At 35.0% G+C, this 57671-nt stretch carries 49 protein-coding genes, 10 pseudogenes and 3 other annotated features (1 of these 62 running past the window's edge); of the genes and pseudogenes, 43 read left to right on the forward strand and 16 right to left on the reverse strand.

What is annotated here, in order from left to right; genetic code table 11:
• A pseudogene (locus BLV40_RS06740) lies at positions 1–232 on the forward strand (WYL domain-containing protein); the annotation flags it as partial.
• 399 nt (positions 233–631) lie between these two features.
• On the opposite strand, the gene BLV40_RS29075 reads toward BLV40_RS06740, so the two are convergent.
• Positions 632–964, reverse strand: a complete 333-nt coding sequence (locus BLV40_RS29075; RefSeq protein ID WP_244525341.1) for a hypothetical protein — start codon at positions 962–964, stop codon at positions 632–634.
• Positions 965–997: 33 nt separating this feature from the next.
• Positions 998–1123 (reverse strand): hypothetical protein, encoded by a 126-nt coding sequence (locus BLV40_RS29595; protein ID WP_280138892.1) that lies wholly within the window; start codon positions 1121–1123, stop codon positions 998–1000.
• Between the two features lie 618 nt (positions 1124–1741).
• Between BLV40_RS29595 and BLV40_RS06750 the strand changes: the two genes are divergently transcribed.
• Positions 1742–2197: a GNAT family N-acetyltransferase gene (locus BLV40_RS06750; RefSeq protein WP_000597922.1), complete on the forward strand. Its 456-nt coding sequence runs from the start codon at positions 1742–1744 to the stop codon at positions 2195–2197.
• 448 nt (positions 2198–2645) lie between these two features.
• On the opposite strand, the gene BLV40_RS06755 is transcribed toward BLV40_RS06750, so the two are convergent.
• Entirely contained in the window at positions 2646–3467 is an 822-nt protein-coding gene (locus BLV40_RS06755; protein ID WP_090688343.1) for a YwqG family protein, read from the reverse strand.
• 114 nt (positions 3468–3581) lie between these two features.
• On the opposite strand from BLV40_RS06755, the gene BLV40_RS06760 reads away from it, so the two are divergent.
• The 6 genes from BLV40_RS06760 (at position 3582) to BLV40_RS06790 (ending at position 11547) form a co-directional block, all read left to right on the forward strand.
• The gene (locus BLV40_RS06760) at positions 3582–4382 is read left to right on the forward strand and encodes a polyphosphate kinase 2 family protein (RefSeq protein ID WP_026592052.1); all 801 of its coding nucleotides are present in this window, start codon (positions 3582–3584) and stop codon (positions 4380–4382) included.
• Between the two features lie 522 nt (positions 4383–4904).
• The gene (gene hflX, locus BLV40_RS06765; RefSeq protein WP_090688348.1) at positions 4905–6164 is read left to right on the forward strand and encodes a GTPase HflX; all 1260 of its coding nucleotides are present in this window, start codon (positions 4905–4907) and stop codon (positions 6162–6164) included.
• Positions 6165–6492: 328 nt separating this feature from the next.
• On the forward strand, positions 6493–8055 hold the full coding sequence (locus BLV40_RS06775) for a Vga family ABC-F type ribosomal protection protein (protein WP_026592049.1): 1563 nt from the start codon (positions 6493–6495) through the stop codon (positions 8053–8055).
• A 401-nt stretch (positions 8056–8456) separates the two neighbouring features.
• The gene (locus BLV40_RS06780; RefSeq protein WP_090688351.1) at positions 8457–9665 is read left to right on the forward strand and encodes an MFS transporter; all 1209 of its coding nucleotides are present in this window, start codon (positions 8457–8459) and stop codon (positions 9663–9665) included.
• A 15-nt stretch (positions 9666–9680) separates the two neighbouring features.
• Positions 9681–10598 carry a cysteine synthase A gene (cysK, locus tag BLV40_RS06785; RefSeq protein WP_026592047.1) on the forward strand — a complete coding sequence of 306 codons (918 nt, stop codon included), beginning with the start codon at positions 9681–9683 and terminating at the stop codon, positions 10596–10598.
• A gap of 124 nt (positions 10599–10722) precedes the next feature.
• Positions 10723–11547, forward strand: a complete 825-nt coding sequence (locus BLV40_RS06790) for a DUF4037 domain-containing protein (RefSeq protein WP_090688354.1) — start codon at positions 10723–10725, stop codon at positions 11545–11547.
• Between the two features lie 45 nt (positions 11548–11592).
• Here the strand turns inward: BLV40_RS06790 and BLV40_RS06795 are convergent, their stop codons facing one another.
• Entirely contained in the window at positions 11593–13227 is a 1635-nt protein-coding gene (locus tag BLV40_RS06795) for a putative polysaccharide biosynthesis protein (protein WP_090688357.1), read from the reverse strand.
• A gap of 229 nt (positions 13228–13456) precedes the next feature.
• Positions 13457–13679, forward strand: a binding site (T-box leader).
• Between the two features lie 296 nt (positions 13680–13975).
• Between BLV40_RS06795 and BLV40_RS06800 the strand changes: the two genes are divergently transcribed.
• Positions 13976–15313: a sodium-dependent transporter gene (locus BLV40_RS06800; RefSeq protein ID WP_090688360.1), complete on the forward strand. Its 1338-nt coding sequence runs from the start codon at positions 13976–13978 to the stop codon at positions 15311–15313.
• 51 nt (positions 15314–15364) lie between these two features.
• Here the strand turns inward: BLV40_RS06800 and BLV40_RS06805 are convergent.
• Positions 15365–16062 (reverse strand): annotated as a pseudogene (locus tag BLV40_RS06805) (polysaccharide deacetylase family protein).
• A gap of 330 nt (positions 16063–16392) precedes the next feature.
• On the opposite strand from BLV40_RS06805, the gene BLV40_RS06810 reads away from it, so the two are divergent.
• From BLV40_RS06810 to speB, 3 genes are all read left to right on the forward strand, one after another.
• Complete coding sequence (locus BLV40_RS06810) at positions 16393–16656, forward strand: CD3324 family protein (protein ID WP_026592042.1); 264 nt, start codon at positions 16393–16395, stop codon at positions 16654–16656.
• A 144-nt stretch (positions 16657–16800) separates the two neighbouring features.
• On the forward strand, positions 16801–17439 hold the full coding sequence (locus BLV40_RS06815; RefSeq protein WP_090688363.1) for a FusB/FusC family EF-G-binding protein: 639 nt from the start codon (positions 16801–16803) through the stop codon (positions 17437–17439).
• 227 nt (positions 17440–17666) lie between these two features.
• On the forward strand, positions 17667–18611 hold the full coding sequence (gene speB, locus BLV40_RS06820; RefSeq protein ID WP_026592040.1) for an agmatinase: 945 nt from the start codon (positions 17667–17669) through the stop codon (positions 18609–18611).
• A 73-nt stretch (positions 18612–18684) separates the two neighbouring features.
• Here speB and msrA read toward each other — a convergent pair whose 3' ends face one another.
• The 3 genes and pseudogenes from msrA to BLV40_RS06830 form a co-directional block, all read right to left on the reverse strand.
• Positions 18685–19221, reverse strand: coding sequence for a peptide-methionine (S)-S-oxide reductase MsrA (gene msrA / locus BLV40_RS06825; protein ID WP_090688367.1), 537 nt, complete (start codon positions 19219–19221; stop codon positions 18685–18687).
• Between the two features lie 89 nt (positions 19222–19310).
• Positions 19311–19414 (reverse strand): annotated as a pseudogene (locus BLV40_RS27855) (short-chain dehydrogenase); the annotation flags it as partial.
• Positions 19415–19508: 94 nt separating this feature from the next.
• Entirely contained in the window at positions 19509–19925 is a 417-nt protein-coding gene (locus BLV40_RS06830; protein ID WP_090688369.1) for a DUF1259 domain-containing protein, read from the reverse strand.
• Positions 19926–20600: 675 nt separating this feature from the next.
• Between BLV40_RS06830 and BLV40_RS06835 the strand changes: the two genes are divergently transcribed.
• The 7 genes from BLV40_RS06835 to ilvA all read left to right on the forward strand — a co-directional run bounded on the left by BLV40_RS06835 (position 20601) and on the right by ilvA (position 29519).
• Positions 20601–21659, forward strand: coding sequence for an FUSC family protein (locus BLV40_RS06835; protein WP_244525342.1), 1059 nt, complete (start codon positions 20601–20603; stop codon positions 21657–21659).
• 229 nt (positions 21660–21888) lie between these two features.
• Positions 21889–22135, forward strand: a binding site (T-box leader).
• Positions 22136–22202: 67 nt separating this feature from the next.
• Positions 22203–22446: a binding site (T-box leader), on the forward strand.
• A 152-nt stretch (positions 22447–22598) separates the two neighbouring features.
• Positions 22599–23498 (forward strand): branched-chain-amino-acid transaminase, encoded by a 900-nt coding sequence (gene ilvE, locus BLV40_RS06840; protein ID WP_026592036.1) that lies wholly within the window; start codon positions 22599–22601, stop codon positions 23496–23498.
• A 24-nt stretch (positions 23499–23522) separates the two neighbouring features.
• The gene (gene ilvB / locus BLV40_RS06845; protein ID WP_139265499.1) at positions 23523–25247 is read left to right on the forward strand and encodes an acetolactate synthase large subunit; all 1725 of its coding nucleotides are present in this window, start codon (positions 23523–23525) and stop codon (positions 25245–25247) included.
• Positions 25244–25474, forward strand: coding sequence for an ACT domain-containing protein (locus BLV40_RS06850; protein WP_026592034.1), 231 nt, complete (start codon positions 25244–25246; stop codon positions 25472–25474). The genes ilvB and BLV40_RS06850 overlap by 4 nt, the downstream gene beginning before the upstream one ends.
• Positions 25475–25489: 15 nt before the next feature.
• Positions 25490–26503 carry a ketol-acid reductoisomerase gene (locus BLV40_RS06855; protein ID WP_090688375.1) on the forward strand — a complete coding sequence of 338 codons (1014 nt, stop codon included), beginning with the start codon at positions 25490–25492 and terminating at the stop codon, positions 26501–26503.
• A gap of 45 nt (positions 26504–26548) precedes the next feature.
• Positions 26549–28222 carry a dihydroxy-acid dehydratase gene (gene ilvD / locus BLV40_RS06860; RefSeq protein ID WP_090688377.1) on the forward strand — a complete coding sequence of 558 codons (1674 nt, stop codon included), beginning with the start codon at positions 26549–26551 and terminating at the stop codon, positions 28220–28222.
• 34 nt (positions 28223–28256) lie between these two features.
• Complete coding sequence (gene ilvA, locus BLV40_RS06865; protein ID WP_090688380.1) at positions 28257–29519, forward strand: threonine ammonia-lyase IlvA; 1263 nt, start codon at positions 28257–28259, stop codon at positions 29517–29519.
• Between the two features lie 45 nt (positions 29520–29564).
• Here ilvA and BLV40_RS06870 read toward each other — a convergent pair whose 3' ends face one another.
• A complete protein-coding gene (locus tag BLV40_RS06870; RefSeq protein WP_026592030.1) occupies positions 29565–30653 on the reverse strand; it encodes a CapA family protein in 1089 nt (362 codons plus the stop codon).
• Between the two features lie 409 nt (positions 30654–31062).
• Here BLV40_RS06870 and BLV40_RS06875 point away from each other — a divergent pair, with 409 nt between their 5' ends.
• Positions 31063–31776: a DUF554 domain-containing protein gene (locus tag BLV40_RS06875; protein WP_090688384.1), complete on the forward strand. Its 714-nt coding sequence runs from the start codon at positions 31063–31065 to the stop codon at positions 31774–31776.
• 58 nt (positions 31777–31834) lie between these two features.
• Here BLV40_RS06875 and BLV40_RS06880 read toward each other — a convergent pair whose 3' ends face one another.
• Genes BLV40_RS06880 through BLV40_RS06890 form a run of 3 tightly spaced genes read right to left on the reverse strand, consistent with a single transcriptional unit; the run spans position 31835 to position 34186 of the window.
• Positions 31835–32563, reverse strand: coding sequence for an ABC transporter permease (locus tag BLV40_RS06880; protein WP_026592029.1), 729 nt, complete (start codon positions 32561–32563; stop codon positions 31835–31837).
• Positions 32563–33279, reverse strand: coding sequence for an ABC transporter permease (locus tag BLV40_RS06885; RefSeq protein WP_090688387.1), 717 nt, complete (start codon positions 33277–33279; stop codon positions 32563–32565). The genes BLV40_RS06880 and BLV40_RS06885 overlap by 1 nt, the downstream gene beginning before the upstream one ends.
• The gene (locus tag BLV40_RS06890) at positions 33254–34186 is read right to left on the reverse strand and encodes an ABC transporter ATP-binding protein (protein WP_026592027.1); all 933 of its coding nucleotides are present in this window, start codon (positions 34184–34186) and stop codon (positions 33254–33256) included. Before BLV40_RS06890 ends, BLV40_RS06885 begins: the two co-directional genes overlap by 26 nt.
• A gap of 177 nt (positions 34187–34363) precedes the next feature.
• Between BLV40_RS06890 and BLV40_RS06895 the strand changes: the two genes are divergently transcribed.
• The 4 genes from BLV40_RS06895 to BLV40_RS06910 all read left to right on the forward strand — a co-directional run bounded on the left by BLV40_RS06895 (position 34364) and on the right by BLV40_RS06910 (position 38710).
• Positions 34364–35035 (forward strand): response regulator transcription factor, encoded by a 672-nt coding sequence (locus BLV40_RS06895; RefSeq protein WP_090688391.1) that lies wholly within the window; start codon positions 34364–34366, stop codon positions 35033–35035.
• A complete protein-coding gene (locus BLV40_RS06900) occupies positions 35032–36381 on the forward strand; it encodes a sensor histidine kinase (protein WP_244525343.1) in 1350 nt (449 codons plus the stop codon). The genes BLV40_RS06895 and BLV40_RS06900 overlap by 4 nt, the downstream gene beginning before the upstream one ends.
• A gap of 14 nt (positions 36382–36395) precedes the next feature.
• Positions 36396–37259: a GNAT family N-acetyltransferase gene (locus BLV40_RS06905; RefSeq protein ID WP_090688394.1), complete on the forward strand. Its 864-nt coding sequence runs from the start codon at positions 36396–36398 to the stop codon at positions 37257–37259.
• A gap of 236 nt (positions 37260–37495) precedes the next feature.
• A complete protein-coding gene (locus tag BLV40_RS06910; protein ID WP_026592023.1) occupies positions 37496–38710 on the forward strand; it encodes a multidrug efflux MFS transporter in 1215 nt (404 codons plus the stop codon).
• Between the two features lie 80 nt (positions 38711–38790).
• Here the strand turns inward: BLV40_RS06910 and BLV40_RS06915 are convergent, their stop codons facing one another.
• Positions 38791–39552 carry a DODA-type extradiol aromatic ring-opening family dioxygenase gene (locus BLV40_RS06915; protein ID WP_090688397.1) on the reverse strand — a complete coding sequence of 254 codons (762 nt, stop codon included), beginning with the start codon at positions 39550–39552 and terminating at the stop codon, positions 38791–38793.
• Positions 39553–39703: 151 nt separating this feature from the next.
• On the opposite strand from BLV40_RS06915, the gene BLV40_RS06920 reads away from it, so the two are divergent.
• From BLV40_RS06920 to BLV40_RS27860, 19 genes and pseudogenes are all read left to right on the forward strand, one after another.
• Entirely contained in the window at positions 39704–40627 is a 924-nt protein-coding gene (locus BLV40_RS06920; RefSeq protein WP_026592021.1) for an alpha/beta hydrolase, read from the forward strand.
• 132 nt (positions 40628–40759) lie between these two features.
• A complete protein-coding gene (locus tag BLV40_RS06925; RefSeq protein ID WP_090689922.1) occupies positions 40760–41206 on the forward strand; it encodes a GNAT family N-acetyltransferase in 447 nt (148 codons plus the stop codon).
• A gap of 30 nt (positions 41207–41236) precedes the next feature.
• Positions 41237–41581 carry a YunG family protein gene (locus BLV40_RS06930; protein ID WP_026592019.1) on the forward strand — a complete coding sequence of 115 codons (345 nt, stop codon included), beginning with the start codon at positions 41237–41239 and terminating at the stop codon, positions 41579–41581.
• A 93-nt stretch (positions 41582–41674) separates the two neighbouring features.
• Positions 41675–43000: a bifunctional S-methyl-5'-thioadenosine deaminase/S-adenosylhomocysteine deaminase gene (locus BLV40_RS06935; RefSeq protein WP_170833634.1), complete on the forward strand. Its 1326-nt coding sequence runs from the start codon at positions 41675–41677 to the stop codon at positions 42998–43000.
• 182 nt (positions 43001–43182) lie between these two features.
• Complete coding sequence (locus BLV40_RS06940) at positions 43183–44811, forward strand: peptide ABC transporter substrate-binding protein (RefSeq protein ID WP_090688404.1); 1629 nt, start codon at positions 43183–43185, stop codon at positions 44809–44811.
• Positions 44812–45427: 616 nt separating this feature from the next.
• Positions 45428–45562: pseudogene (locus BLV40_RS29080) on the forward strand (GrpB family protein); the annotation flags it as partial.
• 33 nt (positions 45563–45595) lie between these two features.
• Positions 45596–45800, forward strand: a pseudogene (locus BLV40_RS29085) (IS200/IS605 family element RNA-guided endonuclease TnpB); the annotation flags it as partial.
• 98 nt (positions 45801–45898) lie between these two features.
• Positions 45899–47108 (forward strand): annotated as a pseudogene (locus BLV40_RS06950) (helix-turn-helix domain-containing protein).
• Between the two features lie 232 nt (positions 47109–47340).
• Positions 47341–48161 (forward strand): annotated as a pseudogene (locus BLV40_RS06955) (peptidoglycan-N-acetylglucosamine deacetylase).
• Between the two features lie 20 nt (positions 48162–48181).
• The gene (locus BLV40_RS28440; RefSeq protein WP_170833617.1) at positions 48182–48346 is read left to right on the forward strand and encodes a hypothetical protein; all 165 of its coding nucleotides are present in this window, start codon (positions 48182–48184) and stop codon (positions 48344–48346) included.
• Positions 48318–48821, forward strand: a pseudogene (locus tag BLV40_RS06960) (response regulator transcription factor); the annotation flags it as partial. The gene BLV40_RS28440 and the pseudogene BLV40_RS06960, both read left to right, overlap by 29 nt.
• A gap of 24 nt (positions 48822–48845) precedes the next feature.
• A pseudogene (locus tag BLV40_RS06965) lies at positions 48846–48983 on the forward strand (ATP-binding protein); the annotation flags it as partial.
• An 80-nt stretch (positions 48984–49063) separates the two neighbouring features.
• Positions 49064–49504, forward strand: a complete 441-nt coding sequence (locus tag BLV40_RS06970) for a hypothetical protein (protein ID WP_090688413.1) — start codon at positions 49064–49066, stop codon at positions 49502–49504.
• Between the two features lie 91 nt (positions 49505–49595).
• Positions 49596–49730 (forward strand): hypothetical protein, encoded by a 135-nt coding sequence (locus BLV40_RS29600; RefSeq protein WP_280138893.1) that lies wholly within the window; start codon positions 49596–49598, stop codon positions 49728–49730.
• 17 nt (positions 49731–49747) lie between these two features.
• Positions 49748–50074 carry a hypothetical protein gene (locus BLV40_RS29090; protein WP_244525344.1) on the forward strand — a complete coding sequence of 109 codons (327 nt, stop codon included), beginning with the start codon at positions 49748–49750 and terminating at the stop codon, positions 50072–50074.
• A gap of 107 nt (positions 50075–50181) precedes the next feature.
• Positions 50182–51420, forward strand: coding sequence for a cytochrome P450 family protein (locus BLV40_RS06980; protein WP_090688414.1), 1239 nt, complete (start codon positions 50182–50184; stop codon positions 51418–51420).
• Between the two features lie 711 nt (positions 51421–52131).
• Positions 52132–53271 (forward strand): alanine racemase, encoded by a 1140-nt coding sequence (gene alr, locus BLV40_RS06985; protein WP_090688417.1) that lies wholly within the window; start codon positions 52132–52134, stop codon positions 53269–53271.
• Between the two features lie 1229 nt (positions 53272–54500).
• Positions 54501–54725, forward strand: coding sequence for a hypothetical protein (locus tag BLV40_RS06990; protein WP_090688420.1), 225 nt, complete (start codon positions 54501–54503; stop codon positions 54723–54725).
• A gap of 126 nt (positions 54726–54851) precedes the next feature.
• A pseudogene (locus tag BLV40_RS27860) lies at positions 54852–54953 on the forward strand (IS6 family transposase); the annotation flags it as partial.
• Between the two features lie 191 nt (positions 54954–55144).
• Here BLV40_RS27860 and BLV40_RS06995 read toward each other — a convergent pair.
• From BLV40_RS06995 to BLV40_RS07005, 3 genes are all read right to left on the reverse strand, one after another.
• Positions 55145–56896: an amidohydrolase gene (locus BLV40_RS06995; protein ID WP_348519726.1), complete on the reverse strand. Its 1752-nt coding sequence runs from the start codon at positions 56894–56896 to the stop codon at positions 55145–55147.
• Positions 56897–56959: 63 nt separating this feature from the next.
• A complete protein-coding gene (locus BLV40_RS07000) occupies positions 56960–57241 on the reverse strand; it encodes a cupin domain-containing protein (protein ID WP_090688427.1) in 282 nt (93 codons plus the stop codon).
• Between the two features lie 48 nt (positions 57242–57289).
• Positions 57290–57671, reverse strand: partial view of an MATE family efflux transporter gene (locus tag BLV40_RS07005; protein WP_090688430.1) — the 3' portion only. 1034 nt of this gene lie beyond the right edge of the window; the window shows 382 of its 1416 coding nt (coding positions 1035–1416); the start codon falls outside the window, past its right edge; it ends in the stop codon at positions 57290–57292.

The following is a 57671-nucleotide window of genomic DNA, read 5'->3' on the forward strand; positions in this document are numbered from 1 at the left end:
CAAAGAGGGAAAAAGAAAAGCTGAGAGCATATCATGGTTAAGAGATAATATGGAATATAATTCGGATGGAACCGCGAAAATAACAAAGAATATTAACCCTTCAGAAGAGTGGTTTTATGTTGAACTACTTTGGAGTATTGGACCTGAAGCAGAAATAATAGAACCTGATTTCATAAAAAATAAGCTTATTGAAAGGGCTAAATCAGTGATAACAAAATATCATGACTTGTAGCTTAATTTGTATTTAATTTTATACTACTAGGCTGGATTGCTGCATAGATAATTGTTCCTTTATTCAACTAAAGAGTGCGATTGTGCCATAAAATAGATAAAAAATAATCAAACTTATTTCAAATCCACAACGCATGATGTTCCTATTAGCCACGAATTGTATTTATCTTCCTAAGTCTATTAAAACGCCAATATCCCCTACTATTGGTTTAGAAAGTAGGGGATATTTTTTGTAAAAGATTTACCGTTTTTTCTCAAAGCACTACATTACATTTAGAAAGAATAACGTTTTTTTACACTTGGGGGTAGTCGGAATTCTTAAGTTGATGGGCATGTGGCGATATCCCTTATTAACAATTTAATCTTTTATTCTAGAAATTTAAATTATATCAGGATGTTATTATGAATAACCTTTTCCTCTAAAATACTCTACACGCTTATCTACTCGTCGTTTCTTTTTATATTCCGTAGTCATAAGCAATGCACCTATTACAAACAAACTATTACTCACAATGATCCAAAACATAGATAAATGTTGCGTTGTCAATAAACTAGGAAAAATTGCAACACACATGAAAAAAATCCGATGAAAGAACACTGCTATACAAACAGATAATGTAGTTAATAAAATTAAGAAAAAAGAAATAAATAGTTCCATATTAAAAAAACGCCACTGATATTCTTCATAAAAGTAAGCTATAATTTGTATTCCACATCCTAAAAATCCTAGCATATGACCAAAAACATGAAATTTATATCTATCTTGTTACCTTCCCAGTTTCACAGCTAAACTTATAAGAGTACCCGTTACAACTCCAATCAATATAAATACTGCTACGTACCATAATGGTCTACCGATAGAAATGTCTACACCATAAAAGCCATAGAGCATAAGGGTTATACATACTCCTATCATTATAGTAGACAAAAAAACATCATATTTTTTATATAGAAATTTCTTTTGCAAAATCAACGAACTTATTAACATACAAGTACATGCTATTAAAGCAATATAAATAAAAACCCTCAAATCTCTCCCTCCCACATAGTAAATTTTACCATAATATTAACCTAAGTCCTATATTCATGGGATCCCTAATAGAGATAACAGTAAGATCTATGATGTAAACAGTGAAATGACTTCCGATAACAAGAATTATTTGAACACAAAAGTCCCCCAGTTAAAGAATCTGGAGGACTTTTAATAGTCTTCTAAATACATTGAATCCCGATAATTAGAGCTTATGTAAACTGGGTATGTATAGTGTATTCACTTAAAAAAACATTACCTAGCCCAAAATAAAGAAAATTTAATTATAAGAATAACTTGATAGAAAAACATGATATGATAAAAATAGTCCAAAAATTATAAATTTAAATACAATTAACGGTGAGAGAGGCTTTCTTTATGACAAACAGAAGGTCTTTTATCGGTAATGATTTTAAGGGAATAACACCTAATTAACTATAAATGGTAGAGGTATTCTCTAAATTCGAAAGGGGAAAATTTATGATTAAAACCGCTGTGAAACTTGTAGAATTAAATGCAGAAAACTGGTATGAATGTTGTGAATTAGAGTTATCCGATGGACAAGCAGAATATATTGAACCAAATGCTATTTCAATAGCTCAATCAAAATTCGAACCAACTTTAAAACCTTATGCAATTTATTGCGAAGAAAAAGTGGTAGGATTTTTAATGTTTAATTCTGAAATGGAAGAACTTGATGGGTATTGGGTATATAGAATAATGATTGATAAGAAATTCCAAGGTAATGGTATAGGGAAAGCAGCAACTAATTTAATGATTGAAGAAATGACTAAATTACCAAATGCAAAAAAAATAGTAGTAGGTTATCATCCTGAAAATAAAGGGGCTCATTATTTGTATTCGAGTTTAGGTTTTGTTGATAATGGTGACAGGTTTGGTAAAGAAATGGCGGTTATAAGATATATAAATGACTAAGAAATCAATATAAAAAAGAAAAATTCAGAGTCACATATAGGGAAGGGTTTGCTTTTACTTCCGATAACACTGATTATGTGAAAAGAGAGTAGTCCGTAATCATGTTAATAATGTAATGCAAAAACTAAGAGTCAAAGGATTTCACAAACAGTTATCATGTTTCTTCGTATAGCGTAATTTCAATTATAATGATTAGGCCAACTTTGTAGAAAAAGTTGGCTGTTTTTTCTACTGTCTTTCGTTTTATCCCGATATTTTAGGACAGTAAAACTCCCATCTCAAAATTTAGCGAAGGCTAAGAAGTTAGGTGGGAGATGAAGAAAAACCCCACTGATTAAAGTTTTACTTTATACCAATGACAGTAATGTTTAGAGACGGAGGGGGGATTATGCTGCGAATGCATAGTTAATTTACTATAAGCACTACACCGAGCCGGATACTTTCGGATTTAACAACATTGCAAAATCAACCATGTATTTTCAAAGTTTCTTTGCAATAAATCCTCTTTTTTGATCCAGAAATACAATAGACCAGTGTCTCCCCAATCCATTTCAGACTCATCGTTCGTATCAAGTTGTAACAGTAACATCCAATCTTGAGGACTACCGGATAAACGCTTTATTTCTTTATCTGAAGGGTATCCATTTCCTAAAGAGATTCCGTTTGTAACAAGATGACACTCTTCAGCCATTTCTTCTGATTGTATAGCTTGTGCGGAGCCGAGTAAATGATGCAATCCATCGATATACAATTCTTCTATTTCTTTATAAAGATCCCATTCATCATCATGTGATAAACCTGTTTCACCGACTTTTTCTTTTGCTAATGTCCACGTTTCTTGAAATGAAATGATTGAAGGAGGGAACACTTCTGTTTGAAGTTCTCGTCGTTTTAGCTTTTCTATATTTTCCGTGTACATAACGCGGTGTCCTCCGGTATCCCTTGGATCAAATCCCCACGGTTGTTCTTCTGCGTCATAAAAGAAATACAACATGCCTTTTGTAGGTAGTGGGTTTCCTCTGTGATAGGATTGTACTTCTTCTAAATTCAGTTGCCCAATAAAGTGTAGCGGTATGTCGTTATATGTTGGAATCTTTAATTCATCAGGTAAATCTGGAAAACCTCCTAATTTTGACGTTCCGATTGCTATTTGCTCATCAGATCCTTTACGTAGATGAATTTGAATTGCTCGGTCAAGAGAATTTAAAATATGCTTTTCTAGATGAATGGCATTATACTTTTTGAGCGCATTTTGTAGAGTTTGTTTCATTATGTATCACCTCATTTTTATTGTACAACAATTTGGTGATATTTTCTGAATAAGGAAGAAAATATTGAAAATTATGTTAAAATATCATTAGCATGGAAAAAGGAGGAATATTTTATGACAAAAGATCGTCTTGCCCAAGTAGATTTAACGAAAAAAATGGAATCAAAATCAAAGTATAATAAGAAACTTGAGAAGTATCAAAGGCGCTTATTAGCGCTACAGCAAATTTTACAAAAAGAAAAAATAGCTGTTATCATGGCCATGGAAGGTTGGGATGCAGCCGGAAAAGGGGGAGCGATTAAACGAATTACTGAGCATCTTGATCCGCGTGGATTCCAAGTAAATCCAATTGGTGCGCCTGCTCCTCATGAACAACGTTACCACTATTTGCAACGCTTTTGGCGGAAAATTCCCCAGTATGGTCAAATTACTATTTTTGATCGCTCTTGGTACGGTCGTGTATTGGTTGAGCGTGTAGAGGGTTTTGCTACAAAAGAAGAATGGACGAGAGCATACGATGAAATCAATGATTTTGAAAAATTATTAACGGATGATCATTACATAGTAGCAAAATTCTTCTATCATATTAGTAAAGATGAACAACTGGCACGATTTAAGGATCGGGAGAAAAATCCTCTGAAGAGATGGAAAATTACAGATGAAGATTGGCGCAATCGTGAAAAGTGGGATGAATATGTCCGGGCAATGGAAGAAATGTTTGAGAAAACAGATAAACCGAATGCAAGCTGGAATATTATCGCTAGTAACGATAAATTATATGCACGTGTGAAAACATTGAAAGTGATCATTTCATTAATTGAAAATTATTTTATAGAGCATGGAATCGAATTACCATCATACTATCATGAAATGAAAAAGGAAATGCAAGAGGAAAGCGAACAAGTACAAAATTAAATTATGTCCTCTTCACCATAAGAAGTGTACGCAAAAAATGAAGAATATAATCGGAAATTGATGATTTTGTTTATGCCCATAAGTGAAGTTTATTCTTGTGAAAACTACATAATTATGCTAAGATTTATGTAACTTTTAATGAACGGAGGGGTCTCCTTTGATTTTAATCAGATTACGTCTCAATACTTTGTGCCAATAATTGAATAGCGCTCAAAGGCTCTGTCTGTGTACAGAGTGAACGGGATTGGTCTGCCTATTTTAAAGGAACCCTTTATTGAACAGATATGTGAAAAGAGGGAGGGACGAATACGCCCTCTTTTTGTTTTGCCTTTATAAATAGAATGATGTGGTATATGTGTATGCTTCCTTGAATACGTATATCATTTGGGACTTATTGACCATGTAGCAATTTGAAAGCAATGCTTTCTTTTGTTTATTTGGTGTACTCTCATCCGTTTGCAAAAAGCACAGGCAGTGACCTGTGCTTTTTATTTTACGTAATCGAAATGGAGGAATTAATGTATGGAAGAACTAGTGCAAAAAGCGATATTAGTTGGAGTAAATTTAAATAATGAAAGTGATTTTGAATATTCGATGGAGGAGTTAACAAATCTTACGGAAGCGTGTGATGTGGAAGTTGTAGGGCGAGTTACACAAAATTTGCACCGCGTGAATCCATCACATTATATTGGAAAAGGGAAAATTGAAGAAGTTTCTACTTTTGTGAAGGAAGCAGATGCGAACATGGTGATCTTTAATGATGAACTATCACCTTCGCAAATTCGAAATTTAGAAGCTGATTTAGATTGTAAAGTCATTGATCGTACAATTTTAATTTTAGATATTTTTGCGCAGCGTGCGAAGACAAAAGAAGCACAGTTGCAAGTTGAAGTAGCACACCTGCAATATATGATGCCACGTTTAATCGGTCTTCGTGAATCTTTAGGAAGACAGAGCGGCGGCGTTGGTACGAAAAACAAAGGTGTCGGTGAGAAGAAATTAGAATTAGACCGTCGTAAAATTGAGGAACAGATTGCAGCGTTAAATAAAGAGTTAGAAGCGCTTGTCGCACAGCGCCAAACGCAGCGCAAACAACGTAAGAAAAATGAAATTCCTGTTGTTTCCTTAGTAGGATATACAAATGCGGGTAAGTCAACGATAATGAATACGATGCTGGAGATCTTTAACGGTTCTACCGAGAAACAAGTATTTGAAAAGGATATGTTATTTGCGACGCTGGAAACGTCAGTGCGAAATATTGAACTTCCAGATAATAAATCATTTTTATTAACAGATACAGTTGGGTTTGTAAGTAAATTACCGCACCACCTTGTGAAAGCATTCCGTTCTACATTAGAAGAAGTAGCGGAGGCAGATTTATTGATTCATGTAGTGGATTATGCAAATCCAAATTATGAACAATTGATTGAGATTACAAACCAAACTTTAAAACAAATTGGTGTTGAAAATATTCCAACGATCTATGCGTATAACAAATCAGATATGATGGATGTTGAAATCCCGAAAACTCAGGAGGATCGAGTGTATCTATCTGCAAAACAACAAATTGGGATTGAGGAACTTGTAGAAATGATTCGTTCGCACATATACAAAGAGTATACAAAGTGTGAGATGTTAATTCCGTATAATCAAGGGAAAATGGTCTCTTATTTCAATGATTATGCACATGTTACATCTACGACTTATGAAAATGAAGGTACGAAAATTTCACTTGAATGTAAGACGAGTGATTTTGAAAAATATAAACATTTTGTCATTTAAAATGAAAAAGACATTGATTTTATTTGGAATTTTTAGTTATACTAAAAGTAGCATGAATGAAATGAAAAGAACGGAAGGGTGACCCAATTACATGAAGTACTAATCCTATTTACGAAAGCAAACAATTGAAGGTTTTTTAGCATACGATAACGCTGTTATTTGTGATGCCTTCAATTTGCGTTTTTCAGAATAGGATGGGACTTCTATAGTTGGATCTAAAAGGGATAGTCTCTTTTGGTATGCACCTATAAATGATTGATGCCTCCTATTCTGAATGGATATAGGGGGCATTTTTTGTCTCCTAGATTTGATAAAAGGAGATGTTACTATGTTTTTATTAGAAGCTAATTGTATAAAGTATTATGTAAAGGATCGTTTATTATTAGATATAGATCAACTACAAATTCAGCAAAATGCTCGAATTGGGTTAGTAGGTAGAAATGGAAGCGGGAAAACAACGTTATTTCAAATGTTAGCTGGGGAAATTTCTCCAGAAGAAGGAAATGTTATTCAACGTACTAAATGTGAACTTTTACCGCAACTTAAACGGACGGATACAACGAAAAGTGGTGGTGAAGTGACGCAAGAATATATTCAAAAGGTTTTTGTGAAAGACCCAGAACTTTTACTAGCAGATGAGCCGACAACAAATTTAGATACAGAACATATCGAATGGTTGGAGAAGAAATTGAAAAAGTGGCAAGGTGCATTTGTTGTTATTTCACATGACCGTGCGTTTTTAGATGCTCTTTGTACAACTATATGGGAATTGAATGAAGGAAAGATAAAAGAGTATACAGGCAACTATAGTGATTATGTAAAACAAAAAGAAATAGAGCTTCATCAAGAACAATTAGCTTATGAAACATATGAAAAAAAGAAAAAGCAGCTAGAAGAAGCAATGAAACTAAAAGAGAAAAAAGCTGAAAGAGCAACAAAAACGCCAAAAAAAGTAAGTAAATCCGAAGCGAGAATTACAGGAGCAAAGCCATACTTTGCCAAAAAGCAAAAGAAGCTACAAAAAACAGCATCGGCCATTGAAACGAGGTTAGAAAAGCTTGAAAAGGTAGAAAAAATAAAAGAAATTCCACCGCTTAAGATGAACCTGCCGAATGCGGAAACGTTTAAAAATCGGATTATTCTTCGAGTAAAAGATGTAACAGGTAAAGTTGGTGAGCGTGTACTTTGGAGCAAAACGAGTTTTCATATTCGAGGTGGGGATAAATTAGCGATTATCGGCTCAAATGGAAGTGGGAAAACGACACTTGTAAAAATAATTATGAATCAAGAGTATGGCATTAGACTTTCACCAGCTATGAAAATTGGTTATTTTAGTCAAAATTTAAACATATTAGATACAGAAAAATCAATTATCGAAAATGTCCAGTCTTCTTCCAAGCAGGATGAAACACTGATCCGAACGGTTCTTGCGAGAATGCATTTTTTCAGAGATGATGTTTATAAGCCTGTAAGGGTTTTAAGTGGCGGTGAACGAGTGAAAGTAGCGCTGACGAAGTTATTTTTAAGTGATATTAATACTTTAGTGTTAGATGAACCGACGAACTTTCTCGATATGGAAGCTGTTGAAGCGTTAGAGTCTCTTCTAAAAGAGTACGAAGGAAGTGTAATCTTTGTCTCACATGATCGCCGGTTTATTGAAAATATTGCTACACGAATTTTAGCAATTCATGATCAAGAGATTAAGTTATTTGATGGAACGTATCAGCAATATAAACTCAATCAAGTGGAAAAGACGCGAGATACGAAAGAAGATCAGCTTCTTTTACTTGAAACAAAAATATCGGAAGTACTAAGTCGCTTAAGTATTGAACCATCTGAAGATTTAGAAATAGAATTTCAAAAACTTTTAAAAGAAAAAAGAGAATTATAATTAAATTTTATTTAGAAAATAAAAAGTACATTACGACTAATGGAGTGATGTACTTTTTTTCTGAGCTAGATGTTGTTTCTTGTTTTTGCCACTATGCAGATAAAAATACTAATAATGTGAGTGAGAGTGCAACAATTTCTTTTGTCCTTTCTTCATAGTTTTCATGCTTTGCCTTCATTTCTGTCTAAGTATAAAAGAAGAAAAAATCGCTATAATTAAAACTGGTAATTCTTATATAAATATAATAGAGTAAATGATTTATATAAAATCGAAGTTGTGTTACTGGAAAAAGAGATAAAACCATTATAGAATAGGAAATGTTTCAAAAATCAGAAATTAGTACAGTAAGTGTACGGTTTATAAGTTGTATTTTCTGTTTTTAGGGAAGGAGAGAGTGAACTATGCAGGCAGTGTCAAAGGAAAATACAGTGGATTCACCGACGATTTATCGTATTTTATTTGCGATTAGTTTCGGCCATTTTTTAAATGACTCGATGCAGGCTGTTGTACCAGCGCTATTTCCTATTCTGGAAAAGTCGATGAATCTATCTTATATGCAAGTAGGGTGGATTGCATTTGCATTAAATATGACGTCATCGATTATGCAACCTGTATTTGGGATGTATTCAGATAAGAAGCCGTCGCCATTTCTACTGCCACTTGGTATGTTTTCAAGTATGCTTGGGATGATTGGACTTGCGTTCGCGCCAAACTTTATTATCGTTATTATCTCTGTTTTATTTATTGGGTTAGGATCAGCGGTCTTTCATCCAGAGGGAGCACGGGTTGCTTATATGGCAGCAGGTACAAAGCGTGGTTTGGCACAATCGATTTATCAAGTAGGAGGAAATACAGGGAATTCTCTTGCACCCATTTTTACAGCGTTAATTTTTGTTCCGTTTGGGCAAATTGGATCACTGGGATTCACAGCTTTTGCAGCAGTAGGTATTGTGCTATTAATTTTTGTTTCAAAATGGTACAAAAATGAGTTAGTAAATGGTGCGGTGCGAAGAAAGAAACGAGCTGCACTTGATGCTGAGAATGCAATTGTAAGTACGCATATTAAATTTGTAATCGTTCTTCTTGTTTTCTTAACCTTTGTTCGTTCTTGGTATGGAGCTGGCATCGGGAATTTCTATCAATTCTATTTAATAGAGCATTACGGTTTGTCTATTAAAAATGCGCAGTACTTTGTATTTGCATTTATGATTGCTGGGGTGCTTGGTACATTCTTTGGTGGGCCTTTGGCCGATCGATTTGGTAAGAAAAATATTATCGTATTTTCAATGCTAGGTTCTGCACCGCTCGCACTTTTATTACCGTATGTTTCTCTCGCATGGGTTGTACCATTATTTTTATGTATTGGTTTTATTAGTTCTAGTAGCTTTAGTGTTATCGTTGTATATGCACAAGAACTTGTCCCGGGAAAAGTTGGAATGGTGTCAGGCTTAATTGTAGGTCTTGCGTTTGGCCTTGGAGCGTTAGGGGCTGTTGTTCTTGGGAAGTTAGCAGACGTGTATAGTCTGCAATTTATTATGGTATTATGTAGTTGTTTACCGTTAATTGGTCTTACGTCATGGTTATTGCCAAGTGATCGAAAATCACGATAGAATAGGGGATGCGCTATGAAACTATGTCATAATGTTACAGAATTAATTGGAGATACACCAGTCGTACGATTATCACGATTTGTTCCAGAAGATGCAGCTGATGTATATGTGAAATTAGAAATGTTTAATCCGTCTCGTAGTGTGAAAGACCGCGCTGCGTACAATTTAATTCATATGGCGGAAGAACAAGGTCACATTAAGCCAGGTGATACGATCATTGAACCAACTAGTGGGAATACAGGAATTGGTTTAGCAATGAACGCAGCTGCGAAAGGATATAAAGCCATTTTAATTATGCCAGATAATATGTCAAAAGAACGGATTAATTTACTTAAAGCATATGGAGCTGAAGTTGTTTTGACGCCAGCAGAGCAAAGAATGCCAGGAGCAATTGCAAAAGCGATAGAATTACAAAAAGAAATACCAAATAGTTTTATTCCACAGCAATTTGAAAACCCAGCAAATCCGAATATCCATCGTTATACAACAGCTCTTGAAATTTATGAGCAAATGGATGGAGAGTTAGATGCTTTTGTAGCAACTGCGGGAACAGGTGGAACGATTACAGGAACAGGAGAAACTTTGAAAGAGAAACTACCAAATATATATATTGCAGTAGTTGAACCAAAAGGATCTCCCGTTTTATCCGGGGGTGTGCCCGGGCCTCATAAGTTAGTAGGAACAAGCCCAGGGTTTATTCCTAAAAATTTAAATACAGAAGTGTATGATGAAATTATTCAAATTGCAGATGAAGAAGCGTTAAGTACAATGCGAAATTTAGCAAGACAAGAAGGCCTATTAGTAGGTCCATCTTCAGGAGCTTCCGTGTATGCTGCAATCATGATAGCGAAACGATTAGGTGCGGGTAAGAAAGTATTATGTATTGCACCTGATACGGGTGAGCGGTATTTAAGTATGGGATTATTTGAATAAGATATATTGAGAGAGTATGCATGGTGTATACTCTTTTTTTATTATAAAAGGTAAATTAAGGTTTAATATAGAAATGAATGAATATAAGCAAAGGAGAAGGAAGTAGTTTTAGGGAGGAAATAGAATGCAGTTAATAGATAAAGCAATAGAAATGACAGCAATTTATAAGCAAAATCCGAAAATAGAGGCAATTATTTTGGCAGGATCTGTAGCAAGGAAGTTACAGGATGAACATTCAGATATTGAATTACATATTTTATGGTCTGCATCGCCAGCGGATGAAGATCGTCAAAAACCTATTAAAAGCATTGGTGGAACTATTTTGTCATATCATCCTTATGAAGAGGAAGAATGGTCAGAAACATATTTGACGACAGAAGGGATTAAGCTAGAAATTAGCAACTTTTTAACAACGACAGTTGAAAAGTTTATTTCTGATGTAGTAGATAAATATGAGACAGATTATGAGAAACAATGCATCGTATCATCGATTCATGATGGTGTGAGTTTATACGGAGAAATGAAAGTAAATCAGCTAAAGGATAGAGTTGCAGAATATCCAGAGGAACTAGCGAAACGAATGATTATGGAAAATCTTTGGTTAAGTAATCGCTGGCATAATCGCGAGGCACTTTTGGCACGAAAAGATTGGCTTATGCTTTATGATATCATTTGTGAAGTGCAAAGAGATTTATTTGGTGTTTTATTTGGCTTAAATAAACTGTATGTGCATCATCCAGCTTTTAAGTGGATGTCTTATAATATTGAACGCATGAAAGTGAGACCTGAAAATTTGTATGAGCGTTTAACGGATACGTTATTAGGAAATCCCGAATATAGTGTGAAAGAATTAGAATTGCTAATTCAGGAAGTGTTACATTTGGTTCATACATATACTCCAGAACTAAATATTGATGAACAACAAAAACTTATTCAGTATGTAAAGTAGAAAAAGAAGAGATGTAACGATAAGTGAAGTTACATCTCTTCTTTTTTATTTTATTAATTTTCCTAGCACAGGTAAACGCTGAATACGATCACCGAGAATGTGTGAAGCCAGACCACTTTTTAATACGAAAGTAAGATAAACCAATCCTCCAACTGCGCCGCAGATGATAACGATGAGTAATGATTCGATATAAGGTTGTCCAGGGATTAGCCATCCGACAATCGCCTTTAATCCCATTACAACAGCAGACATTGCTGCTGAATAAATTGTAATAAGGAATACTGTTTTAGCTGTTTCTGCAATATCAAACTTTGCAAATTTGACAATGTAATATAGCATCATGATATCAGAAACGAGATATCCAAGAATCGTTCCAAGTACTGCTCCATGTCCACCTAATAAGTATATAAGTGGTGTGTTCGCGATGATTTTTACAAGAATACCAATGGAGAAAGCAATCATTGTTTTTCTCTGATAATCAATTCCTTGTAAAATAGCTGCTGAAACTGTGAAAATGGCACTTAATACGGCTGATGGTGCATAAGAGATTAAATATTGTGATCCGCCTAAAGCTGTATCAGGGCTCATATATACCATGCGGAATGAATCGTATGCAATGCTGGCGAGTCCAAAGGCAGCAGGGATTGTAAAGAATAATAACAATTGGAAAATTTTTGTGATCTGTTCTTGTAGTTCATCAAGTTTTCCACTTGTAAATGATTTTGTAATTGCTGGAATAATCGTAAGGGAAAATCCAGTTGCAAGTGAAGCGGGAATCATAATTAATTTTTGAGCATAGTTCGTTATATAAGCAAATATCGCATTTGCTGTTTCAAGCGGTGTTCCGATTGCTCTTAATGCATCGGCTACAGTATATTGATCCACTAATGTATAAAGTGGGATAGCAATCCCTACAAAAACAATTGGGATTGCATAACGAAGTAGCTCCATATAAATGCTTCTTAACGAAATGTTTGAAGATCGTGTTTTTAATTCGCCCGCAGGTGGTTTTAAGTGATTATATTTTTTCCAATACATAATTAAAATCGAAATACTAGCAATTGCTCCGATAACCGCTCCAAATGTAGCGACTGCAACAGAAGAAGCTACAGAACCGCCTAGTAATTTTGAAACGATAAAACTACCTACTAAAATGAAAACGACACGTGCAATTTGTTCTACAACTTGAGAAACAGCACTTGGTTTCATATGTTGAAATCCTTGGAAATATCCACGTGTGACACTCATTGCTGGAACAAGAATGAGCGCAAAGCTTAATGCTCGCATTGTAAGTGTTACATCAGCGATAAACTCCGGATCTGGTGTTTTGGAACGAATAATAAACTGAGATACATAAGGAGCTCCGATAAATAAGATTAAAAATCCGGCGAACCCCATGAGTATCATCAGTTTTATACTGGAGTTATACAGTTTTTTACTTGTGTTATAGTCACCTAATGCATTATATTTAGCCACAAATTTCGATACGGCAATCGGAATGCCAGCCGTTGAAAAACTAAGTAAGATACCATACCAAGAATATGCATATGCGTATAGGGCAACCCCTTGTTCACCAACTAATAGTTGAAAGGGGAAGAAGTATATAAAGCCTAAAATACGCGAAATCATTGTGGCACCACTTAGTAAAGCAGTTCCTTTTAAAACTTTTGAAGTAGACAAAGTTTTTCCTCCTACTCATGCTGCGTTACAATCATCTTATACTACTATAAACCTGTCGGTATATTTAATAAAGGATAAACCATAAGTGTTACAATAGTATTCATCCAAAAGTCATATTTTGAATTTTTATTATGAAAAAATAGAAATCTGATACATAAATATTCAAAAAATTAGTTGACACTATTTTTAATGTATGATAAAAATGGTAGTAATCAATTCGGAAAATAATATTTGAGCAATGAAAGGGTAAAGTAATGGAAATCTCCCTATATCAGAGAGCTGATGGTTGGTGTGAATCAGTATATAGATTATTCATGAAGTTCGTCCTGGAGCATCTTTCATAAATCTCACGTTGTGAAGAAATGAAAGACGGTAGTGTATACCGTTATCAAATAAAGTGGTGAAGAATTTTTCACAACTAGGGTGGTACCGCGATATATATCGTCCCTACGTTTTTACGTAGGGGCGTTTTTTATTTAGGGATTATTCTTGTTGTATCTTCATAACTAGGGTGGTACCGCGATATTTTATCGTCCCTACGTTTTCGTAGGGGCGTTTTTTATTTCGGGTGTTTCTTAGTGTTCTTCACAACTAGGGTGGTACCGCGATATTTTCATCGTCCCTACGTTTTTGTAGGGGCGTTTTTTTATTTTTGAAAGGAAGTGGTTGTATTAGAAAGGAAACAGGCTAGAACAATACGAGTAAGGATGAAATGTATGAAAGAATAGAAGAGAGAGGAGATAAAAATATGAATTCACAGCAATGGACATCGAAATTAGGTTTCGTTTTAGCTGCAGCAGGATCAGCGATTGGACTTGGAGCAATTTGGAAGTTCCCATATATGGCCGGTATTGGAGGAGGCGGTGCGTTCTTCCTTATTTTCATTGGTTTTACTTTACTGATTGGTTTACCTTTATTATTAGCAGAATTTGTAATTGGAAGAAGTACACAAAAAGAGGCTGTGGATGCATATAGAGAAATCGCTCCTAAAACGTTATGGCCATGGCTTGGTAAATTAGGGATTGTAACATGTTTCATATTACTTTCTTTCTACAGTGTTGTTGGAGGTTGGATTTTATTATATTTATGGAATGCAGTTACAGGTAGATTGTGGGAAGGGAATGGTGCATACGAAGCAACATTTGGTGAAATCATTTCCAATCCGTATTTAGCAGTTGGCTCACAGCTATTATTTATTCTTATTACTATTTTTATCGTAAGTAAAGGCGTCCAAAACGGTGTTGAAAAAGTAAATAAATATTTTATGCCAGCACTATTTATTTTATTTTTCGTGTTAATTGTTCGTGCACTTACATTAGATGGAGCAGGAGAAGGTGTTCGCTTCTTCTTACAACCGGACTTCTCGCATGTAACATCTGAAATTGTTTTATATGCAATGGGACAATCATTCTTCTCTTTATCTGTCGGGGTAGCAGTAATGGTAACTTATAGTTCCTATTTACCAAAAGAAGAAAGTCTGCCGCGTTCAGCATTTTCTATTGTTGGTTTAACACTTGTTATTACATTGCTTGCTGGACTTGCGATTTTCCCAGTTGTATTCGCATTTGGAATGGAACCATCTCAAGGCCCAGGATTATTATTTATTGTACTACCAGCTATTTTCAGTAAAATGGCATTCGGAAAACTATTTTTCATTGTTTTCTTATTACTATTTTTCTTTGCCACTATAACATCAGCAATTTCTATGTTAGAAATTAGCGTTGCCTCGTTAACAACAAAAGGTAAAGGGAAACGTGAAAAGGTTGCATTGATTGTTGGGTTATTAATTTTCGTTGTTGGGATTCCATCGGCACTATCATATGGTGTGCTAAGCGATGTGAAGCTCTTTGGAAAAACAATATTTGATTTAGCAGACTTTGCAGTAAGTAATGTACTTATGCCGCTTGGTGTTTTATTAGTTGCAATCTTTGTTCCATTAAAAATGAAGAAAGACGTATTAATGAAAGAACTTGGTGTAAGTAAAAATAAAGGATATAAACTATTTGTTTTATGGCTATGTTTACTTCGCTATGTAGCACCAATTGCTATTATTATCGTATTTTTAGATGTGATTGGAGTAATTTAAAATACAAAAGGCTCTAGCATAACATGATGCTAGGGCCTTTTCACTGTAGAATTATCTTTTTTGCAATTCGTTTACAGTTACAAATTGATAACCTATTTTAGATAAAGAATCTAAAATACCTTCAAGTGCCTGTAAATACTTTTCAGAATCATCATACATGGAATGTAATAAGATGATAGAACCAGGTTTTACATTTTTATTTACATAGTTCACTTTATCAGAGGGTGAATTGTAATACGTGTCAGGCTCAAGGTCCCAAGTAATGGTTTCAATGTGATGCTTGTTTAAATAGTAGGGCAAGCCGATTAATTTTTTCCATTCGGTGGCCGGAAATCAATTTGATCTGTATATCCTGTTGTGCGAATGAATGTATTTGTTTTTTCAATTTCTTCTTTCATAAAAGAAGGTGTCTTAAAAATCATTCGATTATGAGAATATGTATGATTTCCAAGTTGATGTCCAGATTTTACGATTGCTCGCCCTAATTTTAAGTTTTTCTCTAGTTCAGTTCCAATAACAAAAAAAGTAGCGTTCGCATTATATTTATTTAAGAGTGGTAATATTTTTTCTACATTTTTTGTAGGACCATCATCAAAGGTTAGTGCAACAATCTTTTGATTTGTTTCTACTCGATTTGTTAATTCACCAAATAATTGATACGTTCGTGAATTCATGAGTTTATAGGCTCCAAATAGTAAGATGAGAAGAGTGATTAGTATAATGAATGATGTAATGATTCTTTTTTTCATAAAGTGACCTCGCATTATTTTTCATTTCAATTTGTATGTATTATATCAAAACAAATAAATTACTGCTTTTCTAAAAATCATGAGGATGCAAGAAAGAAAAAGTTGTCATATAATAAGAATCAAAAGGTATATTAGGAGGTGTTGATATGGTGATTACAATACAATTGCCAAATACTGCAGCGTCTCATGCAAAGCCAAGTATGGAAATGGCGATACTTTGCGTGAGGTAGACAAGTAATATACAATCGCCAAAATGAGCTCGTATCATTTCTTTTATATTTGGCTTTGCACCTTATTGAAATGAATCATAAAAATAAGGGGCGAGCAGAAATGAAATACGTAAAAGCAGCGGCTGTTTTACCAGAAAATTTAATTATAGAAATTCAAAAGTATGTGCAAGGTGAAACAATTTATATTCCAAAACAGGAAAATACACATTATAAATGGGGTACACGATCTGGAGGAAGAAAGCAACTTGATGAGCGGAATCGAGCGATTAAATATGCATTTAAAAGCGGAGTATCTATTCATCAATTAGCTGAAGAATATTTTCTTTCGAATGAAACAATTAAGAAAATAGTGTATTCTAAATAAAAATGACGTAAGCACTGATTATTTTATATGAAATAATCAGTGCTTTTTATGTAAACTTTGTTTCTAAATTATTTTCTGCATTTTATAAAATGAGTTTATTGTATAAAATAATAAGAGATCAACAATTTGTATGGAGTGATAACAATGGAAGCATTTATTAGAAGTGATCAATATAATTTTATAAAATCACAAACTCATATTCTAGTGCACGGGCATGCAACAGCAAATGATAGAGGTGTTATTACTGCCCTGAAGTCACTTGCAATAGAAAAAGTATTACATGTTTTTGAAAATCTTACTGCTGAACAAAAAGAATTAATTGATACGATTTTAACAGTTGAAAATAGAGAGGATGCAGAAGCATTTTTACTCAAGTTAACCCCATATGTCATTCCTTTTCAGGAAGTTACACCGCAAGCGTTAAAAAAGTTATTTCCTAAAGCTAAAAAACTGAAGCTCCCTGAAATGGAAGAAATAAATATGAAAGAAATGTCATATCTAGGTTGGATTGATAAAGGAACTGGTAAAAAGTTTATTATAGCAAAAAACAGAAACAAGTTTGTTGGTTTGCAAGGAACGTTCCAAAGTTTAAATAAAAAAGGCATTTGTGCATTGTGCCACGGTCATGAAGAAGTAGGAATGTTTTTAGTTGAAATAAAAGGGGATATACCAGGTACTTTTGTTAAAAAAGGAAATTATATCTGTCAAGATAGTATTGCTTGTAATCAGAATATGAAATCGCTTGATAGGTTGAATGATTTTATTGAGAGATTGAGAAAATAAATTATAGCTGGAGTGATAAATATAGAAAACAAAAAGGACGAATATCTTTCGTCCTTTTTATGCGTTATGTCATGATTTATTCAATTTTGCATAGATGAAAAAGTACGGAGAGAAAGTAATGAATCACTTTTTAAATGGCACAATTTTTGCATTGTAATAAAAGAAAAAGGTATTTAAAGTAAGTTTCTTTTAAATGTAAAAATCATGTTTAAAAGGGGAAATGAGAAATGAAATATCCACTAACGCCAGATGTAAAACCAGAGTTTTGTACGACAGGTACATTTATGAGATTGCCATCAAGTAATGAAAAAGCAAAAGTTGCAATTTTAGGAATGCCGTTTGATACGGCTGCTTCCTTTCGCGTCGGTGCGCGTTTTGCTCCGCAAGCCATTCGTCAAGCATCTATGACGCTATTTCCATATCATCCAATTCACCATGTATATCCGTTCGATGACACAAATGCGATTGATATTGGTGATGTGTCTGTTATTCCGCATAATATTCATCGCAGCTATGATATAATTGAAGAAGCTGTTTTTGGTTTAATGAATCAAGGAATTATTCCAATCGGACTTGGTGGAGATCATTCAGTTACATTAGCAAGTCTTCGTGCAGCAGCTAAAGTTCATGGACCGGTAGCAATGATTCATTTCGACTCTCATACTGATACATGGGATACATATTATGAGGAAAAATATTGGCACGGTTCGCCGTTTATACGTGCACATGAGGAAGGGCTATTACAACCAGATAAAGTATTTCAAATTGGAATTCGAGGAACATTGAATCATCCTGGTGATATAGAAGCTAGTAGCGACTTGGGATATAACGTCATTACAACAGCGGAATTATGTAATCGTGGTTTTGAGAGCGTTCTTAAGCAAATGAGGGAAACGATTGGCGATACACCGTGTTTCTTAACATTTGATATTGATTTTGTAGATCCATCTTGTGCGCCTGGTACAGGTACGTTAGAGGTGGGGGGATTTAACAGCCGTGAGACATTAAATATGGTGCGCTCATTAAGTGGGTTTAATTATATTGGTTTCGATTTAGTAGAAGTGTTACCGCCATATGATCAATCGCAAATTACGTCGCTTTTAGCTGCAACACTTGTGCATGATTTTGCTAGTTTAATTGCGTTGCAGTTGAAAAATGAAGGGAATAAGTAAGGAGTTAATTATTATACTGAAATACAAAAAGGCCAATGAAACCATTTTTCATCGGCCTTAAAGATGTCATTTATTATTTCTGTTGCCAATTTTCCTTAATAAAATCTTCACGACCAGATTCTTTACGCTCCTGAGCATATTTCTCAGGATTTTTTTTATAAAAATGTTGATGGTATTCTTCCGCTTCGTAAAAAGGAGCGGGTGGACGAATTTCTGTTACAATTGGGTCTTTAAACATACCACTTTTAGTTAGCGCGTGCTTTGATTTTTGAGCTAGCTCTTTTTGATTTTCATTATGATAAAAAATTGCTGTGCGATAGGATGGACCGCGGTCAAAAAATTGTCCGCCGTCATCGGTTGGATTAATTTGTGGCCAATATAAATCTAGCAATTTTTGATAAGGAAAAATAGAAGGATCGAATGTAATTTGAACAACTTCTAAATGTCCAGATGTTCCAGCTTTTACTTGTTTGTATGTTGGATTTTCGATATGACCACCAGCATAGCCTGAAACAACTTTTTGAATACCTGGAAGCTCATCAAATGGTTTTACCATGCACCAAAAACAGCCACCTGCAAAGGTTGCGAGTTCGTATGTTTTTTCTGTCATTGCTGTAATCCTCCTAAATAGATATGTTTTATCTAGTATTATATAAATTGTTTTATTCCGCAATAAAAAAGATTTGCAAATATGTGTTTTTATAAGCAAGAGCCGCCACTCACATCGATCAATTGACCGGTAACCCAACGGTTGTCAGGGAAGCGAGAAATGTAGCCGTATCTGCAATGTACTCTATTGCACCTTGCTCACTTCTTAGATTACGTAAAGAAAGTTAAAGGGATCGTAGACAGTGAGAACATGTTTGGTAAAGGTAAATACATATGATTCGTCTAACATTAACTCTCGGTGTCAGCAACCGGATAACTACTTAAGGCTGAAAAAGAATTTGCTAATTTTTTCGCAAAATGTAATGGGGGCTCCACTGATTGGAGATGAATGTACATGATTAATGGACTCGTATATAACCAATGGTTGTGTAAAGCACTAACAATAATTCCCTGTTGCACAATTGCGCGCATAAATGAAGGGATTTCTTCTTGTAAAATAGCAATTTCTCCTAAATTTAAAGCATTCCCACTTTGATCCAAAGATTCAAAACTTACTCCTACAGGTATTACATTGCCACTGAGCTTTCCTTGAACAAGCACATTAAAATTGCGACGTAAAGATACCGAACAACCATTTTGATTTATTTTACTTTTTCCTTTAAGAATTGTAGCAAATTGTCCGCAAAGACTATTTAAATCATTCATGGATCTACTCCCCTTTATCGTACAAAATGATTTGTCTTATATTCTCGTATAGTTCATGCGCTAGGCTCATGCAGATTTTTTTTAACTTCTTTGAGCTTCAAAGAGGCGGTGTTGATCCGTATGTACAAATTAACTCATATGATTACTTATGCCTCCTTGCTCTAACACATTAAAAATAGGACGAATCAAGGAATTGTACTTTAATAATTAAATACAATTCCTCTTCTACAGCAAAGAAAAACAGGTCACAATGTGTGAATTCTTAAAAATTTATGACCTATTAATTTCAGAAAAAGTGGGAAATGAACATGAAACATATTTTCGTCAATTCAAAAAAATTTCAGCTTGAATAGGTATTAGTTCTATATGTTATACCATCATTGTTCCAATAATTCCTGTTATGGGAAGTTCGATTGCTTGTAAAGTATAGTCCTATGGATAATGGAAGGATAAAAAAATATAGAACAGAGCATGAATAGTAGGTATAAATTAAATTTACTTTTGTAGCTATTTTTATATAGAGTCATGTATTTAGGTTAAATACACCTTTTCATGAAGGTTCGATTTATTTTTGTATTGGTGAAATAATCAAGTTTCATGTTCGGTAACTGGATTGTCTGTCATTTAGAGTAAGTGTAGGGGATTTTATCTAATGTGATTTTTTGAAAAAGGAGTTTGTATGAAAAAAACATAGGTAAGAAAAAGACTGGACTACTAAAAGGAGTAATGCTGATAACAAAAATAGCTTTAGCTTCTGGTTTATCATGGGAATTAGCAAAAATGCTAGGATCAAAACATCCTTATTTGGCACCACTGACTGTTATTCTTTCTATACAAGAAACAGTCCAACATTCTGCCATGTATGCTTTTTACAGAATTATCGGCACTATTTTCGGGATTTCCGTTACCGTTTTTATTATCAATCATTTAGAAGTAAATGGGTGGACGATAGGGTTATTATTGCTTGGAGGAATGTTGCTTCCAATTATACTAAGGGTACATAAAACAATAATACATCAAGTGGCTTTAACGATTTTATTAGTTTTTGTCTTTGTTCATAAAACAAATTATTATGTCATAGATCGAATCAGAGATACTATTATAGGAGCACTTATTGCCGTTATTATCCATATGATAATTTTCCCACCCAATTATGTGAAGGAAGCTCGTCAGACTTTAAGTCAGTTTGGATTTCATCTTGTACAGTTGTTTGAAAGAACAGCTGATTGGGTAAATACGAATTGTGGCTCTGTTAACGGGCAGCAGTTAAGAAAAGATGTGACGAATCTACTTCAGGAACTGCATCAAGTGCAAAAAGATTTTAAGCTGGCGGAAAAAAGTTTGAAATTGAATCCATTTGCTAAGAATAAAAAACAAATATTAAAACAAAACGAACAATTCCTTGTGCAGTTAAAGGTAGGGTATATCTACCTTTCTAATATAATCAATACATTTAGTGACTGGTCTAACACAGACTGCATTTCAAAAACGGATCAACAACAATGGACGATTCAACTACAAATGCTAGGAAGGTACATAGAAAATCAACTCAATAAGAGTTCAGAGGATCGTCAAAATTTTAGGGTTTCTAAATTTCATCTGGATTTATTAGACTTATCTTCGATTTCTGTACAAATCAATATCTCACCAGAATTAGAGCACTATAGATATCAATTGGGTTTGTATAATGAAACGCTTAAATTTATTCAAGAGTTAAGGAAGGATAATTATTAGTAGCTCGGTTCTTGTACAAGAGAATCTGTGGGGATGCTAGGTTAGCAAAAAAGCTTCTTCTTAACATACCAAAATCTATGTTTTAACAAAAAAGATCCACATTTAAATATTTTGATTATAATTTAAAATATAAATTTTTCGAAAAATATATTGACAATGAAAAGATCAAAGTCCTATAATACGTGTAACAACTAAAGTTGAATTAAGAATTTTCTAACTTTTATATATTGTATATGCAAGGAAGAGGAAAAGTAGATGATTACGAAAGTTTCAGAGAGCTGCCCCGTGGCTGTGAGGGTGGTAACGATCGAATCATTGAAAATCACCTTGGAGCATCGCTTACGAAAGGAAAACTGAGTAGAGGGCGGCGGTTTCATCTCCGGTAAAAGGATGAAAGTCTGATAGGACTTACAAAGCTTATATTTTGTGAGAAATATAAGGAAGCTGAGTGGTAACGCGAAACTCTCGCCTCAGCAATCAAAGCTACTATGATGTAGTGATTGATTGCTGAGGCGAGAGTTTTTATTTTAGAAAAGAGAATAGAGTAATGCAAAGAAGAGGAGAGTAAACGATATAGATTGTTTCAGAGAGCTACCCCGTGGCTGTGAGGGTGGTAACAATTGTATCGGTTGAAAATCACCTCAGAGCACTGCCCTCGAAAAAACTGAGTAGAGCGCAGCGGAGTTGTTCACGATAAAAGAACAAAAGTCTAATAGGACTTACAGAGCTTGTATTTCGCGAGAAGTATAAGGAAGCTGAGTGGTACCACGATTCCCTCGTCTCAGCAATGGATTATTACACGTTTGTAGAAAATCGATTGTTGAGGCGAGGATATTTTTATAATTAATTTACAGAAGATTTAGAAAAATATATTCTTCTCAGCAATCGATACAAAGATGGATTGCACATAAAGAGATAAAAAAAGAGGAGCGATGTAGGATGAAAAACCAGTATATCTATATGAATGGAGAATTAGTAGAGAAAGAAAAGGCTGTTGTATCTGTTTATGATCATGGATTTTTGTATGGAGACGGCGTATTTGAGGGGATTCGTAGTTACGGAGGAAATGTATTTTGTTTAAAAGAACACTTAAAGCGTTTATATGAATCTGCGAAATCGATTTTACTAACAATCCCAATGACAATCGAAGAGATGGAACAAGCAGTTTTACAGACACTACAAAAAAATGAATATGCAGATGCATATATTAGATTAATTGTTTCAAGAGGAAAAGGGGATTTAGGGCTGGATCCAAGAAGCTGTACGAAACCAAGTGTCATCATCATTGCGGAACAGTTAAAGTTGTTCCCGCAAGAGTTTTATGATAACGGGCTTAGCGTTGTATCGGTTGCGTCTCGTCGGAATATGCCAGACGCACTTGACCCACGTATCAAGTCGATGAATTATTTAAATAACGTATTAGTGAAGATTGAAGCAGCACAAGCAGGTGTGCTTGAAGCGCTTATGTTAAATCAACAAGGGTATGTTTGTGAAGGATCGGGAGATAACGTGTTCATTGTGAAAGATGGAAAAGTAGTAACGCCACCTGCCTATTTAGGAGCTCTTGAAGGGATTACAAGAAATAGTGTCATTGAACTTTGTGAACGGCTAAATATTCCTTGTGAAGAAAGACCATTTACTCGTCACGATGTATATGTAGCAGATGAAGTATTTTTAACAGGAACTGCAGCGGAATTAATTCCAGTTGTAAGAGTGGATTCAAGAGAAATTGGAAATGGAAATCCAGGGGAAGTAACAAAACAGTTAACGGAAGAATTTAAAAAGTTAACGAGAGAGCGAGGAGTGCGCGTTCCGGGACTAGCAGAAAGTTTAGCTTAACAAACAGGGGAAGGAGTTATTGAAATGGTGGAACAACATGCAGTGTGTGATGAAGTATATAGCGGAGAAGTAAAAAAAGTAACAGGTGCCGGACATGTGATTCACTGCTTAAAAAAATTAGGTGTAACAACCGTGTTTGGCTATCCGGGCGGAGCTATTTTACCAGTTTATGACGCGCTGTATGACAGTGGTTTGAAACATATTTTAACGCGTCATGAACAAGCTGCCATTCATGGTGCGGAAGGATATGCGAGAGCCTCTGGGGAGGTCGGGGTAGTATTTGCTACCTCCGGTCCAGGGGCTACAAACTTAGTTACTGGTTTAGCAGATGCATATATGGATTCGATTCCTTTAGTTGTTATTACCGGCCAGGTAGCGACACCTCTCATTGGAAAAGATGGATTTCAAGAAGCGGATGTTGTGGGAATTACAATGCCGGTTACAAAACATAATTATCAAGTACGGGATGTAAATCAGTTATCACGTATATTGCAAGAAGCATATTATATTGCCAAAAGTGGACGGCCGGGCCCGGTGTTAATTGATATTCCAAAGGATGTTCAAAATTCTATTGTAACGAATGTTTTTGAAGGAGAAGTTCAAATTCCTGGTTATAAGCCACGGATCGAACCAGACAAAATGCAGCTGGAGAGCGTGGCAGAGGCAATTTCAAAAGCAGATCGTCCGCTACTGTATATCGGCGGCGGTGTCATTCATGCAGATGCATCTGAAGAGCTTCTAACATTTGCGGGGCGGAATCAAATTCCAGTCGTTTCAACTTTAATGGGACTTGGTGCTTATCCACCAGGAGATCCTCTGTTTTTAGGGATGCTTGGTATGCATGGGACGTATGCTGCAAATATGGCAGTAACGGAATGTGATTTGCTTCTTGCATTTGGAGTTCGTTTCGATGATCGAGTCACAGGAAAGTTAGAGTTATTTTCACCTCATTCGAAAAAGGTACATATCGATATTGATCCAGCGGAACTTCATAAAAATGTGGCGGTAGAATATCCAATCGTAGGGGATGTGAAACGAGCGATGCAGATGTTAGTAGATATGCGAGTAGCATGTCAAACTGATGCATGGGTAGAGAGAGTAAGAACATGGCAAGAAGAATACCCGCTGTCATATGAACAGAGTGAATCAAAATTAAAGCCGCAGCATGTGATTCATTTAGTAAGTGAACTAACAAATGGTGAAGCAATTGTGACCACAGAAGTCGGACAGCATCAAATGTGGGCAGCGCATTTTTATAAGGCGCAAAAACCGCGAACATTTCTAACATCTGGTGGACTAGGAACGATGGGGTTTGGATTCCCAGCAGCAATTGGTGCTCAGCTTGCATTTGAGGATAAGCCAGTTGTCTGTATTGCGGGAGATGCTTCATTTCAAATGAACATTCAAGAATTGCAAACAATTGCTGAAAATAATATTCCAGTGAAAGTTTTTATTATTAATAACAAGTTTTTAGGCATGGTCAGACAGTGGCAAGAGATGTTCTATGAAAATCGTTTATCAGAATCACAGATTGGATCACCTGATTTTGTAAAAGTAGCAGAAGCATATGGAGTAAAAGGTTTGCGCGCTACAAATCCAATTGAAGCGAAACAAGTCATGTTAGAAGCATTTTGTCATCAAGGACCAGTTGTTGTTGATTTTTGTGTAGAAGAGGGCGAAAACGTATTTCCCATGGTCCCTCCTAATAAAGGGAATCATGAAATGATTATGAAGAGGTGGGAAGAATGAGTCATACTTTTTCACTCGTTGTCAATAACGATCCTGGAGTTTTACTAAGAGTATGTGGGATTTTTGCTCGGCGTGGTTATAATATTTCTTCTTTAAATTTAAATGAAGGAGAAACAAGAGAGATTTCGGAAATGAAACTTATAACAGTTTGTACAGAAAATGAAGCGACATTGCTCGTAAATCAGTTGAAAAAGTTAATTGATGTTCTGCAAGTAAACAAATTATAAGGAGTGTATGTGAAAATGAAAACATATTATGAACAAGATGCGAATTTAGAGGTATTAGCAGGGAAAACAGTGGCGGTAGTTGGTTATGGTTCACAAGGTCATGCGCAAGCACAAAATTTACGTGATTCTGGAGTTCGTGTTGTAGTCGGAGTTCGTCCAGGGAAATCATTTGAGGTAGCGAAAGCGGATGGTTTTGAAGTAATGCCAGTTTCAGAAGCGGTACGAACCGCAGACGTTGTGCAAGTATTATTGCCAGATGAACAGCAGGCGCATGTATATCGAAATGAAGTAGAAGAAAATCTTCGTGAAGGACAAATGTTACTTTTCTCACATGGATTTAATATTCACTTTGGACAAATCCAGCCACCAAGTTACGTAGATGTAGCGATGGTTGCGCCGAAAAGTCCAGGACATCTTGTTCGCCGTGTTTTCCAAGAAGGAAATGGGGTCCCTGCATTAGTTGCGGTTCATCAAAATGCAACTGGGAGAGCGTTTGATGTTGCTCTTGCATATGCAAAAGGAGTTGGTTGTACACGTGCTGGTGTAATTGAAACATCATTCCAAGAAGAAACAGAGACGGATTTATTTGGAGAACAAGCTGTATTATGCGGAGGGGTAACGGCACTTGTAAAAGCAGGTTTTGAAACGTTAACAGAAGGAGGATATCGTCCGGAAATTGCGTATTTTGAATGTTTACATGAGCTTAAATTAATTGTTGATTTAATGTACGAAGGCGGTTTAACGAATATGCGCCATTCTATTTCAGATACAGCAGAGTTTGGTGATTATGTAACAGGATCTAGAATTGTTACAGATGAAACGAAGAAAGAAATGAAACGAGTTCTTTCGGAGATTCAGCAAGGCGAATTTGCAAAGAAATGGATTCTAGAAAACCAAGCTGGGCGCCCGACTTATAATGCAATGAAAAAAGCAGAGCAAAATCATCAACTTGAAAAAGTAGGAGCGGAACTCCGTGAAATGATGAGTTGGATTCAGGGGTCAGAAGGAAAAAAGTTAGTAAAAAAATAGAGTGAAATTAGATGAATAAAAGTGAACAGGAAAGGATTTGGAAAAATGAGAAGCGATATGATTAAAAAGGGTTTTGATAAAGCACCACATCGAAGTTTATTAAAAGCAACTGGTTTAAAAGATGAGGATTTTGATAAGCCCTTTGTAGCCATTTGTAATTCTTTTATTGAAATTATTCCAGGGCATAAACATTTAAATGAATTTGGTCGCCTTGTAAAAGAAGCCGTACGTGCAGCAGGAATGGTTCCATTTGAATTTAATACAATTGGGGTAGATGACGGGATTGCGATGGGACATATCGGTATGCGCTATTCGCTCCCAAGCCGTGAAATAATCGCGGATTCGGTTGAAACGGTAGTAAATGCTCACTGGTTTGATGGGATGATTTGTATTCCGAACTGTGACAAAATTACACCTGGTATGATGATGGCGGCATTACGTGTTAACATTCCGACTGTATTTGTTTCAGGTGGACCGATGGCAGCTGGGAAAACATCGAAAGGTGAAGTAGTCGACTTAAGCTCTGTTTTTGAAGGAGTAGGAGCTTATCAATCTGGAAAGATTTCAGAAGAAGAATTAAAGGATATTGAAGATCATGGCTGTCCATCTTGCGGTTCCTGTTCAGGTATGTTTACTGCAAACTCAATGAACTGCTTATGTGAAGTATTAGGACTTGCACTTCCTGGGAATGGGAGTATTTTAGCAACTGATCCAAGACGTGAGGAACTTATTAAACAAGCAGCTGAAAAATTAAAAGTATTAATTGAACGTGATATTAAACCTCGAGATATCGTGACAGAAGAGGCGATTGATGATGCATTTGCATTAGATATGGCGATGGGGGGATCAACAAATACGGTATTACATACGTTAGCACTCGCACAGGAAGCGGGACTTGAATATGATATGAGCCGAATTGATGTAGTTTCAAGACGCGTTCCACATTTATGTAAAGTGAGTCCGGCTTCTAATTGGCATATGGAAGATATTGATCGTGCGGGTGGCATCAGTGCTATTTTAAAAGAGTTAAGTAGAAAAGAGGGTGTACTCCATCTGGACCGTATTACAGCTACTGGTCAGACATTAAGAGAAAACATTGCTCATGCAGAAATTCATGATAAAGAAGTCATTCATTCTCTTGAAAATCCTCATAGTGAAGAAGGTGGCCTGCGTATATTAAAAGGAAACCTTGCAAAAGATGGGGCTGTTATTAAAAGTGGTGCAACAGAAGTGAAACGTTTTGAAGGACCATGCGTTATTTTTGAATCTCAAGACGAGGCACTTGCAGGGATTATGCTAGGTAAAGTGAAAAAGGGAGATGTTGTTGTTATTCGTTATGAAGGACCAAGAGGTGGACCTGGGATGCCAGAAATGTTAGCACCAACCTCGGCGATTGCTGGTATGGGATTAGGTGCAGATGTTGCACTGTTAACAGATGGTCGTTTTTCAGGGGCATCACGAGGTATTTCAGTAGGGCATATTTCACCTGAAGCTGCTGCCGGCGGGACAATTGCACTTCTTGAGCACGGTGATATCGTATGTATTGATGTAGAAGAACGTTTACTTGAAGTGAGAGTAAGTGATGAAGAATTAGAAAAACGTAGAAAAGAATGGAAAAAACCAGAGTTAAAAGTGAAAACAGGATGGCTTGGACGCTATGCACAAATGGTAACATCAGCAAATACAGGTGCAGTATTGAAAATACAAAATTTTGATTGAACCGATATAAAAAAGAGATAAGGAATGATATGAGATGGTGCAAAATGTAAAGGAGAGAGTGAAAATCGAAGATATCCTTGTGGCTCATAATCATATGAAGGATATCGTCAATAAAACGCCGCTTCAACGGGATTCAGTTTTATCTGAGAAATATGAATGTGACGTATATGTAAAACGGGAAGATTTACAAGTGATTCGTTCGTTTAAAATTCGTGGTGCTTACAATGTCATTCAAAGTTTGTCGAAAGAACAATTGCAAAATGGTGTTGTATGTGCGAGTGCTGGGAATCATGCGCAAGGAGTTGCATATACGTGTAATTTATTGAAGATTCAGTCGAAAATTTTTATGCCAACAACAACACCGAAGCAGAAAGTATCACAAGTACAATTTTTTGGTGGTGCTTATGCGGAAATTGTATTAGTCGGGGATACATTTGATAGCTCTTTTCAAGAAGCGCAGCGCTATTGTGAAGAAAATCGTATGACGTTCGTTCATCCATTTGATGATCCGTATGTAATCGCAGGACAAGGGACAGTCGCTGTTGAAATCTTACACGATATAGAGAAACCTGTTGATTACATCTTTGCTGCAATTGGTGGAGGGGGCTTAGCATCAGGTATTGGTACATATGTAAAAGGTGTGAGTCCTGCTACAAAAGTAATCGGTGTAGAACCAAAGGGAGCAGCATCGATGAAAGAGGCTTTTTTACAAAATGAAAATGTAGCCCTAGAAAAAATTGATAGTTTCGTTGATGGGGCAGCGGTTAAAAAAGTAGGGAAATTGACTTTTGAAATTTGTAAAGAAGTGTTGGATAATATTGTGTTGGTTCCTGAGGGGAAAATTTGTACAACAATTTTAGAATTGTACAAGAAAAATGCAATCGTTGCGGAGCCAGCTGGTGCCCTTTCAATTGCAGCACTCGATTTTTACAAGGATGAAATTAAAGGGAAAACCGTTGTTTGTACGTTAAGTGGTGGCAATAATGATATTGATAGAATGCAAGAAATGAAAGAACGCTCTCTCATTTATGAAGGATTAAAACATTATTTTATTATTGAATTCCCGCAGCGTTCAGGAGCATTGCGAGAATTTCTTGATAAAGGTTTAGGACCAGAAGATGACATCACTCGTTTTGAGTATATTAAAAAACATAATAAAGAAAATGGGCCTGCGCTTGTTGGGATAGAGCTAAAACATAAAGAAGATTATGAGCCGTTAATTACCCGTTTTCAAGAAAATAATATTCAATTTATGGAGTTAAATAAAAATCCTGTTTTGTTTGATTTGTTAATTTAATATACAAAGAGAAAGGAAGCTTTTTATGCAAAAGCTTCCTTTTTTCTAACTACGTTTGTTTTTAATTGTTCCATTTTCATCGATTTCTACATCAGTTGAAACAGTTTGTAAATATTGTAATGCTTTTTTCTTTTCCTCAGGAGTAGTTGGTGAAATTTGATTATTACGAATGATGTAAGGATTAAATGACATCTGTACGTCTTTTCCTTTAAAGGTAAGAGTTAATACACCCGTTTCAGCACTTTTTCCTTTTACATAGTTAGGGAACAAGAAGTTTCCTAACGAATAAGCGACAGGGACATTGTTGTAATATTCAAATCCTTGTAACCAATGTGGATGACTTCCAACAATCGCATCAGCACCAGCTTCGACTATTTTCGGTACATACTGTTTTTGATAGTCTACAGGTCTATTTGATTTTTCAACGCCCCAATGCATATACACAATCAGATAATCAGCGTCTTTCTTTTGTTCTTTGATCGTTTTTGTGACTTGATTGATATCATATCCATTTGCAACACCTGGCTTGTCTTTACCAGCTACCCAGGTAAAGTCAGGCATGAAACGAACGAAGGAAAGGAATTTGAATTTTTTCCCTTTCACTGTAATTTCTCTTGCTGTGTATGCATCATTCGCATTTTTTCCTGCTCCAATATAAGGAAGTTTTAGATTTTCTACGTGAGATATCGTATCCATTAAACCTTCTTGTCCATAGTCGAGTGTATGGTTGTTCCCGATATTGACAATGTCATAGCCGGTATTTTTAATAGTTTGTAAGGTGGCAGGGTCGCTTTTAATCCAGAATTGTTGACCCGGAATTTTTTTCTCACGTGTTGTAAATGTAGATTCCAAGTTTATAAAGGAAATATCAGCTTTTGCTATTTCATCTTTTACGTGTTGGAATGGATAATCAGCTCCGTTTTTTTGAATAACCGGTCGCAATTGCCAATCAAACATTGTATCACCAGAGAACGTAAGTGTAATTTCAGGATCTTCTTTTTTCTTTGTTTTTTCTTTTTTATTTTCGACTCCGGATGCATCTTTTGCTTTTGATGTAAAGGAGTTATTAATCAATAAAACAATTGGCGTAATAAGAATTACAATTAAAATAAATCGTTTAAATAAAGTTGTCATAGTTATCTTTCCTTTTTTCAATATTCTCCCGCTATTTCCGGGCTGCCCGTAAAATCTTGATTGGTGAGGGCTGATTAAAGTTTCCCTTTATATAATGACTGACCTTTAGAAAATCTGCTGATAAGAGTTTCATATGATATGTAAGAAAATGAGTAAGTGCTTAATAGTTTATGTATGCTAGACATGATATGTAGGTTGAAAGATACGTCTGTTAGATTATAGGCATGTATTGAGAGCTCCTCTCATAGTGTATGCAATATTACGGTAACATGAAACGATGAAAGAATACAATACATAAGTCAATTTTACTTATAGGGTTTCGAAAATTCTGTTAAAAGTTCTTGTATTTTGTTGTATGGTAGATATAAAAATTAGAAATATAATGGTTGAAGAGAATGGAGAAGGCACAATGGTTATATTAGGAGCGGTAGTGAACGGAATTTGTATCATAATTGGTACTATCTTAGGTAAACTATTAAGCAATATTCCGGAAAGTATGAAAGGGACAGTTATGCATACAATCGGTTTAGCTGTTACTGTACTTGGTCTTCAAATGGGATTGAAAAGTGAAAACTTTCTTGTTGTAATTATAAGTCTTGTTATTGGTGCAGTGGCTGGAGAATGGCTGGAGTTAGAAGAGAAATTAAAGAGTTTAGGAGATTGGTTAGAAAAAAAGGTTGGCTCAAAAGGAGAAGGTAGTATATCCCTTGGGTTTGTAACAGCTACATTAATCTTTGCTATCGGTGCAATGGGGATACTTGGAGCTTTAGATAGTGGTATTCGTGGAAATCATGATGTGCTATTTACAAAAGCAATAATTGATGGATTTATTTCTCTCATTTTAACGACAACGCTTGGAATAGGCGTACTATTTTCAGCGATACCAGTCGTTTTATATGAGGGAGGTATTGCGATTTTCGCGACGCAAATTAATAGCTTTGTACCAGAAAAGCTAATGAATCAGTTTATCATAGAAATGGCTGCAACTGGCGGAATTATGATTTTTGCAATCGGATTAAATTTACTTGGTTTTATTAAAATTAAAGTGGCAAACTTATTGCCAGGGATACTTGTAGTTGGAATAATTGTTTCTATTATGTATGGATATAATTTGTATGTTTAATTAAGCTAAATAGTCCACAACTGTTTTGGAACAGTTGTGGACTATTTGTATGTAAAAATTAATATGCTTTTTTCATGAAATGAATAAAGCCACCTATAAATAAAATCACAAAGCTCCCAATTACGACAAATACCAGTGTTTGAAAAGAGATATAAAACAGCCCAGATCCTTCTTTAGGAAGCATTGCAAGAAAAGGTTGGGACCATGGGTAAATGGGACCAAACCTTGCAGAATTTGCAATTACCATAGCGGGTATGGAAGCTATAACATTTAAAGCAATTGGTGCCGCAAAGCTAGACCAGATGGTTGAAACCCATAATTGTAAGGCGATTAAAGGCAGAGTAGCAATCCAACCGCCTATAATACTTTTAATTGTAGGAATGAGAGGGAATGGACTAGATATATGTAAAAGTTGTCCAACACTAACATAGCTTATAATGAAGAGAATTTGCATTGTACCTACAAATAAGAGAACAAAGAAAAATTTTGTTATATAGGTATGATACCTTGCTATCGGCTGCACCAAAAGTTGTTTCCATCCCCCGTTTGAATGTTCATATCGGCAAATAAATGCAGTGAAAATGCCTGTTAATAATGGAAGAAGCAACATACCATGTACCAGTATCATGATATTATAAATTAGCTCCCAATGTTTATAATCGGGATAGTTTGAGGCATTTGCATAAGCTATTACTCCTGCTAAAGTCGGGCTTAAAAATAGTAATGTCCATATTTTGGTTTTTTTTATTTTATAAAATTCAGCTTGTATGGTTTTAAGCCAAAGCATTATTTATGCACATCCCTTCTAGTAAAATCTGCTGTTTCAATACATAACATACATATACCAACGATTAGGCCTATTACTACACATAGAAGTGGAGATCCCCAGTCAATGCGTAGGCTTGGCCATCTCCATATAAACCAATTGGGAAGAGCTATTGAAAACATTGTGAAAATAGTTCCTAACAGTCCGATTGTAAATGCGATACTTTGGTTTTGAAATATGATGGCAATCCATAGTTGAAGAGCTACAATTGGCAGTGCCGACCAATAAGGATAGAAACTCATTTTAAATATAGAAAGCCATGGAATTGAAGCATCGAATTGTAATACTAAACCCAATCCAACTATGCCAATCAATAATAAAGAACAAGATACAGTAAGCAGGAAAAATACCAGTATGAATTTTACTAGAAAAATATGCCCCTTATTAATAGGTAAGGATAAGAGATGCTTCCATGAACTAGAATGATGCTCTATGTGTGCAATTAAAGAAGTAACGATCGTAATTCCTAATATAAGAGTTGTGAGAGCAAGTGGTTGAGCTTCAGAAATGAGGCCGCTCCATAAATCCTTCGCATATTTATTTGTCAAAAAATCATATCGAAGAAAAAAGTTACATGCTTGAAGAGAAATAACACCTATTGGTCCTAAAAAGATTAAAAACCAAATCCATTTCCTTTTTATTTTTAAAAGCTCAGATTGAAAGAGGCGTTTGTACATGTGTCTCTTCCTCCTTTATAAGCTGTAAGAATATCTCTTCGAGTGACTTTTTATTTTCTTCAATTCGGAATACAGAAATGTTATGTGTTACAAGTGTTTTTACAATTTCGCCAACAGTTTCATTTGATACATTTGATAGAATAATTTGATTTTCCTCTTGCATAGAAGGAATCCCTTTAGCGAGAATGAGCTTCCAAGCTACATCTGGTTTGTCTGTCCTAAGTGTAATAGAATGCTGAGCGTGCTGGCGCAATATCTCTATTTTATCTTGAAAAATAAGCTTTCCTTTTGCGATAATTCCAACATAAGTTGCCATTTGATCAATTTCACTTAATAAGTGACTAGAGATAAGGATGGTAATTCCTCTTTCTTTCGCCAGTTGTTTAATTAGCATACGAATTTCATGAATCCCTTCTGGATCGAGTCCATTTGTCGGCTCGTCTAAAATTAATAGCTGTGGATCACCAAGTAAGGCAATGGCAATTCCTAACCGTTGTTTCATTCCTAATGAATATTCTTTTACTTTTTGTTTGGAAGCATGTTGTAAACCGACAATTTGTAGCACTTCCTCAATTTTTTCTTTCGGAGCATTTCTTAAAATCCTGTAAACCTCTAAATTCTCAAGGGCATTTAGGTGGGCATAATAAGATGGATTTTCAACAAGAGCTCCAATTTTAGATAGTATCGATAAACGCTCTTTCATTAAATCTTGTTGAAATATAGTGACCCTTCCTTGCGTTGGTTTAATAAGGCCTAAAAGCATACGAATACTAGTTGTTTTACCAGCTCCGTTAGGCCCGAGAAATCCATAAATCTCTCCTTTTGGAATTTTTAAATCTACGTTATGTACTACATAATCATTTCGATATCTTTTTGTTAACCCTGTCGTTTCCAAAATATAATTCATATTCCTATCACCTCAAATCAAGTATAGGAAATAAAGGTTAATGATAATGTTAGAAGAGTTTAAGATTTGTTTAAATTTATACAGCATTACCTAATTTTGGAGTGTATTGGTTTTCAAATCGTGTTGTATTTCTTATGATGGAAGAGAACGGTTAAATTTATATATGAGGGTGAAAAAATGACACACATTTTATATGTTGAGGATGATCTTGAGATTGGGGAATGGGTCAAAAGGGAACTGCAAAAACAAGAGTATGAAGTTGCATGGTTTACTTCAGAGAATGGTGCCAATGAAGTATGTGAAATAGCAGATGTTATTGTTTTAGATGTTATGTTGCCAGGTCTTGATGGTTTTACACTTGGTCAACGTTTTAAAAGGGAATATCCAGATACCCCTATTATTATGCTAACTGCAAGAACAACATTAGAAGATAAAATATATGGATTAACATTTGCTGATGATTATATAACAAAGCCATTCCATCCAAAAGAGTTAATGGCACGTATTGAAGTTTTATTAAGGCGGTACAATAAAGATGGAGCAGAAGTGCAACATGTGAAACATTTAAAAGTATTTATGAAAGAATACCGGATTGTTGATACAGACAAGGGTGAAGAAATTGTTTTATCAGGAAAGCAGCATCAAATCTTTTTTTATTTGATAAAGAATATGAATCGTACATTAACGAAAGAACAAATTTTTGAAGCGGTATGGAATGAATCCTACATAGAAGGGGATAAATCATTGATGGTTCATATCCGTCATTTACGCGAAAAAATAGAAAGAAACCCTAGTAGCCCTCAAATAATAGAAACAATACGTGGGATAGGCTATCGGTGTAAAGTATGATAAAAAGTACATCATTATTACGAAAGTACCTATTTATCATATTTATAGCGATTATAATGTTACCTCTTATTGTCCCACTCAGTTCGTTTCTCTTTATTAAATATATAGAGTGGATAGAAGATTTTAAAGTTGCATATTCAAGTGTGCAAATAGAAGAGGAATGGAGAAATAAAGCGATAGATTTACACGAAAAAAATTCTGAAGGAATTGAGCGAACTTTTCGAGAGTTTCAAGAAAAATATCCAGAAGGATCAATGTTTTGGGTGGATAGTCAAGGGAAAACGAACCTTCAAATTCCTGAAAAACAAAATATTCCACAGGAGTGGAGTGCAAGTGATGCAGTTGCGTTTATGAAAAGGAGTTTTGAAGGGGATCCATTTACAGTTGTATCTTACATTGGAAAAGAGAAACAAGGGGCGTTTATGGTATTTCAAATTCTGAGGAAATATGTGAAAGCACCAATTACTCAAATACGTGAAAGATATGAAATTGTTTTTAGAATGGTTATTATTGGATGTTTTACGATGTTTATCATTATCTCTATCATCTTTTTTCTTAAGATTAGAAAAAGATTATTAAAGCTACAAAAAGCAATGGAACTTCCTCATGACCAGACACTTCCGTCAAAAATTTCTATATCAAAGCAAGACGAGATCGGTTTATTAGAAGAGTCTTTTAATCGTATGGTAGAGGCTTTACTGCAAAGTCGATTGAAGGAGGAGGAAGAGGAACAATTTCGTAGAAAATTAATTGCCGATCTTTCTCATGATTTACGGACACCATTAACGATAATGCGTGCACAAATAGATTCATTGAAAGAAGAAGTGATTTCGGTAAAAGGGTATCAAACAATGATGTTAATGGACGAAAAAATAAATTATGTGGCAGAATTAATTGAGAATTTATTATCTTATTCTTTAATAACGGCAAAGAAATATCCATATCATCCAGAACGATCGGATATGACACGTTTAATGAGAAAGCTTGTTGCATCATGGTATGACATATTAGATGAGAAAGGTTTTGAGGTTGATATTGTGATTCCAGAAAAGCAATTGTTTTGGAACATCGATGAAAATTGGTTTCAAAGAATTATAGATAATATAATTCAAAATGTAGTTAGGCATGCAGCTGATGGGAAATTTATAGGAGTATATGTAAACCATGAGGAAAAAACAATTACAGTTGTTGACCATGGGCCAGGTTTTCAAAATACTCATTCGCCAAATAAAGGTGCGGGAATTGGATTATCCATTATTGCAGTTATGACGAAAGAGATGGATATTGAATGGGATATAAAGTCTGATGATACGGGAGTTAAGTATATATTTAAACAGTTGCTGTAAAAGGGAGAATACATATGAGAGAATTCCAGTTCACAAAACGAGTAAATAGAATGTTTCAAATTGCAAGCAAAGAATCTAAATATAATGAATACATCATTCGTCCGTTAGATTTATTTATAGGAGCGTATAAAGAAGGAACAGGGGTTTGTAGTGAATTATATATGTATTTATTTCATAATATAGGGCTAGATTTTGTAACGGAATTTGTACAATTACAACAGGCGGGCTTTCAGGATAAAAGATATATAGAAGTACAAGGATACAAAGTTTCTTATAAAACAATGGAGATATTACAATTAGCTAAACATAAGATGGCGCGATTTAATCAATTATATCTGAATGAAGGACATATTTTAAGCGTGATCCTTCAGCAAGATGAGACAATTGCAAGTCTAATAGACGAAGATATGAAACAAAGTATTTTACAGATTGTTTCAGTACCAAGAGATATGACTGTAAATTTGAATAGTTATGAAATACCAACAAGTATGAAACATGCCTTTTGCAATGTTAGACGAGTTGTTCAATCTGATTTAGAAGAACTTCTTCAATTTGTTATGTTTGAATTTGGAGAAAGATGGATTGATGCAATTCATAATGGTTTTCAAATATATCAAGAAATTCCAATGTATATCGCAGTGCAAGAGAAAAAGATTATTGGTTTTGCTTGTTATGATGTTGTAAGAGGAAAGAAGGGGCTGTTTGGACCGATGGGAATCGCTAAAAATAATCGTGTAAATGGTGTAGGAAGAGAACTATTACATAGATGCTTGGCTGAAATGAAGCAAATTGGTTATGAATATGCAGTGATTGGTCAGGCAGGTCCGATTGAGTTTTACGAGGAGAGTTGTGATGCGCAAGTAATACATATTATATAGAGATTACTTTGAGTAGAAATGTTACAGAAGCAATAGGAGGGTTGTTTATTGTTCTTACATGTTATTGCAGTTTTTGAATAAGATTTAATCAAAATCCTATAGTGAAAATGCAGGATTTTTCTTATTAAGCTGAACTGCTAGTTTATTTCAATAACGTATATGTTCTTTTGAATCGTATTGCTAAACTTTTTCAGTAGAAAGGTGTAGAATGGGTATCTAAGAAAGAAGGTGCGAAAATGGCCAGCTGGAAAAGAAATTTAATGATTTGTTGGCTTGGTTGTTTTACTACGGCGGCAGGTATGAGCTTAGTGATACCATTCTTATCCTTTTATATTGAGGATCTAGGCGTAACGGGAACATCTGAAATTGCACAGTGGTCAGGAATTGCATTTGGTGTAACATTTTTAATGGGCGCAATTGTATCGCCGATATGGGGGAAACTCGGTGATATACATGGCCGGAAATTGATGCTTATTCGTGCGAGTCTTGGTATGGCGATGATTATGACGCTTATGGGATTTGTTACAAATGTATATCAATTAGTTGCACTTCGTTTTTTTATGGGGGCAGTGTCAGGATTTCTTTCGACTGCAATCACATTTATAGCAGCAGAAACACCGAAAGAGCATTCAGGTTGGGCAATTTCTACTATATCAACCGGTGGTGTAAGTGGTTCCTTACTTGGCCCGATGCTTGGTGGCTATTTGTCTGAATTAATCGGAATGCGTCATGTATTTTTAGTAACGGGTGCTTTTTTATTTCTTTCATTCTTAATTGTTTTTTTCTTTTTACATGAATCGAATCATTCTGTTCAAGCAAAAAAAGAGCAACCAAAAAAAGTATGGACGATGGTCCCGGCGAAACATTTTATTATAAGCCTATTTGTAGCAACTTTTATGATTCAACTTGCAAATATGTCCATACAACCTATTATTACGTTGTATGTGAAACATTTAGCGGGTCCTCATATGGATCATATTGAGATAATTGCGGGGGCGGTGATATCTGCAACAGGTCTAGCAGTCATTTTAGCAGCTCCTAAACTCGGAAGATTATCGGATCATATTGGCCCTCAAAAAACGTTAATTGTAGCATTGTGCGTCGCAGGAATTGTTTTTATTCCACAAGCGTTTGTGACAGCTGCTTGGCAATTATTAATATTGCGTTTTCTATTAGGGATTGCACAAGCTGGATTGTTACCTTCCGTACAAACCCTACTTAAACAACATACACCACAACATGTGACTGGACGTATTTTTGGATATAATCAATCCTTTCAGTTTTTAGGAAATATGATTGGACCAGTACTCGGAGGACAGATTGCCGCACATGCTGGATTTCAATATGTATTCTTCTCTACAGCATCGCTTTTATTCTTGGCTTGCATTTGGGTATATTTTAATAGTAAAAGCGCAATGGAATCAGAAAAAGAGCATTTGGAAGCTAGTTAATAGGGTGAATTATAAAGGTTGTAAAGATTGAATAAAAAGGATGAAGTGAACGGTGCTTCATCCTTTTTGTTTTAAATTAATTAAAACTGAAAGCAAAGATAACTTAATGTTCCAAGTTCATAGCTACGATGAATCACTTTACCTTCAGTGTTCCCACTTCCCATAGCAATGAAAAGTGGGACAAAGTGCTCTGCTCTTGGAACGGCTAAACGTGCGTGAGGAGCAGCGGTTTCCCAGTTACACAATGAATCTTTATCGTTATTTTGCATATGTTTTATAATCCAGTCATCAAATTCAACAGCCCAACTTTCAGGCGTTGTTTGATCCCATTTGAGTGCACGTAAATTATGCACAGTAACACCGCTGCCGATTACTAAAATATCCTCTTGTCCAAGTCCTTGAATTGCCTGTCCAATTTCATATTGCTTTTTTGCGGGAAGGAATGGATTTACTGAAACTTGAACGACAGGTATATCAGCTTTTGGATACATACGATGTAATAGTGTCCATGAACCATGATCTAACCCTCGAGTTGTATCTTTGTGAACTGGAATCCCCTTATGTTTAAATTTTGTTTCGAGCATTGTTGCGATGGCTGAAGAACCTTTTGCTTTATATTGTATTTCATATAATTCGGGAGGGAATCCGCCGAAATCATAAATTGTTTCATATTCATCATCTGAAGATGAGATGGTTAATACTTCAGTTTCCCAGTGTGCTGTAAAAATAAAAATTGCTTTTGGTTTATATGTTTCTCCAAGTGTTTTTAGAAAACGTGTATAGTCTGTATCTTGAATAGCAAGCATTGGTGAGCCGTGTGCTAAAAATAATGATGGTATCATAATGGTTCCCTCCTAGAAATATAATTTGAGGATTCGTTTAGAAAATACAGTGTTTGTCATTACGAAAACAATTGCATATAATACATAGTAAGAATAATGAATACTCATTCATTTTATAAAAATATACATAATGGATTTGGAGGGTGTGAAAATGAACATACAGGAAAGCTTTGTTACGGTATTGGATGGATCGGAAATTTATTTACGTAAGTGGCTACCGGAAAGTGAAATTCGTGGAATTGTACAGATTGCACATGGTATGACGGAACATGCTGGTGTCTATACAGAGTATATTGATGCTTTATTGAAGGCTGGTTATGGTGTGTATGCTCATGATCACCGGGGACATGGAAAAACAGCAAAACAAGAAGAGGATTACGGCCATTTTGAACCGAATATTGGCTGGGATCAAGCTGTTTCTGACATAATCTTTTTATCGGAACTTATTCGTAATGAACATAATTGTCCGCTTTTTTTATTAGGACATAGTATGGGCTCTTTCTTATCTAGACGTGCTGTGCAACTTCGTGGTGAACTCTATGATGGATTCCTTATTTCTGGGACAGGTGGAAATCCTGGGTTTTTAGGTGTAGTAGGTCATAAAGTGGCAACAGTTGAAATGAAGCTACGTGGTGCAAAAACAAAAAGTCCAATGTTAAACTTTTTATCATTTGGAAATTTTAATTCGAACTTTAAACCGAATCGTACAAAGTTTGATTGGCTTTCTTCAGATACAAATCAAGTTGATAGATACATAGAAGATCCATTATGTGGTTTTATTTGTTCAACAAGTTTTTATCGTGAATTATTTAACGGTGTGCTTGAAGTGAATAAACTAGAGGAATATAAAAAAACACCTAAAGACCTTCCAATACACATTTTTTCTGGAGATCGTGATCCGGTGGGCGACATGGGGAAAGGTGTAAGAGAGGTGTACGATATGTATAAAAAATGCGGTGTGAAAGATGTAACACTTCGTTTATATGAAAATGGAAGGCACGAAATGTTTCATGAAGTGAATAGGGATGAAGTATTTCAAGATTTGATAGCTTGGTTAAATGAACATAATGCATAAAATAAAAGTCTCACTTTTTGTAGAAGTGAGACTTTTATTTTAAGAAATTGGAGGGGAATCGTGAGTGAGTTTATAAATGTAGAATATATAGAAAGAGATTTTCAAGACATAGCTACAAAAGGAGAGGGAGAAATGAAAGTAAGGGAAGCGTTATTAAACGAAGCAAATGAATTAAGTGAACTAGCACTAAATTCAAAAGCAACTTGGGATTACAGCGAAGAATTTATATTAGCATGTAAGGAAGATTTAACAATTACAGAAGCGTATATTGTCAATAACTACGTATATGTTTTAGAAAATCAAGGAGTAAAAATTGGTTTTTTCTCGTTTTTGCGTAAAGAAGAGGATGCTCTTGATTTCTTATATTTACATCCAAATTATAAGGGGAAAGGTTATGGGAAACTTTTATGGCAAAGTGTTGTAGAAAGAGCAGCTAACTTGGGAATTAAGAGATTTACAATTGATAGTGATCCAAATGCAAAAGGGTATTATATGAAAATGGGCGCAAAATTAATCGGTGAGACACCTTCAACTGTTTTTAAAGATCGGATTTTGCCACTTTTACAATATGATGTATAGAATCGATATTACATAGGGGATGCTGAGAAAATGAATGAGTTAAAGTTTGCAGAGGTGTACGAAATCTTAAAAAAGTCGTGGTCAATTGAAACAAGCTCAAAGTGGACGATAGAAAATCCAGCAAAAGGGCAATGCGGTGTAACAGCACTTGTTATACACGATTTGTTTGGAGAAGAAATAAAGAAGACGCAAGTTGACGAAGTTTGGCATTTTTACAATATGATAAATGGCAAACGATATGATTTTACATCATCACAATTTTTTGAAGAGATAACTTATATGGACATTCCTTCTAATAGAGAAGAAGCATTTGCAGACACAAATGAAAGGCAATATTATACTTTAAAACAAAAAGTGCATATCTTTATGCAATAGAATTTGTCTGAAGTGAAATATCTTTTGACTCTCAATGTTTAATAAGTTACTATAATGGTGGTAACTTATCAAAAAGGAATATACTTTATAGAGTTGAGAGGGGAAAAACTTTTGAAAACAGCTTATGTAAGCGCTGCGATTGCAACGCTAAATGAACAGAATGAAGTGTTACGAAACGGATATATCATCGTAGAAGATGATAAGATTATAGAAGTACAAAATGGAGAATTTTCTAATCAGGATCAAGTGGATGAAGTAATCGATTTAAAAGGAAAGTGGTTATTGCCAGGTCTTGTGAATACGCATACACATGTTGTAATGACTCTTTTACGTGGCATTGGTGATGATATGTTGCTCCAGCCATGGCTTGAAACAAGAATTTGGCCACTGGAAAGTCAATTTACTCCAGAACTTGCTGTTGCGAGTACAGAACTTGGTTTATTAGAAATGGTGAAGAGTGGGACAACAACATTCTCTGATATGTTTAATCCGATTGGTGTAGATCAAGATACTATTATGGAAATGGTCCGTAAGAGTGGAATGCGTGCTGCAGTTTCAAGAACTTTATTTAGCTTTGGAACGAAAGAGGATGAGAAGAAAGCAATTCAAGATGCGGAGAAATATGTAAAACAATATTACAGTGAAGGCGACATGTTAACAACAATGATTGCCCCTCATAGTCCATATACATGTTCTACAGAAATGCTAGAAGAGTGTGCACGCATTGCGGTGGAAAATCAGACAATGGTTCACATCCATCTTTCGGAAACAGAGCGTGAAGTACGTGATATTGAAACGCAATATGGCAAACGTCCAGTAGAGTATGTGGCAAGTTGTGGTTTATTTCAGAGACCGACAGTTATTGCACACGGGGTTGTGCTAAATGAAAATGAGCGCGCTTTCTTAGCAGAACATGATGTTCGTGTTGCTCATAATCCTAATAGTAATTTGAAATTAGGATCTGGTATAGCAGATGTTAAGGCAATGTTAGAAGCGGGAATCAAAGTTGGTATTGCCACAGATAGTGTTGCATCTAACAATAACCTAGATATGTTTGAAGAGCTCCGCGTTGCCACTTTATTGCAAAAAGGTATCCATAAGGATGCAACTGCACTACCTGTTGAAACAGCTCTTTCATTAGCCACCAAAAGTGCGGCAGAAGTAATTGGAATGAAACAAACAGGTTCAATTGAGGTAGGGAAATGTGCCGACTTTATTACAATTGATCCATCCAATAAGCCGCATTTGCAACCAGCGGAAGAAGTATTGTCACACCTTGTTTATGCCGCGAGTGGGAAAGATATATCAGATGTTGTAATTAACGGAAAGCACATTGTGTGGAACGGTGAATGTAAAACATTAGATGAAGAGCGAATTATTTTTGAAGCGAGTCGTTATAAACGAGGGTTGAAGATGTAATTGAAATAGACAAATTGATAAAGAACGCTATCCTTTTTAATGAAATACAAGAGGAGAGCGTTTTTTTGTGAATTTTATGTGAAACGAATAAATATTCAACAGAATAACACGACTTTATACTAGTCTTTCTGCTATAATGTATAGCGTTTTATAATATTATTCGAATTTAAGGAGAAAAATTCATGAAGCAGAAAAAGAGCCGCTTACTAGCAATTACACTTGTCACATCTTTAATTTTATCGGCTTGTAGTAGTAAAGCGAATAAAGTTAATAAAGAGGATCAAAAACAAGTGTTAAACGTAACAGTATCAGAAGAAATCCCTTCTCTTGATACAGCCAAAGCGATGGATGGTACATCATCACATGTGATGCAAAATATATTTGAAGGGTTATATGTACTAGATAATCAAGATAACCCCGTACCTGGTGTGGCGAAGTCATTTGAGAAAAGTGAAGATGGGAAAAGATATACATTCCATTTGCGTAAAGATGCAAAATGGTCAAATGGTGAATCAGTAACAGCACATGATTTTACTTTTGCTTGGAAACGGACATTGAGTCCTGAAACAGCCTCTCAATATGCGTACATGTTATTTTATATAAAAAACGCACAAGAAATAAATAAAGGTACATTGGCTACTGATCGACTAGGAGTAAAGGCATTAGATAATTATACGCTAGAAGTACAGTTAGAACAGCCTGTTCCGTATTTACTGCAATTATTAGCATTGCCTATTTATTTACCACAGCATGAATCATTTGTGAAAGAACAAGGAAATCGTTATGGATTAGAGCCTAATAACCTAATATATAATGGAGCGTTTGTGTTAGAAAAATGGAAGCATGAACAAGAATTTCAATTAAAGAAAAATAATACTTACTGGGATAAAGGGAAAGTGAAGCTAGATGAAATAAACTTCCATATTGTAAAAGATACAATGACGGCTGTAAATTTATATGAATCTGGTACTCTTGACCGTGTGCCTATTAATTCTATATTTGTAGAACGATACAAAAACAACAAGGAGCTACATGTGTCAAGTGAGTCAGCCATAGCGATGCTTCGACTTAATGAAAGAAATGCTTCACTAGCAAATAAAAAAGTTCGTCAATCTATTTCTTTAGCATTGAATAAAGAGGAATTTGTAAAGCACTTTATAAATAATGGTGCAACTCCTGCACAAGGTCTGATCCCAAAAGGATATAAGAATGAAGCAACTGGGAAGGATTTTAGAAAGGAGAATGGGAATATTGCTAGATATGATTTGCAAAAAGCAAAAAAACTTTGGACAGAAGCTAAAAAAGAGCTTGGCACAGAAAGTATTACAGTTGAGTTTCTGACATTTGAACAAGATAATGCAAAGCGTATAGCTGAATATATAAAAGAGGAACTCGAAAAGAATTTAGTAGGTTTAACAGTGCAGATTAAACAGCAACCATTTAAGCAAAAGTTACAGCTAGAACAAACAGGGCAATATGATATATCTATGGTAGTGTGGGGGCCAGATTATAAAGACCCGATAAGTTACTTAGAATTATTTATGACAAATAATTCTAATAATAAGATGGAGTACTCGAATTCTTATTATGATGATCTTATAAAGAAAGCAAAATATGATATTGTACAAGACCAACAGAAAAGATGGGAGACCTTACAAGAGGCAGAGCGAGTAGTCTTGGAAGATGCTGCAATTGCCCCGCTTTATCATACTGGTTCAGCATATATACAGAAGGAATATGTCAAAGGTATTGAGAAGCACCAATTTGGTGGGGTGTATACGTATAAACACGCTTTTATAGCTGAAAAATAATAAGGTGGAAAAGAGCTAATTACTTGATACAGAAGTATTAGCTCTTTTTTATATTTTAGTTAAAGTAAAAGAATTGTGTTATTCTTTCATAGTAGTAACACTAACATGCACCTCTTTGAAGAATTCGTTAGTAGATGACAAACAAGTAACAATGAATCATAATGAAAAAACTGAAGAATTAGATTTAATGTCTATTTTACCATTCGAGTATTAATAAATAGTTTTAGAAGTTAGTAATCACTAGTCTCTAAGAAAAAATTCATTTTCAAACATAGCGAATACACTTATTACATTGAAAATAAGCCTGCCTGTTGGAAAATCAGTATGGACCCTTTACACTCTTTTTAAATAGTGTTCTGATAGATTGTATCGTATATACTGTGGGATTGGAAAAACGGTCGAACCTTATAATGACAAGCGTATTAATATAAGGGATCCTGACGCAAGCCTATCAAGATAAGATTTTGAAGTGACCCCATTGCCATCAACCTAAAGAATTAAAATCCCCCCATAACGAAAATTCTATTCATTTGAAGTAGCCTTGCTCACCTAAATTTGATATTATGTTCAAGCGTAAAATACATAGGGGGGTAGGAATATGTAAAGACCAGTTGTTATTGAGGAGTATGCACCGGATTGGACACTACAATTTAAAGGAGAACAAAGGCTTCTAAAAGGTATAGTGAGAGCTAAGGCTATTATAATTGAACATATTGGAAATACATCTATTGAAGGATTAGGAGCTAAACCAATATTAGATATTATGATTGGAGTTCATAATTTCAAAGAAGTAGATAGTATTGCTCTTCAATCAACATTGAAAAACCTCGCAGTTGCTCTTTTTAGTTTTTTAAGAAGCAAAATGACATTCCACAGTTCAAACTTAAAAAGAATAAAGTTCAATCCTACACAACCAAACAAATAGAAATATTGCTATTGTTGAAAATGAAATCAAGTTATTAAAAATTGGTCTCGTTACATTTGTAAAGGATTAACGGGATTATTTTAGTAATTTACACAAGAAATAATTTCTTTTAAAGTAAATAGGAAAATATATTTTAAATAGAATGGATGGATTTTGACGTATATGAAAAATAATTCTCTTAAAGTTACCTTCGATAATCTGGAAGAGTTTGCTGATATAATCAGTGAGATACTGCAATGCCTCATTACAGTAGAAGATGTAAATCATCGTCTCCTTGCATATAGCACTCATGATGAAAGAACGGACTCTGTGAGAGTTGCGGCGTGTACCTGAAAAAGTAATTAATAACTTATGGAAAGAGGGGGGTATTCCTACTCTTTTAAAAAGTCGTGAACCTATTCACATAAACAAGATAGATAATATTGGCCTCGGTGACAGAGTTACGATTTCCATTTGGAATAAAGAGGACGTACTGGGATTCATTTGGGCTTTAGAAATCGAGCGCTCTTTAACTGAACAAGATTATATCTTGCTGAAAAAATCTGCTGAAGCTGTAAAAAGTAAGCTTCTTCAGCTCCAAACTCGAAAAAATAAAAAGGACGAATGTTCACAAGAGTTTTTTTGGAAGCTATTAACTAATCATATACAGACAAATGAGGAAATTATTAGAAACTTTCAAGTGCTTCATATTACTCCCGCTACTTTATTTAACGTTGTCGTATTTCATTTTGAACAAGAGATTACGAATGAAAAAGAAAAACAAATTTCTTATTTCTTAAAAACAAGTGAACATTTGAAAATTCTACTTTATACAATTGATTGTAACAAGTTAATTCTTCTTACTTCGTTAGATAATCTTAGTCAACCTTTTCATGAAATCAACAATTTCGTCGAAAGATTTGTTAACACGATGGAAAAACGATATGGAATTAAATCTATCAAACCAGCTTTTAGTAGTGTATATAGTGATTATCAAAAAATCAGTAAAGCTTATAAAGAAACATTAACCGTACTATCTATAAAGGAAAAATTCCCTTCCGACACAGTCAATATTCATAGCTATCAAAACATGGGGATTTATCAATTAATTGAACTGCTATTTGAGCAAAGAAAGCAGGAGGAGTATGAAAACCAAGCGTTGCAGAAGCTCCATGCGTACGATTGTAAATATAATAGTAATCTTGTTGAAACGTTGGAAATGTTTTTAAACAATGACAGTAATACCAGTGAAGTAGCTAAGGTTTTAAATGTTCACGTCAATACACTAAGCTATAGACTTAAAAGAATTTGTGAAATCAGTGAAATCGATTTAAAAGATCTGAATCAAAAAATGGTTCTATACTTGGATCTTAAGTTACAAAAGTTCATGTAACAGCATCCTTTTGTGAAATTCCACAAAAGGATGCTGTTTTTTTCTTTTTTTACACGATGAGAAATGATTCTAAGCACTTTATAATTATATTGAAATAAAATACCTTAAAAATTTTTAAGTTACATGATATGTATTATTAGCTAAAAGTGATTGGAGATATCATACACACTTATGCATGTGTGTGTGTATGTGTATGTTGATATAGAGATTTATCAAGAAAGGGATTTGATTCATGAGAAATTTTTGTAATATCAAAAAAATAATAATTGTATTGGTGGCAATTGTTGTAATAGCTGTTGGTTATTATATCTTTCAATCTATTAATTCACCTGCAAAAGCTGTGGCTAAGCAAGAGAATCCAGTGCAGCTAGCAAGTGAACAACCAAAAAACGAAATAAAGAAAGCAGCACCAAGTCGATTTAATGGTCAGGAGAGGAAAGTGGTTTATCTTACTTTTGATGATGGCCCAGGTAAATATACAGCTGAGTTGTTAAACATCCTAAAACAAAATGATGCGAAAGCAACATTTTTCTTGATTGGCAAAAATGTGAAGCAGTTTCCAGAATTAGTGAAACGAGAAAAGGAAGAAGGCCATTATGTGGGCATGCATAGCATGACACATAACTTTAAGAAATTATATACCGATGGTGAGTATGTAAATGAAATGAAAGAAGATCAAAATTTAATAGCAAATGTTATTGGAGAATCTCCGAAATTAACACGTCCACCGTACGGTTCAATGCCAGGGTTAAATGAAGCGCTTCGCAATAAGGTGGTAGAAGCTAATTTTAAAGTGTGGATTGGACAATTGACTCTTTAGATTGGAAGTATAATAAGATACCGGTTGATACTGCCTCAGCCCAAATTGTTCAAAATGTACTTGCAGGCGCGACGGAGTCACAAGAAGTCATTTTAATGCATGATATTCATCCACAATCTGTTGCAGCTGTACCGGCGATTATAAAAGGATTAAAAGAAAAAGGGTATGAATTTGAGCCTTATCATGAAAATGAACATTTCTCAGTTAACTTTTGGAAAGATAAACGTTTGTAGCACCGTAGGAGGAATTGACATTGTTTTATAAGAAAGTAGCATTAATAGGAGTACTAACAGTTGGATTGTTAGGAGGGTGTTTGGGTACAAATCCCGAAGAAAATTTATATGTAATTTTTGAAAATACGACAAAACAAGAAGAGTCATTATTTGGCGATATGCAAAAGTATACGAGAAAACAATGAAAAGATGGGTATTATTATGTTAACGGCACGTGTTCAAGAGAAAGACAAGGTACAAGGTTTGACAATTGGAGCAGATGATTACATTGAAAAACCATTTAGTACAGTTGAATTAGTAGCACGTGTACAATCGTTGCTAAGAAGAGTAAAAGAAAATAAACAAAATATGGAATCGATTCACTCGGAACCATTTCAATTAAATCTAATACAGGAAAAATTATACAGGGATGGAGTAGTAATTGATTTAACTCCAACAGAGTATATTATGTTACGGCATTTAATGGAAAACCTTAACAAACCTGTTTTACGTGATGAACTCTTAAATAAAATATGGGGTGTAAGCTATGTAGGGGACACAAAAGTAGTAGATGTGAATATAAGTCGTCTCCGTCAGAAGATAGAACCTAATCCTTCCGAACCTCAGTTTCTCCTAACGGTATGGGGAAAAGGGTATATGTGGAAAGGAAGTAGACAGTAAGCGGAAAATAAGTTTGTATGTTCACAAGTTAATAATCATTCACCGGGGGCGGGAATTGGATTAGCTATTGTGAAGAAAATTGTTGAATTGCATGAGGGGACTATACGCATTGTGAGTAAGAAAGAGATTGGCACAATGGTTTTGATAAAGATTCCACTATAATAAAATACGTAATATTTTTAAAAATGTCATATATAAATATTAAGATTTAATATAAAGAGGTTGCTAGGAGGTTTAATAAAATGAAACAAGTCAACTTAAATATGATCTTATTATTCATTCAATTATTTGCTTTAGTAACTAATCTATCTATTTGTTCCACAAGTATGCCATTTTTTCCTTGGTTTATTGAAAAAGGATTTGGGTGGTTTGGAATCTTTATTACGACCCCTGTTTTATTGATTATCGGTACAATTATGACATACCATGATAAAAAGAAAAGGTATTCTATCAAACAAATGAGACAAAGCGTTCCTTTCATTACCGTAATTTTTTTCATGTGTGTCTCCCTATTACCTTTGACCGATAGAATTGTTATAACGTCCTTTATAGTTAATTTGGGATTGGTTATCATAACAATTGTGTTTTTATCACAAGATATTTCTAAACGATATACTAACAGAGAATATAGACTTAAAAGAATGCGAATTCGACAAAATCGTTCTGATGTAAAGATAAAATAACTTACACTTTTGTTATTGTATGTTCCTGTGATTCATTTAATCTATTTTATTAAATTAAATTCTGAAAAACTAATAGAAGGAGAAAGCAGGAATGAAAACACGTATCAAGCAACTTAATGGTGGTGTAGGTAACCAAGAATGTATAAAGGAAATTGTAGAATTGTCTATAGAAACCGCAGAATGTGAACAGGATGAGAAAGCTATTCAAGAGCAAATAGAACAATAATTCAATCAAAATATGGCGTGGTTTTTGTAGCAATAAATGAAAACCACCAAGACATTGGCTATGGTAGTGCTTCTATGAAACAAGATTTAGTAAGCGATATGTTATATGGCCAAGAGGATGAAGTTTATGTAGGAACAGAATATCGAAGACAGAAAGTTGTTAAAAATTTAGTAAATGATTTAGTGAATTGGTTTAATCAACAAGATGATTCTATTCTCCCTGAATATGAACATCGACCTATACTAAAAGAAGTACAAGCTGTTGCTGGTTTAGATTTTTCTATGAATGGCTTATTAGTTGATAGTGAAGAATCTAAGTATTCCTTTGTTTATTTCACCAAGTAAAGTAATATTTTATCAGAATATTCTCACCTCTATTGAAGTTAAATGGTTTATAATGCAAGTTAGGTGCTGCAGTTACCTAAAAATCTATAAAGATGGAGGTTATATGGATGGCTTCAAAAAATGAGTTAAATCTCAAGCTATCATTAGAAGCGCAATTATCTTCTCCTATATTTAAACAGGAAGCATATGATATTTATAAAGAATTACGCGCACTTCACCCTGTGTATCCTTTATCTTCAGGAGAACAGAGTCAAAGTTGGCTTATTACGAGATACGAGGATGCAATCTCTTTATTAAAAGATGCAAAATTAATGAAGAATATTGAAAACGTATTCAGCAAAAAAGAAGAAGTGAACGTTCCTATTTCATTAGAGAATCGGGAATTATTAAGAAATCATATGCTGAATTCAGATCCCCCTGATCATAACCGTCTACGATTACTTGTTCAAAAGGCATTTACTCCCCGGATGATTTTACAACTTGAAGGCCAAATTCAACATATTGCTGATACTTTATTAAATAAATTAGAACTTAATCATTCTATAAAACTTGTAAGTGAGTATGCTTTCCCCTTACCTATAATGGTAATTAGTGAAATGTTAGGTGTTCCTCTTGAAGATCAACATAAATTTAGAGTTTGGTCACAGGCAATTATTGATACTCCACATACGTTAGAAGGCATGCAGAAAAACAATCAAAAATTAGGAGAATTTGCTGAATATATACAGCATTTAGTTTATAAAAAAAGAAAAACTCCTGCTGATGATTTAATCAGTGCACTAATACAGGCTGAAAGTGAAGGAACAAAATTAAATGCATCAGAGCTATACTCAACAATTACGTTACTTATTGTTGCCGGACATGAAACAACTGTAAATTTAATTGCAAATATGACTTTGGCGCTGCTAGAGCACCCAGTTCAACTACAAAAGCTTCGTCAAAACCCGGATTTAATGGATGTAGCAATTGAAGAGTCGCTACGATTTTACAGCCCCGTTGAATTAACTACTTTACGATGGACAGCAGAACCATTTACAATGCATGGCCAAGATATTCAATCAAAAGATAGAATTATTATATCATTAGCATCTTCTAATCGTGACGAAAAGATTTTTCAAAACGCGGATGTATTTGATATTACAAGAAAAAACAATCGTCATATTGCATTTGGCCATGGTAGCCACTTTTGTCTTGGTGCACCACTCGCTCGTTTAGAAGCAAAAATTGCAATTTCTACATTATTACACCGCATGCCAAATATACGGATACAAGGTGAAAGAAAGCAAGTAAGATGGAAAGAAAACTATCTAATGAGGTCGTTAGAAGAATTACCTCTAAAGTTTTAACAGATATAGTTATCAATTAAAAAGGTTATTAAAAAAGAAGTATTATTCTCTTTAGACAGACAGTAAAAAAGAGTTCATCTGGTATGCTAGATTCAGCACTGTTATATTTAAAAGTTACAAAAGGTTACAAATATAGTTTTGTAATTTACTTATCAAAAGTTAAATGATTTAATCAGAGGTGTAAGACCCCCATATTCTTTAAAGTGCTTATATAAAATGACGTAGAAAATTTTCTACGTCATTTTTAATTTTATCAGGATAGATTCCTAGTTCAACTGCACCACCCGATAAGAACTAAGTCTAATGTTGATTATTAACCATTAATACCTTTTTCTATTAAATAAGGTCTTTAAAAATTATAACTGTCATAATTTCTTTGCTGATAGGAAAAGTGAACGGTTGTTTATAAAGGTATCATTTTCTTTTTTTTGATATGGAGATTCCCTTTTGTGGGATTCCACAAAAGGATGATGCGTTTTTCCCCGTTCTTAACGATGAAAAAACATTTTGAACACTCTATACTCGGATTATAACAAAATAAATCAAAGGTTATTAAGGGGGAGAAATTCTAATGATTATCGGAGTACCGAAGGAAATAAAAAACAACGAAAATCGTGTAGCGCTTACGCATGCAGGAGCAATCTCATTTGTGAAGCAACCTCCCTTTAGGAGCAGATTTTGAGGGGGGGTTCATACAAAGGAGATGGGTACATGAAACGGAACAGTTATCGTGACACATGGGCAGAAATTTTATTGGACAACATTCATCACAATTTTTTACAATTCAGAGGATATGTAAAGGAACAAACAAAAATTATGGCTGTTGTCAAAGCGGACGGTTACGGACATGGCGCAGTTGAAATTGCGAAGCTCCTCATGCAGGCAGGGGCGGATTATTTGGCTGTTGCTTTTTTAGATGAGGCTCTGCAACTGCGGAATGCAGGTATTTCTCATCCGATTCTTGTTTTAGGGTATACGCCAGTGCGCTCGGTTAAAAAAGCCGTTTCGGAAGACATTGCGCTAACCGTATTCTCTCACGAAGTATTGGATGAAATTATCGTCCAATCTTCTGTATTACAAAAAACAGCTTCCATTCATTTGAAAATTGATACAGGTATGTCCAGAATCGGCATTACTTCTGCGAAAGAAGCTTTGGAACTTGCACAAAAGGCGGCTGCCTCTCCCTTTGCATATCTTGAAGGCATATTCACGCATTTTGCCAATGCGGACAGCAAAGACCCTACCTATACACTTATGCAGTTTCAGTGCTTTTTGGCTGTAATTGAATCTTTGAAAACACACAATATTCATGTACCAATCAGGCATTGTTGCAACAGTGCCGGCACAATGAATTTTCCTGACATGCATCTGGATATGGTACGAATCGGTATTGCTTTATATGGCTTATACCCTAATGAGACATTTAAAGGGCATTCTATCAAACTCAAGCAAGCCATAAATTTCAAAACGAAAATCGCAGCTCTGAAAACTATTCCTGCATTCCAGTCAATCAGCTACGGCTGGACTTATAGACCCGAAAAAGAAAGTCTTATCGCAACACTTCCACTCGGTTATGCGGATGGTCTTTCGCGACTGCTTTCAAACCAGGGAATGGTTTTAACGCATGAGCAGTTATCCCCTATTGTTGGGCGTGTATGCATGGATCAGTCGATGATTGAAGTGACGGATATTGAGGGCTGCCATGTTGGTGATGAAGTAACTATTTTTGGATATAATGGTTCTTCGTTTCAATCTGTAGACGAGATTGCAAGGTTGATAGGGACTATTAATTACGAAGTGGTTTGCTTGATTGGAAAGCGGGTGCCGAGAATTTATGTAAAGTCACAATAGCACAAACTCTTTGCAGCTAAAAACGTATTATGTTAGGCTTTTTTACGTCTTCTTTGTATACGTCAAAATCTTTTAGGAGGAGTCTTCTTGGCTAGATGATAAAAAGGATACCTTGTACGTTGAAAAACCGAAGTCTGAGCTAAGACTTCGGTTTCTTTTATATAGAGTATGAATGATTTCGATTCCTTTTATCGTACGTGAAACATCAACAGAAGGACTGAATCAACGATTTAATAAAGCAGCCGTCCAATTTTTACTATTGTATGTATCAAATATCAAGAAGTGCAGGGGGAATATTTTAAGATACACTTCATTTTAGACGAAGCCCAAAAAGGAAAGGACTTCGTAGAATGAAGTGTACAATGGGGGAGGGAAAACTCTTTGTAACAAGAAGGCTATGTTTCAAGGAATTTACCTCGATAAAAAATGATAACATAGAAATATGTATATTATATTTAAATATTTTAATTGTTACTATTTTGTTTACCTCCATACTGAAAACCGTGTGTTTCAATATAATTGTTGATGTTAATTGTAGTATTCTCTTATAACAGAAAATACATTCGAATCTTTCTTACTGTTTCTTGCAAGAATAAATCCTCTAAAAAACTTTAAGTTTTTAGAGAGGATTGGTATTCAAAAGGCACAAAAAAGGGGGGAGAACATTAAGAGATGATCAGCTATTCAATTGACTTATATAATCTTATTTTAAATCTAAACGAAGGAATTAATATATGTTATAAGAATGATTCATCCTTATATATTTGCTCTGCCAAATAAGTACTAAAAGTGAGCATTTCTTGTTACCAAAGGATACAAAATCTGTTGTATCAGATAATTGATGTCGTCCACGTAAGGAGAGTGAATCTAAATTTCCAATGGTAATCATTATCGATGGCAAGTACTACCATTTCACTGATGAAGGTGCTTTGCAACGATCAGCATGGAAAGGTGATTACTATTCTGATGATTCTGGAGTATTTGTTAAAGAAGATTTATGAGAAATGGATAGTAAAATTTGTTATTCCGAGAATTACAAGGTAAGTAAAAAGGAAATACGTATAGAAGATCAAGGTGTCATTCTTCACGCTTCCGACAAAGGTGCGCTTGAGAGAGTTTCTGATTTGAATGGGAAGGCACTAGGTCATCCTGCTATAGTTTGACTTGACGAGAAACAAATCGCTTTTGATAAAGACAGTTTTATTATAAAAACAGGGATTTCTAAGGTCATGGAGCGCACAATAGATGGAAATGAAGAAGCTGTACACAAATATTATAGCTTAGAGGATGGAGCTGGCTATACTGGTTGGAAAGTGATTGACGGGAAAAAATATCATTTCTCCAATGACTCACGCTATATTTTTGATGGTCATCAAAACATTGATGGGAAAATATATTATTATGAAGATAAAGGCGAAATGAAAAAAGGATGGCAACAAATTGATGGTAAGTGATATTACTTTGATGATTCTGGGGCAGCTAAAATAAGGTGGTTCAATTTATACAGATACCAGGGTTGAAATCGATAGAAAAACCTATACATTTGATAGCCATGAACACAAAGGTTATTAATATACAAAAAAGCCATGCATATGATAAAAAAGGGACAGATTGATTTACGGAATCAGTCTGTCCAAAATCAAAAAGAATTCATTCATCAAATGTTCGCACTTATAGCATAAAATATGATTCCACTAGGATTCTACTATTATCCCGTGTTCTTTTTCATAATTTTTGCACCAGAACCTTACAAAATGACGTAAACCACATGTTTAGAAAGATAAGCAGGGAGCCCGTTACTATGGCTCCTTCTGTTGCGGATGTAAAGGTGAACCGTATCATAAGTAATGTTTGTTCTGATTGTTTTTTGTCTTTATAATGGAACCTTCTTGCATGCTAAATCATCTTGAAAAACGATAGATCCATCAACCATCGTTAAGACTACTCGGACGTCTCGTATTTCTTCAACTGAGATTTCGAAGAGGTTTCTGTTTAACACCACAAGATCTGCCAGTTTTCCCACTTCAAGTGTGCCCAATTCCTCTTCTCTGAATGATCCATAGGCAGGGGATAACGTATAATCTCTCAAGACCTCGGATAGTGAGAGACGCTCCTGTGGATTCCATCCCTCTGTCGGTGAGCCATCATATCCGATTCTTGTTAGCGCACGATAAATGCCTAGCATCGGATTTAATTGCACAATTGGATAATCAGTACCAAAAGCCAACATTGCACCTGAATCCTTTAAAGTTTTCATTGCAAAAATAAAGGGCTCACGTTCTTTTCCAATACGTGAAACATAAGTCTTCCGTTGCTCCTTACCAAGACCCAAATGCTCTGGTTGCATGGATGCGATTACTCCGAGCTTTTGGAAACGAGCGATTTCATCCGGATGAATAACCTCCACATGTTCCACGCAATGCCTAGCATCTCGCTTACCATTCTTTTTTTGTGCTTCCTCAAAGGCATCTAAAGCTAGACGAATTGCACCGTCACCAATCGCATGAATACGAATTTGAAAGCCTTCTCGATCAGCCTCTACAATCCATTTCGTAATCGTATCTGGGGAAACAGCTGTTTCCCCAAAGGTTTCTGGTTTATCTGAATATGGTTCAACTAAATACGCGGTATAGCCGGTTATTACTCCATCAACAAACTGTTTGACCCCCGAGACTCGAAGCTTGTCTGATGCATAAGTATCACGCAATTGTTTCGCACGCTCTATATCATCATTTAAGGGAGGTGACAGATGAATCCGCGCAGTTAATTCGCCGTTTTTATCTAGATCACTAAACAATTCAAAATCCTGTAATTTTTCCATAGCAGGCGATCCATACAAATCGTTAACCGAAGTGACACCCAGCGAAGCTGCCTGTCCGAGAAAATTTTTCATCATTTTCATACGACGTTCCCTTGAAAAATTGAAAGCATGATTCGATACTAATGCAATCGCTGTCTCATACAAAATACCCGTTGGTTCTCCGTTTTCATCTTTTGCAATGATCCCGTAGGACGGATTATCTGTATTTCGATTAATACTCGCAATCTCAAGTGCTTTGCTGTTTACCCAGGCATAATGCCCTTCCATATGAAAGAGAATAGCAGGACGCTCTGGGAGTATGCGATCGAGTGCAGAACGATTTGGAAGCTTCTTGTTGTCCCAATTGCCCTGATCCCAAGAAAAACCAATAATCCATGGATCATCCGGCCTTGAATTGGTAAAATCAACTACCATTTTGAGCACATCTTCTTCTGAAGATGCATCAGCTAAAAAGACACTTTCTTCTGCAATACTTCCCATTAACATATGCAAGTGAAAATCATGAAAGCCAGCCATAATAAGTTGATCGGCATAATGAAATACTTTCGTGTCTGTTCCAATAAACGGGTTTATTTCTATTTCGGAACCAATGGCAGCAATCTTATTATTAATAATAGCGATATAAGCAGGGAAGGGCTTATCTGCAAGGCCTGTAAAAACAGCATTACTTGAGATAACAATGTCAGCTTTTTGATTTATATTCATTAGTAACCTCCTAGATATCTTAATATTCTGAATTTTATTCTTGTAAAATAAGCAGCAATCGCATATGACGCAAGATTGGATAACCGCACAGTGTACCATAAATCACAGATATTTAGGAAAAGTATACAGCTGTGATAAACGGATGCCGCACCTAATTTTACATTATTTTAACTTGATCTGATGGTTCATTTTATAATTCTTTTTCAAAAATTTTGGGCAGTCCCATTCACAAACAAGGCCTTTATCCAAAGAAACGACCCAGTCCTTTGTAATATGATACTTTTCTTCATTAACAGTAATAAACACCTCACCGTCTGTTACATAGAAAACTTCCTGCTCTTCTACATGCCAAGTTCCTTTACTAGGTTCGCCTATCCATGGCTCCCAAGTGTCCACACTTAATCTTTGGGCTTCTTCAGCTGTAATTTTTTTCGCGCAAAACATTCTCATCCTCTCTCTTTCTTGTAAATAATTTTGAAAGATTAATTGATCTCAATATGCTGACTTTACTTTTGCTTCCTTTAAACGTTTCAACTCTTTTCGAAGAAAATAAATCGCAATAAGGATACCTGGAATTTCAGCAGCTGGAGCGGAATACCAAACACCATCAACTCCCCAGAATTTTGGGAAAATAAACATGAATGGGAATGAAAAAAACAACATTTTGCTCACATTAATAAACGTTGCTGACCAGTTTTTCTCTTGCGATTCGAAATAACCGGCGATAAGCAAGCTAACGGCATTTAATGTAAACATGCAATTAAATACGATTGTCGTCCAGGTTATGAGTTTCTGTAAATCCGGATTATCGTTAGAGAAAAATGACATAATTGGATCTGCAAAAATGATTAGTAAAGCTGTCACAATCAAAAAC

This window comes from Bacillus sp. 166amftsu (genome assembly GCF_900107445.1).
Lineage (GTDB): Bacteria > Bacillota > Bacilli > Bacillales > Bacillaceae_G > Bacillus_A > Bacillus_A arachidis.

Coding starts and splice junctions, on each gene's coding strand:
- BLV40_RS06815 (WP_090688363.1), top strand. CDS start 16,801: ATGGAAGCATTTATTAGAAGTGATCAATATAATTTTATAAAATCACAA.
- BLV40_RS06895 (WP_090688391.1), top strand. CDS start 34,364: ATGACACACATTTTATATGTTGAGGATGATCTTGAGATTGGGGAATGG.
- hflX (WP_090688348.1), top strand. CDS start 4,905: ATGGAAGAACTAGTGCAAAAAGCGATATTAGTTGGAGTAAATTTAAAT.
- ilvE (WP_026592036.1), top strand. CDS start 22,599: ATGAAAAACCAGTATATCTATATGAATGGAGAATTAGTAGAGAAAGAA.
- BLV40_RS06995 (WP_348519726.1), bottom strand. CDS start 56,896: ATGGTACACTGTGCGGTTATCCAATCTTGCGTCATATGCGATTGCTGC.
- BLV40_RS06940 (WP_090688404.1), top strand. CDS start 43,183: ATGAAGCAGAAAAAGAGCCGCTTACTAGCAATTACACTTGTCACATCT.
- BLV40_RS06980 (WP_090688414.1), top strand. CDS start 50,182: ATGGCTTCAAAAAATGAGTTAAATCTCAAGCTATCATTAGAAGCGCAA.
- ilvD (WP_090688377.1), top strand. CDS start 26,549: ATGAGAAGCGATATGATTAAAAAGGGTTTTGATAAAGCACCACATCGA.
- BLV40_RS06755 (WP_090688343.1), bottom strand. CDS start 3,467: ATGAAACAAACTCTACAAAATGCGCTCAAAAAGTATAATGCCATTCAT.
- BLV40_RS06875 (WP_090688384.1), top strand. CDS start 31,063: ATGGTTATATTAGGAGCGGTAGTGAACGGAATTTGTATCATAATTGGT.
- ilvA (WP_090688380.1), top strand. CDS start 28,257: ATGGTGCAAAATGTAAAGGAGAGAGTGAAAATCGAAGATATCCTTGTG.
- BLV40_RS06855 (WP_090688375.1), top strand. CDS start 25,490: ATGAAAACATATTATGAACAAGATGCGAATTTAGAGGTATTAGCAGGG.
- alr (WP_090688417.1), top strand. CDS start 52,132: ATGAAACGGAACAGTTATCGTGACACATGGGCAGAAATTTTATTGGAC.
- BLV40_RS06810 (WP_026592042.1), top strand. CDS start 16,393: ATGAAATACGTAAAAGCAGCGGCTGTTTTACCAGAAAATTTAATTATA.
- BLV40_RS06760 (WP_026592052.1), top strand. CDS start 3,582: ATGACAAAAGATCGTCTTGCCCAAGTAGATTTAACGAAAAAAATGGAA.
- BLV40_RS06905 (WP_090688394.1), top strand. CDS start 36,396: ATGAGAGAATTCCAGTTCACAAAACGAGTAAATAGAATGTTTCAAATT.
- BLV40_RS06870 (WP_026592030.1), bottom strand. CDS start 30,653: ATGACAACTTTATTTAAACGATTTATTTTAATTGTAATTCTTATTACG.
- BLV40_RS06800 (WP_090688360.1), top strand. CDS start 13,976: ATGAATTCACAGCAATGGACATCGAAATTAGGTTTCGTTTTAGCTGCA.
- ilvB (WP_139265499.1), top strand. CDS start 23,523: ATGGTGGAACAACATGCAGTGTGTGATGAAGTATATAGCGGAGAAGTA.
- msrA (WP_090688367.1), bottom strand. CDS start 19,221: ATGACAGAAAAAACATACGAACTCGCAACCTTTGCAGGTGGCTGTTTT.
- BLV40_RS06850 (WP_026592034.1), top strand. CDS start 25,244: ATGAGTCATACTTTTTCACTCGTTGTCAATAACGATCCTGGAGTTTTA.
- cysK (WP_026592047.1), top strand. CDS start 9,681: ATGAAACTATGTCATAATGTTACAGAATTAATTGGAGATACACCAGTC.
- BLV40_RS06900 (WP_244525343.1), top strand. CDS start 35,032: ATGATAAAAAGTACATCATTATTACGAAAGTACCTATTTATCATATTT.
- BLV40_RS06830 (WP_090688369.1), bottom strand. CDS start 19,925: ATGAATGATTTAAATAGTCTTTGCGGACAATTTGCTACAATTCTTAAA.
- BLV40_RS06910 (WP_026592023.1), top strand. CDS start 37,496: ATGGCCAGCTGGAAAAGAAATTTAATGATTTGTTGGCTTGGTTGTTTT.
- BLV40_RS06750 (WP_000597922.1), top strand. CDS start 1,742: ATGATTAAAACCGCTGTGAAACTTGTAGAATTAAATGCAGAAAACTGG.
- BLV40_RS29600 (WP_280138893.1), top strand. CDS start 49,596: ATGAAAACACGTATCAAGCAACTTAATGGTGGTGTAGGTAACCAAGAA.
- BLV40_RS06890 (WP_026592027.1), bottom strand. CDS start 34,186: ATGAATTATATTTTGGAAACGACAGGGTTAACAAAAAGATATCGAAAT.
- BLV40_RS06880 (WP_026592029.1), bottom strand. CDS start 32,563: ATGCTTTGGCTTAAAACCATACAAGCTGAATTTTATAAAATAAAAAAA.
- BLV40_RS07000 (WP_090688427.1), bottom strand. CDS start 57,241: ATGTTTTGCGCGAAAAAAATTACAGCTGAAGAAGCCCAAAGATTAAGT.
- BLV40_RS29595 (WP_280138892.1), bottom strand. CDS start 1,123: ATGCTCTATGGCTTTTATGGTGTAGACATTTCTATCGGTAGACCATTA.
- BLV40_RS06970 (WP_090688413.1), top strand. CDS start 49,064: ATGAAACAAGTCAACTTAAATATGATCTTATTATTCATTCAATTATTT.
- BLV40_RS06775 (WP_026592049.1), top strand. CDS start 6,493: ATGTTTTTATTAGAAGCTAATTGTATAAAGTATTATGTAAAGGATCGT.
- BLV40_RS06925 (WP_090689922.1), top strand. CDS start 40,760: ATGAAAGTAAGGGAAGCGTTATTAAACGAAGCAAATGAATTAAGTGAA.
- BLV40_RS06930 (WP_026592019.1), top strand. CDS start 41,237: ATGAATGAGTTAAAGTTTGCAGAGGTGTACGAAATCTTAAAAAAGTCG.
- BLV40_RS06885 (WP_090688387.1), bottom strand. CDS start 33,279: ATGTACAAACGCCTCTTTCAATCTGAGCTTTTAAAAATAAAAAGGAAA.
- BLV40_RS06920 (WP_026592021.1), top strand. CDS start 39,704: ATGAACATACAGGAAAGCTTTGTTACGGTATTGGATGGATCGGAAATT.
- BLV40_RS06780 (WP_090688351.1), top strand. CDS start 8,457: ATGCAGGCAGTGTCAAAGGAAAATACAGTGGATTCACCGACGATTTAT.
- BLV40_RS06915 (WP_090688397.1), bottom strand. CDS start 39,552: ATGATACCATCATTATTTTTAGCACACGGCTCACCAATGCTTGCTATT.
- speB (WP_026592040.1), top strand. CDS start 17,667: ATGAAATATCCACTAACGCCAGATGTAAAACCAGAGTTTTGTACGACA.
- BLV40_RS06790 (WP_090688354.1), top strand. CDS start 10,723: ATGCAGTTAATAGATAAAGCAATAGAAATGACAGCAATTTATAAGCAA.
- BLV40_RS29075 (WP_244525341.1), bottom strand. CDS start 964: ATGCTAGGATTTTTAGGATGTGGAATACAAATTATAGCTTACTTTTAT.
- BLV40_RS06990 (WP_090688420.1), top strand. CDS start 54,501: ATGGAGCGCACAATAGATGGAAATGAAGAAGCTGTACACAAATATTAT.